Genomic DNA, 54,826 nt, shown 5'->3' on the forward strand with positions numbered 1-54,826 from the left:
ATCATATAGTTATAGCGTTGTCACGAAGCGGTAACGTTACAGGATATATTGTACAAAAAGTTCTGGCGCTGGTAAGTTGTACAGCAGAGAAAAAAATCACATTAACTGCTGTAAATGATTGAGATGTAAATTATTTGTCGGGCAATTAATGTGCTATAAATGAAAATTACCCACGTCTTTCGTGGCCAAAACCCTAACCCCAGGAATAGCATGCTCACAACCATCATTTACCGCAGTCATATCTGCGAGGACGTTCCAGTGAAAGCGCTGGAAGCCATGGTCGCTGCTGCAAATCGTAAAAACCGGCAATCCAATGTCACGGGGATCCTGCTGTTTAACGGCACTCATTTTTTTCAACTGCTTGAAGGGCCGGTGGAGCAGGTAACTTCCATCTATGAGCAGATCTGTAACGACCCGCGTCACCATAACGTAGTGGAGTTAATGCGCGATCACGGTCCAGTCCGGCGTTTTGGTAACGTGGGCATGGAGCTGTTTGATTTACGCCAGTACGACAGGGATGAGGTGCTGCAGCAGGTGCTCAACAGGGGAACGACCCGTTACCAGCTGACGTATAACGACCGCCCTCTGCAGTTTTTCCGTACCTTTATCGAAGCGACTGAAAAATCGAACTACTTTGAACTGCCGCCTGCGGATTCATGGGATTTTGTCACCGAAGAAACACCTTTGTCCGCGCAACCTGAAGTGGTCGCGAAAGGGGCGGATTGCAGCTTCGCCTTCCAGCCGATAGTCGATCCGTTTATGCAGCAGGTCGTCTCCTGGGAGGCGCTTCTCCGCACCCCGGACGGCGGCGCACCTGGGGTCTATTTCGCCAACCGGCCGCGTGACGAAGTGTATATCTCGGATTTGCAAAGCAAACAGGTCGCGCTTTCCATGGCCAGCGCGCTGGGATTACAGGGCCAGACGTTATCCCTCAACCTGCTGCCCATGACGCTGGTTAACATTCCCAACGCCGTGGATTTCCTGCTTACCGCGATTGAAGCCAATGGCTTTGTGCCCGAGCAAATTGTCGTGGAGTTTACCGAAAGCGAAGCCATTTCCCGTTTTGATGAGTTTACGGATTCGGTCAGGCAGTTGAAAAGCGCGGGGATCAGCGTGACGATCGATCACTTTGGTGCTGGTTTTGCCGGGCTGCAGCTGCTGGCTCAGTTTCAGCCGGACAGAATTAAGATTAATCGCGATCTGGTTGCGAACGTGCACAAAAGTGGCCCCCGACAGGCCATTATTCAGGCGATCATTAAATGCTGTGCCTCGCTTGAAATTCAGTTCTGCGCGGTAGGCGTAGAGAAGGCGGAAGAGTGGATGTGGCTGGAGTCTGCGGGCATTTCCCAGTTCCAGGGGCACCTTTTTGCCAGCCCCCGGCATGGCGGAATACCGGCGATTGCGTGGCCGGAGAAGAGATTCGAAATCTGATAAGGTTGTACACATTTCGACGGACTTAACTGTACGACAGGCACATTTTATACAACAATGTATTAACAGGTGAGGGGCAACGTCGCCCGTTCACCTGAGCAAAATGTGGCCTTAATTATACAAATGGTTTGTACAATCTGATAAGGTTGGTGTAGTTAGGTATGGAAGTTCTGAGCGTGAGGGAGTTAATGGCCTATTACAGTATCGGCGAAGTGGCCGAACGATGCGGTATCAACCCCGTTACGCTGCGTGCCTGGCAGCGCCGTTATGGATTGTTGAAGCCGCAGCGCAGCGAAGGGGGTCATCGTCAGTTTGACGATGAAGATATCCTGCGTATTGAAGAGATCAAACGCCTGATGAAGAGCGGCGTTTCGGTCGGCAAAGTCAAAGCCTTGCTGGAAAACAAAGAAGTGTTGACGCAGGGCAACTGGCTCACCTTTCAGGAAGAGATGATGACCGTACTGCGTTACGCCAGTCCGGCAAAACTGCGCGCCAAAGTCGGTGAGTTTCGTCGCGATCACCCGATGGATGCGCTGATTGACAATATTCTCTCTCCCGTCCGCCAGCGGATGAACCAGGATCAAAACACGGTGCGCCACATGGCGAGCCTGTTTGATGGTGTACTGATTGAATTCGCGATTGCAAGCCTGGCGGAGTCCCGCAAGAAAGCCGGTAAAGACGCGCTCCTGATTGGCTGGGAATGCGATGATCGCACCCATTTGTGGCTCGAAGCCGCGCGCCTATCGCAGAAGGGCTGGCACATTGACGTTCTGGCGGAACCGATTGATTCACCGCGTCCTGAACTGTTTCCCGGGCAAAAAATCTTCGTCTGGACGGGTAAATCCCCAACCCCTCGCCAGCAGGAGCAGCTCGATCACTGGCGTGAGCAGGGATTTGCGGTTTCATTTCATCAGTCATAGTCAGAGGCCTTAAGGGCCTTTTTCTGAATAAACCTCATTAACCCCCCGAACCGTATAAGTCAACTTGTACGACGCTCATTCCATGCATCTGAAAACTGAATATTACCGTCAAGAATTCTCCAGGTGATTTTTTCATATTGAATGCTGACACTTTCAATGTGATTCATTGTATCGTTCCCCGCCAGCTTAAAATTCTAGAAAACAGCACTTTTAATCCCACGTAGAATAAATGGTTAATATAATAATTCTATTCTTACTTACTTAAAGGAACTAAGAATGAGTTGGAATAAAGAAGCTGCAGTTTCGTATCTCCGTTCACACGCTCTGGGGCGATCTCAAAATGTAACCCCCCTTTAAAATTTACAGGATGCATTGATGAAAAGGATATTTCTTTCATTCGTTATGTTGCTGGTGGGATGTAGTTCGACTGCCAGTGATGATCAGGATGCGAAAGACGCTACCGAGTCATTTTATAAATCCTATCTTTCCGCATTCGGTAGTGATGATGCCAGGCCTTATCCTGCCGATGAACTGCGTAAATATGTTTCTGCTGATACGATTGCCCGGATTGATGCCATTCAGGAAATCTATGAACAAGAGTTAATAGAGTCTGACTATTTTACGTATACTCAGGATTATTCTCGCGAATGGATACCTGCGTTACGAGTGGAGAACGCAAGGCCATTTTTAAACGGTGAAGTAGTGCAGGTCATTGAGGGAGCTGGTGGAGGTAGAACCCTACACCTTGAAGTATTTCTGTGTCGTGAAGATGATGCATGGAAAATCTACCGCGTTCGTGACATAACGAATAATCACGAGCACCCAATATTTAATGCCGGAGCATTAACCCAGGCGAAAGCTGCAGCAGAAAGTGGGCTTTAAGCTGTAAAACACTCTTCCAGCCACGGTGCATGCCGGGGCTTTTTTCTGGTGGTATGGGCACTGCAATTGCCTCGTCACCCAAAAATTTCAGCAATATCCTCCATGCAGTGCCCCTCCCATTCAACCCGGGCATCGGCGGGTTTTTTATACCTTCCATTCAAGCTTCCCGTGCCGCTGTAAGCCCTGAGAAAAATGGAATTTCTGAGCAACAGGCATTTTTCCCGGATACGCGAGATCGAGAAGATGAATAGCGTTACGAGAAAATTGCCTGTTTTCACAGAAGTCAGAAAAGCTATCTCAAAAATAGGTATTTCCGATGCATATTTTACTTTTCTCCTCTCTGTCATCACTGCTGCAACAAAATGCATTATTAATCAATGCATTGAACAAATAAATCCATCCTGCCTGCATCCTGCCACAGGGTCTATGCTTAATAAAAGTAGGCAAAAAGGGCGGTATAGCCGAATGCCCCTGCTGACAGAGGGTTGAAGTGATAATCGTTATCACTAACATGGTGTTATGCCCTGATGGCTTATCAGATGAGGTGGACCTATGGAACTGCATTCAGAAACCTTTAATCCTGCCGATTTTAGCTGGCGCGGTTTAACGCTGACGCCCGCGGCGGCGGCACATATTCACGAGCTGGTGGCGAAAAAGCCCGAGATCCTCGGTGTGCGTCTTGGGGTCAAACAGACCGGTTGCGCAGGCTTCGGTTACGTTCTCGACACCGTCACCGAGCCCGAGAAAGATGACCTGGTGTTTGAGACGGACGGTGCAAAATTATTCGTCGCACTGCAGGCCATGCCGTTTATCGACGGTACCGAAGTGGACTACGTCCGCGAAGGCTTAAACCAGTTATTCAAATTCCATAACCCGAAAGCCCAGAACGAATGCGGCTGCGGCGAAAGTTTTGGGGTATAGGCGGTACTATGTCTCGTAATACTGAAGCAACGAGTGAAGTAAAGACCTGGAGCGGTGGACACCTCAACTATAAAGAGGGGTTCTTCACCCAGCTGCAGACGGATGAACTGGCGAAAGGCATTAACGAAGATGTCGTTCGGGCGATCTCGGCAAAACGTAACGAGCCCGAGTGGATGCTGGAATTTCGCCTGAGCGCTTACCGCGCCTGGCTGGAGATGGAAGAGCCGCACTGGCTGAAAGCCCATTATGACAAGCTGAACTATCAGGACTACAGCTACTACTCTGCACCCTCCTGCGGCAGCTGTGATGACACCTGCGCCTCGCAGCCCGGCGCGGTGCAGCAGACCGGCGCGGAAAACAGCTTCCTCAGCAAAGAGGTGGAAGAAGCCTTTAACCAGCTGGGCGTGCCGGTTCGCGAGGGGAAAGAGGTGGCGGTGGACGCTATCTTTGACTCCGTCTCGGTGGCCACCACCTACCGCGACAAGCTGGCCGAGCAGGGGATTATCTTTTGCTCCTTCGGCGAAGCGATTCACGATCATCCGGAACTGGTGAAAAAGTACATCGGGACCGTGGTGCCCTCTAACGACAACTTCTTCGCGGCGCTCAATGCGGCGGTGGCCTCTGACGGCACCTTTATTTACGTGCCGAAAGGGGTACGTTGCCCGATGGAGCTCTCGACCTATTTCCGAATCAATGCGGAAAAAACCGGTCAGTTCGAACGCACGATTCTGGTGGCCGACGAGGGTAGCTACGTCAGTTACATCGAAGGGTGCTCCGCCCCGGTCCGCGACAGCTATCAGCTGCATGCGGCGGTGGTAGAAGTCATCATCCATAAAGATGCCGAGGTGAAATACTCCACGGTGCAAAACTGGTTCCCGGGCGACGGCAATACCGGCGGTATTCTGAACTTCGTCACCAAGCGTGCGCTGTGCGAAGGTGAAAACAGCAAGATGTCGTGGACCCAGTCGGAAACCGGGTCTGCCATCACCTGGAAGTACCCGAGCTGCATCCTGCGCGGCGATAACTCCATCGGTGAGTTTTACTCGGTGGCGCTCACCAGCGGGCATCAGCAGGCCGATACCGGCACCAAGATGATCCACATTGGTAAAAACACCAAATCGACCATTATCTCGAAAGGTATCTCCGCCGGGCACAGCCAGAACAGCTATCGCGGGCTGGTGAAGATCATGCCGACGGCGACCAATGCGCGAAACTTTACCCAGTGTGACTCGATGCTGATTGGCGCAGACTGCGGCGCGCACACCTTCCCGTACGTCGAGTGTCGCAACAACACCGCCCAGCTGGAGCATGAGGCGACGACGTCACGCATTGGCGAAGATCAGCTCTTCTACTGCCTGCAGCGCGGGATCAGCGAAGAGGATGCCATCTCGATGATCGTCAACGGCTTCTGTAAGGACGTGTTCTCTGAACTGCCGCTGGAATTTGCCGTTGAAGCCCAGAAACTCCTCGCCATTAGTCTTGAACACAGCGTCGGTTAAGGAAAGCACATGTTAAGCATTAAAGATTTACAGGTTAGCGTGGAAGACAAAACCATCCTGCGTGGCCTCAATTTTGACGTCAAACCGGGTGAAGTTCACGCCATTATGGGGCCGAACGGCTCCGGGAAAAGTACGCTTTCGGCGACGCTGGCCGGGCGTGAAGATTACGAAGTCACCCGCGGCTCGGTCGAATTTAATGGCAAAGATCTGCTGGAGATGTCGCCGGAAGATCGTGCGGGAGAGGGCATCTTTATGGCCTTCCAGTATCCGGTTGAGATCCCGGGCGTCAGCAACCAGTTCTTCCTGCAGACGGCACTGAACGCGGTGCGCAAGTATCGTGGCCAGGAGGCTCTGGATCGCTTCGATTTCCAGGATCTGATGGAAGAGAAGATCAAGCTGCTCAAAATGCCGGAAGATTTATTGACCCGCTCAGTCAACGTCGGCTTCTCGGGCGGCGAGAAAAAGCGTAACGATATTCTGCAGATGGCGGTTCTGGAGCCCGAGCTGTGCATTCTCGATGAGACCGACTCCGGTCTGGATATCGACGCCCTGAAGATTGTCGCCGATGGCGTTAACGCGCTGCGCGACGGCAAGCGTTCGTTCATTATTGTCACCCACTACCAGCGCATTCTGGATTACATCAAGCCGGATTACGTCCACGTGCTTTATCAGGGACGTATTGTGAAATCCGGTGATTTCACGCTGGTTAAACAACTGGAGGAGCAGGGGTATGGCTGGCTTACCGAACAGCAGTAATGCGCTCCAGCAGTGGCACCGGCTGTTTGAAGCCCAGGGGGGGACACGTTCTGAGCAGGCGCAGCAGCATCTGCAGCAGATGCTGCGCCTCGGACTGCCGACGCGTAAGCATGAGAACTGGAAATACACCCCGCTTGATGGCCTGTTGAACGGCGAATTTGTTTCGCGGCTGGCGGACATCAGCCCGGCCCAGCGTGATGCGCTGGCACTGAACGTTGATGCCCTGCGGCTGGTGTTTGTTGACGGGCAGTTCCGTCCTGAGCTGAGCGACAGCGCTGAAGAGAGCGGTTATACGATTACCCTCAATGATGAACGCCAGAGCCTGGCGGCTCCCGTGCAGCCGGAGGTGTTTCTGCATCTTACCGAGAGCCTGGCGCAGAGCGTGACGCATATCCACGTTAAGCGTAACCAGCGCCCGGCAAAACCGCTGTTACTGCTGCATATCACCCAGGGGCTCGACGGTGACGAAATCAATACCGCGCACTATCGCCATCATCTTGAACTGGCGGAGGGGGCCGAGGCCACGGTAATCGAACATTACGTCAGCCTTAACGAGGTCAGGCACTTTACCGGATCGCGTCTGACGATGAACGTCGCCGCTAATGCACGACTTCACCACATCAAGCTGGCGTTTGAGAATGGGCAGAGTCACCACTTTGCCCATAACGATATTGTGCTGGCTCAGGATGCCGCAGCTTTCAGCCACAGCTTTCTGCTCGGCGGGGCGGTGCTGCGCCACAACACCAGCACCCAGCTTAACGGTGAAAACACCACGCTGCGCATCAACAGCCTGGCGATGCCGGTTAAATCAGAAGTGTGCGATACGCGCACCTGGCTTGAGCACAACAAGGGCTACTGCAACAGCCGCCAGCTGCACAAAACCATCGTCAGTGACAAAGGGCGCGCGGTGTTTAACGGCCTGATTAACGTGGCGCAGCACGCCATTAAAACCGACGGGCAGATGACCAATAACAACCTGCTCCTGGGCCGCCTGGCGGAGGTGGACACCAAACCGCAGCTGGAGATCTATGCCGACGACGTGAAATGCAGCCATGGCGCCACGGTCGGAAGGATCGATGACGAGCAGATGTTCTACCTGCGTTCCCGCGGTATTGACCAGCAGGCGGCGCAGAAGATGATTATCTATGCGTTTGCCGCCGAACTGACGGAAGCGCTGCACGATGGTCAGTTAAAACAGCAGGTGCTGGACCGTATTGGCCTGCGTCTGCCTGGAGGCGAAGCATGAGTTTTCCCGTCGAGAAAGTCCGGGCTGATTTCCCGGTTTTGACCCGTGAAGTCAACGGGCTGCCGCTGGCCTATCTGGACAGCGCCGCCAGCGCGCAGAAGCCGAATCAGGTGGTGGATGCGGAGGCGGAGTTCTATCGCCACGGTTACGCTGCCGTACATCGGGGGATCCATACCCTGAGCGCGGAAGCCACCCAGCGCATGGAGAACGTGCGCACGCAGGTGGCCGCCTTTCTCAATGCCCGCTCGCCCGAAGAGCTGGTGTTTGTGCGCGGCACAACCGAGGGGATTAACCTTGTCGCCAACAGCTGGGGCAACGCCCAGGTGCGCGCAGGGGATAACATCATCATTACCCAGATGGAGCACCACGCGAATATCGTGCCATGGCAGATGCTCTGCGAGCGAGTTGGGGCGCAGCTGCGGGTGATCCCGCTCAATGTTGACGGGACGCTGCAGCTTGAGCTGCTTGACGGTCTGCTGGATGACCGCACGCGGCTGGTGGCGGTCACCCAGGTTTCTAACGTGCTGGGGACCGAAAACCCGGTCGCAGAGATCGTCGATAAAGCCCATCAGGCAGGGGCGAAGGTGCTGATTGATGGCGCCCAGGCGGTGATGCACCACGCGGTTGACGTCCAGGCGCTGGACTGCGATTTCTACGTGTTCTCCGGCCACAAGCTCTACGGCCCGACCGGGATTGGCGTGCTGTATGTTAAAGAAGACATCCTGCAGGCGATGCCGCCGTGGGAAGGGGGCGGGTCAATGATCGCCACCGTTAGCCTGACGGAAGGCACCACCTACGCCCGTGCGCCGTGGCGTTTTGAGGCGGGTACGCCCAACACCGGGGGCATTATTGGGCTGGGGGCGGCGGTTACTTACGTTTCGGCGATCGGCCTTGAGGCCATTCAGGAGTATGAACAGCTGCTGATGCACTATGCGCTTGCGGAACTTGCCAGCGTACCGGATCTGACCCTTTACGGCCCGGCTGACCGGCAGGGGGTGATCGCGTTCAATCTCGGGAAACACCATGCCTATGACGTGGGCAGTTTCCTCGATAATTACGGCGTAGCGGTCCGTACCGGGCACCATTGCGCCATGCCGCTGATGGCGTTTTACCAGGTCCCGGCAATGTGCCGCGCATCGCTGGTGATGTACAACACAACGGAAGAGGTCGACAGGCTGGTGGCGGGGCTAAAACGCATCCATCAGCTGCTGGGCTAACAAAGAGGCGAAAGATGGCAGATCTGCCGGACAAAGATAAATTACTGCGTAACTTCTCGCGTTGCGCAAACTGGGAAGAGAAGTATCTCTACATCATTGAGCTGGGGCAGCGTTTACCGCCGCTCAGCGAAGAGGCGCATTGCCCGGAGAACAGTATTCAGGGCTGTCAGAGCCAGGTATGGATTGTGATGGCGCAGTCGGATGACGGCACTATCGAACTGCGCGGCGACAGCGATGCTGCCATTGTTAAAGGGCTTATTGCGGTCGTTTTCATTCTTTATCACCAGATGTCGGCTCAGGATATTGTCGCGTTCGATGTCCGTCCGTGGTTTGAAAAAATGGCCCTGACCCAACACCTCACCCCGTCCCGTGCTCAGGGACTGGAAGCGATGATTCGCGCCATCCGCGCCAAAGCTGCAATCCTTAGCTAGACTTACAGAACAGCATTCATTCTGTTTCGCGAGGTGGTTCCCGCCTCGCTGGTTTTTCAGCTTTCTGGCATCCTGCCAGTGAATAAGGAATCTCAGCATGAAGCGCGCGTCTCTCATAACTCTATTACTTATCAGTTCGCTCGGTGCCCTTCATTCGGCCCGCGCGACGGACTATCCATTGCCGCCCGCAGGCAGCCGCCTGATTGGGCAAAATCAAACCTACACGATACAGGAAGGGGATAATAAACTGCAGACCATCGCCCGCCGGTTTAATACTGCAGCGCAGGTGCTGCTGGAAACGAACAATACTATTGCGCCGGTCAACCCTGCGCCGGGCACCGTCATCACCATTCCGTCGCAGATGCTGCTGCCGGACACGCCGCGCGAGGGGATTGTGGTGAACCTTGCCGAGCTTCGCCTGTATTACTTCCCGCCGGGGGAAAATATTGTTCAGGTCTTCCCGCTCGGTATTGGGCAGCTGGGGCTGGAAACCCCGGTCACCACTACGCGGGTGAGTCAGAAAATCCCTAACCCCACCTGGACACCCACGCCGGGGATCAGAGCCCGCTCGCTGGAGCAGGGCATTAAATTGCCTCCTGTGGTCCCTGCCGGGCCAAATAACCCCCTGGGGCGCTACGCACTGCGTTTAGGCGTGGGTAATGGGGAATATCTCATTCACGGCACCAGCGCGCCGGACAGCGTCGGCCTGCGGGTCAGTTCCGGCTGTATGCGGATGAATGCTCCGGACATTAAAGCCCTGTTCGAACAGGTGCGGGTGGGCACGCGGGTACAGATTATCAATGAACCCGTGAAGTTCTCCGTTGAGCCAGATGGTAAACGCTATATTGAAGTTCACCGTCCGCTGGCGCAGGTGGAGGGGGAAAACCCGCAGGTCTCGCCAATTAGCCATTCCGCCGACTTTGCAACCTTTGTGTCTCAGGCGGGAAGTGATAAAGCGCTCATTGATAAAGCCCTGTCACGTCGTGCCGGGATCCCGGTTGTGGTCTCCGCTGGTAGCGGCCCGTCTGCCAGTAATAACGTGTTGTCGGTACAGAACAGTCGTGTGTCTGCTGCGGTTGCTGAAGATGAAGGGGAGAAGGTGACGCAGTAGTGGTTTGACGCAGGCAAAAAAAATGGCGCACAATGTGCGCCATTTTATTAACAGGTACTATTACTTACGGTATTTAGTAGCCTGGTTGTCCAGACGCTGGTTAGCGCGAGCTGCGTCGTCTTTAGCAGCCTGAACGTCGGAACGCATTGCGTTCACGTCGTTGCTCAGCTGGTCAACTTTAGCGTTCAGAGTCTGAACGTCAGAAGACAGCTGATCGATTTTAGCGTTGCTGGAGCAACCAGCCAGCAGAGTAGAACCCAGGATTACCGCGCCCAGTACCAGTTTAGTACGATTCATTATTAATACCCTCTAGATTGAGTTAATCTCCATGTAGCGTTACAAGTATTACACAAACTTTTTTGGGTTGAGAATATTTTTTTGATGGGAATACACCTATTTTTGATCGTTCGCTCAAAGAAGCACCGAATCAGCCCTTTTCGGGCAAAAATCTAAGGAAAAAAAGGCATTTATCATCGGATTCATCTTAGATATTTCGCAATTAAATAGAAAAACCCGATTTGCAATTTGAATGAGTTTGGCTAATGCCGGGAATAAAAAAAGCGCCCAATGGGCGCTTTTTATCCAAATTAATTCGTTCGGGAATTATTACAGCACGTGAACAGATGCGGTATTGGTGGTTCCGCTTGGTACCAGGGCACCAGAAACCATTACCACAACGTCGCCTTTCTGAGCCAGACCACTTTCCAGAGCCAGTGCTTTACCCTGAATGTAGAAATCGTCAGTAGAGGCGATCTCTTTAACCAGGTGCGCAACTACGCCTTTGCTCAGCACCAGCTGACGAGCGGTGGTTTCGTTGGTGGTCAGGGCCAGGATGGTCGCATCCGGGAAGTATTTACGCACGGCGCGCGCAGATTTACCGCCCTGGGTCGCGACCACGATCAGTGGCGCTTCCAGTTTCTCAGCGGTTTCTACCGCACCGCGGCATACTGCTTCGGTGATACGCAGTTTGCGGCTGTCGTTGTTAAAGTCGAGACGGCTGGTCATCACGCGGTCAGTACGTTCGCAGATGGTCGCCATGATGCCGACCGCTTCCAGCGGGTATTTCCCTTTCGCGGATTCACCGGACAGCATCACCGCATCGGTACCGTCGAGGATGGCGTTTGCCACGTCGCCTGCTTCAGCGCGGGTTGGGCGTGGGTTTTTGATCATAGAGTCCAGCATTTGCGTTGCGGTGATAACCACTTTACGCGCGCGAACACACTTCTCGATCATCATCTTCTGCGCGAAGATCACTTCTTCAACCGGGATTTCAACGCCCAGGTCGCCACGTGCAACCATGATGCCGTCAGACGCTTCGAGGATTTCGTCGAAGTTGTTCAGGCCTTCCTGGTTTTCAATTTTGGAGATGATCTGGATCTTCTCGCCGCCGTGCGCTTTCAGGTGCTCACGGATTTCAACCACGTCGGAACGTTTACGGATGAAGGAGGCGGCAACGAAGTCAACGCCTTGCTCGCAGCCGAAGATCAGGTCCTGCTTGTCTTTTTCAGCCAGCGCTGGCAGCGCGATGGAGACGCCTGGCAGGTTAACGCCTTTGTTCTCACCCAGGTCGCCGTTGTTCAGCACTTTACAGATAACTTTGTTGCCTTCGATAGCGGTGACTTCCATCCCGATCAGACCATCGTCGACCAGTACGGTGTTACCGACGGACAGGTCGCTGGTGAAGCCTTCGTAGGTCACTGCAACGATTTCGCTGTTACCGACCACAGACTTGTCAGTGGTGAAGGTGAAGGTCTGGCCCGCTTTCAGAGAGACGTCATTACCGCCTTCCAGTTTGATGGTACGGATTTCAGGACCTTTGGTATCCAGCAGGATGGCGGCTTTTTTACCGGTCTTGCTCATCACGTTGCGCAAGTTCTGGATGCGCTGGCCGTGCTCAGCGTAATCACCGTGGGAGAAGTTCAGACGCATCACGTTCATGCCGGCGTCCAGCATTTTGCTCAGCATCTCTTCAGATTCGGTTTTCGGGCCGATAGTACAAACAATTTTCGTCTTTTTCATGACAGTCTTAGTCTTTAAGTTGGGAAGGATATGGAAATCTCGCTCCGGGGGCGCACCGCCGCGGAGTCAAACCTGTGTTGCAAAAGAGTATATGACACGCACTAAGGATAGGAGACATCAAATGAGCGTGCAGAAGAAAGTGTGCCTGAGTGACAGCCCAATGAAGGAGAGGAGAAGTTGTACGTTGTTTTTTGTATTCCAAGCGCTGAAACCATTCACCAGGGACCAGGCGCGCATTATACGCTGATTTTAAGATAAAAGGAAAATGGAAACGGTGTTTCAGAAATAATCTGTGCAGTTTCACATAATATTGTTATCAAGGCGTTAAGCCATGATGACAACTTATGGCGGCAGGTGATTGACCTGCCGCAATTTGCTTATTTTTGCAGCGCCTGACTGAGATCGGCAATCAGGTCTTTCGGATCTTCAATCCCTACCGACAGGCGGATCAGCTGCGGCACTATGCCGTTTGCCAGCCGTTGCTCAAGGGGAATTGAAGCGTGGGTCATGCTGTAAGGCTGGCTCACCAGACTCTCCACTCCGCCGAGGCTTTCCGCGAGGGTGAACAACTTCAGGTTGCGGATAACCTCCGTTGCGCGTTGCGCATCGCCTTTTACCACCACAGAAATCATCCCACCCGGCAGGGCCATTTGCGTGCGGGCGAGGCGATACTGCGGGTGGGACTCCAGCCCTGGATAGAACACGTTTTCCACCAGAGGATGTTGCTCCAGCCATTGCGCAATCGCCAGCGCGTTGGTGCTGTGCTTTTCCACCCTCAGCGCAAGGGTGCGAATACCGCGCAGCGTCAGGAAACTGCTGAACGGATCCAGAACACCACCCACCGCGTTCTGCAGATAGCCGAGCTTGTCCGCCAGCGCCGGGTTATCACCCACTACTGCCAGCCCGGCAACGACGTCGGAGTGGCCATTAAGGTATTTGGTGGCGGAGTGCACCACGATATCGAAGCCCGACTCAAGAGGGCGATGGATCACCGGCGACGCGAAGGTGTTGTCCGCCACGCTGATGACGTTATGACGACGGGCAATCGCCGCGATGGCCGCCAGGTCCGCCAGCTTCAGCAGCGGGTTGGTTGGGGTCTCAACCCAAACCATCCGCGTCTCCGGGCGAATGGCGGCCTCAAGCCCGGCCAGGTCGTCCGGTTTAACCCAGCTGACCTGCAGACCGGTGCTGCGTTTGCGCACGTTCTCGATCAGACGATACGTTCCGCCGTAAACGTCATCGATGGCAACGATATGGCTGTCTTTATCCAGCAGTTCAAGCACGGTGGAGATCGCCGCGAGACCGGAGGCAAACGCGTAGCCGCGCGTGCCGCCTTCCAGTTCGGCGATGGCGGTCTCCAGCGCATGGCGGGTAGGGTTGCCGCTGCGCGAATATTCATAGCCGGTATGTTCCCCCGGAGCGGGTTGCGCAAACGTCGAGGTGGCGTAAATCGGCGGCATCACCGCCCCGTGCTGGTCGTTGAACTCGCCGCTGTGTACGCTCAGGGTTGCCAGGTTCTTCATCATCTCTTCCTTTATTGCTGTAGACGGTTGCGCCATGCGGTCAGCACGTCGCTGCGCGTAATCAGACCGAGAAAACGGTCGTTGTCATTAATCACGGCCACCAGACCGCGGTCGAAGATGGCGTGCAGGGCGCTCTCCGGGGCGTGTTTATCCAGGAACTCCACCTGACGCGTCATGGCCGCCGTCACCGGAAGCGCGAAGCGATCGCCGTCGCCGCCGATATGCCGCAGCAGATCCCATTCGTCGATAATGCCCACCACCTTGCCGTTCTCCAGCACCGGCAGCTGGGAGATGTCATACAGACGCATGCGCGCCAGGACAGTGGAGAGCGTGTCATCCGGGGCGGCGGTGACGGTGGCGCCTTCATCGTGGCGCAGGGCGATGTAGTCAGAGAGATCGCCAGCCTGAGGGCGGGTAAGCAGCCCCTGCTGGCGCATCCAGTCGTCGTTGAACATCTTCGAGAGATATTTATTGCCGCTGTCGCAGGCGAAGGTCACCACGCGTTTCGGCGTGGTCTGCGCCTGGCAATATTTCAGCGCGGCCGCCAGCAGCGTGCCGCTGGAGGAGCCCGCCAGAATCCCTTCTGTTTTCAGCAGCTCGCGCGCGGTGGCGAATGCTTCGCGGTCGGTGATGCGCCAGGCGCGATTCACGCCTTCAATGTGGGCCAGCGGAGGAATAAAGTCTTCACCGATCCCCTCAACCAGCCATGAGCCTGCATCGTGGTAACGTCCGGTTTCGACCTGATCGGCGAGAACGGAGCCGGCCGGATCTGCCAGAACAAATTCCGTGTGCGGAGAGTGTTCGGCGAACCACGCCTGCAGACCGCCCAGGGTACCACCTGAACCGACCCCGACCACGATAGCGTCGATGTTACCGTCAAGCTGCTCATACAGTTCCGGTGCCGTGGTGGTGCGGTGTGCCAGCGGGTTGGCGGTGTTATTGAACTGGTCGATGTAAAACGCACCGGGCAGCTCACTGGCCAGACGCTGGGCGTAATCCTGGTAATAGGCCGGATGGCCCTTATTGACGTCGGAGCGGGTCAACACCACCTGGGCACCCAGCGCGCGCAGGTGGAAAATCTTCTCGCGGCTCATTTTGTCCGGCACCACCAGGATCAGCGAGTAGCCCTTCTGGGCGGCGATCAGCGCCAGGCCCAGTCCGGTATTCCCGGCTGTGGCTTCAATAATCGTGCCGCCCGGTTGCAGTTTACCGGTGCGCTCCGCTTCGTTGATCATCGACAGCGCCACGCGGTCTTTAATGGAGCCGCCCGGGTTCTGGTTTTCGAGCTTCAGAAACAGCGAGCAGGGACCGGTATCGAGCTTGTGCAGCTGGATGAGCGGGGTACGTCCAATCAGTTCGGTGACGGAGTGGTAAATCGTCATGATGTTTTCCTTTCTGGAGGTCATGACGGGATGATAGGGCGGCGAAATTTTCGCAAGAAAGAACCATTCACTGCCTTTTAGAACAGAAAGGAATATATATGACGTTTTTGGATGTCAGGACAGCAAGACGTAAAGTTGTCTGGATGTGAGGATGGCTATACTGGCATAAAGTGCTGCAAAAATGAGCGTTTTTGCCGGGTGTCAGCCAGCAGATATGCATCAGGCAGATAATCATTGCTGAAATTGGTCTAAATGCTTCCTACCCGGTAAATCCGCTATTTATTCCCCAAAGTTATAACACATTCTTTTTTGTTCATTTAAAAGCTGATAACGCCTGTTTACTATCGTTTGGACATCCATACTGCTAAACCGCCACGAGCGGCACGGATAATAAATAAGAATGATCGTTCTCAGCAATATTTCGAAAATTTTTGACAACGGAAAGGTGGCGCTCACGGCCGTTGATAATGTCAATTTGACGATAGCACAGGGGCAAATATACGGGATCATCGGTTACAGCGGCGCAGGTAAAAGCACGCTTATCCGCCTGCTGAATGGTCTGGAAAAACCAAGCAGCGGCAGCGTAACCATTAACGGGCAGAACATTTCTGCCGTAAAAGGTGAAGCACTGCGCCAGGCGCGTCTGAAGATCAGCATGGTATTTCAGTACTTCAACCTGCTGTGGTCGCGCACGGTGAGCGAGAATATTGCGTTCTCGATGCAAATTGCCGGCGTACCGAAAGCCGATATCAAGGCTCGCGTGGCCGAGCTTATTGAGCTCGTTGGCCTGAAAGGCCGCGAGCATGCCTATCCGTCACAGTTGAGCGGTGGGCAAAAGCAGCGCGTGGGCATTGCGCGTGCGCTGGCTAATCGCCCGGATGTGCTGCTCTGCGATGAAGCCACGTCCGCACTCGACCCGCAGACCACCGATCAGATCCTCGATCTGCTGCTGGATATCAACCGTCGCTTCCAGCTGACCATTGTGCTGATCACCCACGAGATGCATGTGGTGCGCAAAATCTGCGACCGCGTGGCGGTGATGGAGAACGGTAAAGTGGTGGAAGAGGGAGACGTGCTGAGCGTCTTTACCCATCCGCAGCAGCCGATTACGCAGCAGTTTGTCCGTCAGGTGAGCCAGTACGCTGAGGAAGAAACCTTCAATACCGAACTGGCAAACGATCTGGAAGGGACGGTGATCAGGCTGACCTTTACCGGGCACAGCACGCATAAACCGATCGTCGGTGAACTGACCCTGCGCTACGGTCTGCCGTTCAACATCCTGCACGGCAAAATGACGCAAACCGCCCACGGCGTGTTTGGCCAGCTCTGGGTGCACGTGGTGGCATCTGATGAACAACTGAACAATATCCTCGCCGACCTGCAGCACAGCGATATTGAAGGTGAGGTAATTAAACATGGCTGAAAATCTCTTTCCGCATCTTAAGTGGGATCAGCTCTGGGCGGCGACGCTGGAGACCTTGTACATGACGGCGCTTTCCGGCGTGGCGACCTTCGTTCTGGGCATCGTCCTCGGTCTGGCGCTGTTTTTAACCGCGCGCGGCGGGTTGTTCCACAACCGCACGGTCTACAGCGTCATTTCCATTGTGGTGAACGTGTTCCGCTCGATTCCGTTCATCATTTTGATTGTGCTGCTGATCCCGTTCACCAAGACCGTTGTGGGCACCATTCTTGGCGCCAACGCGGCGCTGCCGGCGCTGATTGTGGGCGCGGCACCCTTCTACGCACGCCTGGTGGAGATCGCCCTGCGTGAGGTGGATAAAGGCGTCATCGAAGCCACACGCTCGATGGGCGCTCGACTGAGCACGTTAGTGTTTCGGGTTTTACTGCCGGAATCATCACCTGCACTGGTATCGGGTATTACGGTAACGCTCATTGCGCTGGTGAGTTACAGCGCCATGGCGGGGGTGATTGGCGCCGGCGGGTTGGGAAATCTGGCTTATCTGGAAGGATTCCAGCGCAACCATGGTGACGTCACGCTGGTGGCAACGGTGACCATTCTGATCATCGTTTTCATTATCCAGTTCTGCGGCGACGCCATTACTTCTCTGTTAGATAAACGCTAATAAATACACACAGGAACCACATCATGAAAAAGACACTGACACTGATCGCCGCTGCAACCCTGAGTGCCCTGAGCTTTGCCTCCTGGGCCGACACCCTGACCGTGGGCGCATCCAACACGCCGCACGCCGAAATTCTGGAGCAGGCAAAGCCGATTCTGGCGAAACAGGGTATCGACCTGGAGATCAAACCGTTCCAGGACTACATTCTGCCGAATACCGCGCTGGCCGGTCATGACATCGACGCCAACTATTTCCAGCACATCCCTTACCTGAACAGCGTGCTGAAAGATCATGCGGGCGATAAGGATTATGATTTTGTCAGTGCGGGGGCGATCCACATCGAACCTATCGGTATCTACTCCAAAAAATACAAGTCGCTGAAAGACCTGCCGGAAGGGGGCAAGATCATCATGCGTGACGCGGTTTCTGAAGAGGGCCGCATTCTTTCCATCTTTGAGAAAGAGGGTGTGATCAAGCTGAAGCCGGGCATCGACAAAGTGACCGCGCGCATCAGTGACATCGTGGAGAACCCGAAAAAGCTGCAGTTCACGCCTAACGTTGAAGCCTCTCTGCTGCCGCAGATGTACAACAACAACGAAGGCGATGCGGTGGTGATTAACGCCAACTACGCGATCGACGCCGGTCTGGATCCGGTCCACGACCCGATTGCGGTAGAGAGCGGTGAAAACAACCCGTACGCCAACATCATCACTGTTCATCGTGGTGACGAGAAGAAGAAAGATATCGTCGCGCTGGTGAACGTGCTGCACTCGAAAGAGATTCAGGACTGGATCCGCACCAAATACAAAGGCGCGGTTATTCCTGTTAACAACTAATTGACTGATTTTACAGATGAAGCCCGGCGAGTCTCTCGCCGGGCTTCTTTTTTGTATCCGGCAGGAGAATCATTTAAGCTCAACGTTTAACAGGCAATGGAGTGATGACGATGGGTAACGTGACCAAAGATGAAGCGCTGTACCAGGAGATGTGCCGGGTGGTCGGCAAGGTGGTGCTTGAGATGCGTGATTTAGGGCAGGAGCCAAAGCATATAGTCATTGCCGGGGTACTGCGTACCGCGCTGGCGAACCAGCGCGTGAAACGCAGTGAATTGACAACCAAAGCGATGGAAACAGTGGTTAAAGCGCTGGCCGGGTAATGCGCCAGCGCTTCGCAAGTTGCTCGAGCGAGCAGCAGAGCAGGTAATAGACCACGCCCGTAAAGATAAAAATGGCCGCCGGGTAAATCTGCACCCGGTTGTTGACCTGTCCCGCCACCGTGGTCAGTTCCGGTACGTTCACGATAAACGCCAGCGACGTATCCTTCAGCAGGCTGATAAAAATCCCCACCAGCGACGGCAGAATGTTCCTCAGCGCCTGGGGCAGCAGCACGCGCCACAGGATTTGCCGGGTGCTGAACCCCTGAGCGAGTGCGGCCTCGTACTGCCCGGACGGTAAGGCCTTCAGCCCGGCCAGCACCGAGTGCATCACGGTTGCCGCGGTAAACCAGGCCAGTGCCAGCGTGACGGTCAACGCGCCCGGCAGATCGCCTCCGGTGATGAGCGGCAGCAAATACCACATCCAGAAAATCACGAAGATGAGCGGGATCCCGCGAATCAGCTCTGCCCACAAGAAGAGGGCTTTTCGCACAAGCCCGGTAAAGCGCCAGGCCAGGCACGCGAGTGCCACCCCGCCGGGCAGGGCGATGACCGCTGCCCCCACCGCCATCATTACCGAGAGCAATACGCCACCCGGTTCACCGGTTGCCGCGCGTCCCCACAGCAGATAATCGAGGTTATCGGTAATGACATTAAGTCCGGCAATCATGTTTTTCACTCCCTGTGGTGACGACAAGCGGCCGTTTACGCTTCGCGTGAGGTCCAATGCGAACCAGCACCATCCCCATCACCAGGCCGGTCAGGAGGTAGAGCGCGGTGCCGAAGGTAAATGCCTCAAGCGCGTGCGCGTTATAGCTTTCAATCTGCCTGACCTGATAGGTCAGTTCAGCAAAGCCGATTCCGCTGGCGAGTGAGGAGAGCTTCATCAGATTCAGATACTGCCCCACCACGGGCTGCCAGGCGTTGGCCAGCCCCTGCGGCAGCAGGATGTAGCGAAACAAGCGCCACGTGGAGAACCCCTGGGCGAGGGCCGCCTCCCGCTGTCCGGCCGGAACAGAGCGCAGCCCCGATTCCACTTCTTCGATTAAAAACGCCGAGGTAAATACCCCCAATCCCCAGGCCGAACAGAGAAACTCGGGCGTAAACCACCAGACGTCGCCGGGCAGCATTGACCAGCGGTGATCCGCATTAACCGCATCCCTGAAGAGCTGCGGTAACCCGTTCCAGGCGGCAAAATACCAGAACAGCAGTTGCACCAGCAGCGGTGTATTGCGAAACAGCGAGACCCAGCTACTGACAATCGCCTTCCCGATGCGTCCGCCGGAAAGGCGCAGCAGCATAAACAGCACCGCGAGCAGGCTGGCCAGCAGGATGCCCGCAAGCGTTACCCAGAGCGTGGTGAGAAACCCGGAGAGGATCCACTGCAGAGGCTGTCCGGTCAGTACCCCCTGCCAGTCGAGCGCGGGCATTACAGTTGCTCCTGATGCAGCGGGTTGAGCACTTTTTGCAGGAACCGCTGTGCGCGGGGATGCGACGGCTGACTGAAAAATTGTGCCGGTGGCGCGATTTCCAGAATGTGCCCCCCGTCGATAAAGACAACCCGGTCAGCAATTTCCCGGGCAAACTGCATCTCGTGAGTCACCACAATCATCGTGATCCCGCTGTGGGCCAGCGCTTTCATCACAAACAGCACTTCGCCAATCATTTCCGGATCGAGCGCAGACGTGGGCTCGTCGAACAGAATGATTTGCGGCGATGAGGCCAGAGCGCGGGCAATCGCCACGCGCTGCTGCTGTCCACCGGAAAGCTCGGCCGGGAAATGGTGGGCTTTTTCCAGCATCCCGACCTTCTCCAGCAGAGCCAGCGCGCGCTCCTGGGCCGGTTGCGGCTTCCAGCCGTGGACGTGCTCCAGCGCGAGCGTGATGTTCTGGCTGGCGGTGAGGTGGGCATAAAGATTGAACTGCTGGAACACAAACCCCACGCGGCTTCGTAACTGACGCAGCCCGGTACCGGAAAGCGTGGCGGTCGGCTTGTTGTCGACCAGAATCTCCCCGCCGCTCAGGGTTTCAAGCTGGTTGATAAGCCGAATCAGGGTGGATTTGCCGGAGCCCGAAGGGCCGAGGATGGCGACCACTTCACCGGGCGTGATGGTGAGATTAATGTCGTTCAGAACCTGATGGTCACCGTAGCGTTTGTCCACGTGGCGAAACTCGACGCTGGCCTGTTCCAGATGTGAAAAATCCGCGGCACCGGCCGCGGAGTGTGAAAATAAACCTGAGAGCATATTACTTAGCTTCTATTTTAAAGGCGCGAGGCTGTGGAGCAGGAGTACCGGGACCAAACCAGACATCGTAGATTTTTGCCGCCTGGCCGTTCTTTTCAAGATTGATCAGCTCATCGTTAACCGCTTTCAACAGCGCCGTTTCACCTTTCTTCACCCCAACGCCAATCTCTTCTTTGCTGAGCAGGTCTGGCAGAATTTTGAAGTTCGCTTTGTCCGGCGCCTGCGCCAGCAGACCGGCCAGAATGGTGCTGTCCTGGGTAATCGCCTGTACGTTGCCGTTGCGCAGTGCCGTCAACGCCAGCGGAATATCGTCATAGGAGAGCACGCGGGACTGCGGGAAACGCTGGTGCAGCGCCTGCTCGCCGGTGGTGCCTTTTACCGCACCAATGCGTGCATGGCTATACGCATCCAGCTTATCGGCGGATTTGGCCGGGACCAGGAACTGTTGCCCGGTGACAAAATAGGGTGTTGAGAAATCGATCACCTGTGCACGTTCCGGGGTGATGGTAATATCCGCGACAATTAAATCGGCTTTACCGGACTGAAGCAGGGGAATGCGGTTTGCCGGGTTGGTGGCTACCAGTTCCAGTTTCACGCCGAGTGATTTTGCCAGCGCTCTGGCGAAGTCCACGTCGTAACCCACGATCTCGTGCGTTTTGGCATCAATCGAGCCAAACGGCGGGTTGGCGTCAAACGTGGCCACTTTTACCACGCCTGCGGCCTTTATATCCGCCAGCTGATCGGCCTGCGCCTGCACTGAAAGCAAGCTCCCGGCCGCCAGCAATCCCAGAACCAGTGTCCGTTTTGTAAACCCTTTCATGTTTGCTGCCATAGTCATACGTCATCCCGTTGTTTTTGTTTTCCCTCGCTACGCTCCCATAAGCGAAAGCTATCGCCAAATAAGAAATCGTTCTTTGCTTTTAGCAAAAAAGCATTAGTGAACAGTGTGTTAATGAAGCGTGAAAAGGACAGGGCGCTATTTGCAGATCCTGCACATCGACAGTGGATTTTGATATTTCCCCTGCACGCAGTTTGGGTTTTAACTGAGGACAGGTTAAGCGAGAGGGGATTGACGATGAAAAAGTGGATTAGCACGTTACGGCGGTTTTTTGCGACCCGACCAGTGAATGCGGAGAACAGCGCGCAACGTGTTCTTGAGTCGATACTGCCTGTCGCCAGCCTGTATGGCGTGGACGTCGCTAACATTGATCCGGAGTGGTTCCATGATAAAACGTCACGCTGAACTGCGCCGCACGCGCGAAATGTACTGGAATGAGCTGTGCCTGATTTTGTTCTGATAACGGATAACTGTTAATGTTGACAGATGGTTAAGTCTGCTCAGTTAACGGAATGAAGAACCCTTTTTTCAAGCGCGGTATTATTGTCTGGACGATAGTCTGCCTCATCAGCGGCATCCTGCTCTATGCCGAACAGATCCGCCGCCAGTTCTGGGAACGCGATCGCGAGTTCGCGGCTCTCTTCGCGGAATTAAGCGCGGTACTGACGCAAAATGAATCCGTATTGCCGCTTCTGAACGGCGATGAAGATATTGCCGCCCTGCGCAAAAAATTCCCCCAACTGCTTGCCCTGGAAAAGACCTCCGGACGCGCCCTTGATGCGCCACGGGTTGAACCTGCCCACGAGATGCAGTACTGGCTTTACAATCCCTGGCGTCAGATCCGCGTGCGGGTGGATCTCGGGCCGATTCTGAATGCCCATCATCCCTTTACGCATCTCGGGATCCGTTTTATGCCAAACGGCGACGAACCGACGTCTGATGCCTTCTGGCACTGGCAGCGCACCTTCCCGCAGCATACTCAACCTTTTACGCTGGAGGCCGATTCCCGCCCGGACTGGCTCGGCGTCAATGGGGTGCTGTACCCCATCCTGTTTATCGGGTGGGGGATAGTGATTGCGCTGGCGAGCGTGGTGCTCTGGCAGCGCAAAGCGCGCAAAGAGGCCGAGCAAAGGGCGCTCTACTACCAGCACGCCAGGCTCAATACCCTGGGGGAGATCACCGCCGGTATTGTCCATGAGATTAACCAGCCGTTAACCGCTGCGCAGACGTGGATCCAGGGAGCGCAGCGTCAGCTGCAGCAGGAAAACGGGCCAGCGGTGTCGCAGGCGCTGGCGGCGGCGCTGACGCAAATGCAGCGTATTAGCGCCTTGCTGACGCGTTTTCGTGAGCACGTGGTGCAGGAGAAAGTCACCCTGCGGGAAACCGACCTGGTGCAGTGCTGGCAGCAGGTGGTGAATTTGCTTGAGCATGAGCGCAGGGCCGAACATATCATGGTCACGCATGCGTTTGCCCCCGGAGCTACGACGGTGCTGGCAGACCGTCTCTGGCTTGAGCAGGTCCTGCATAATTTGCTCAGCAATGCGATTCAGGCCCAGCAGGCATCGGTAGCCGGTTGGGTAAAGCTTGAAAGTCAGAAAAACGAGCATGGCGTTGTGATTACCGTGACTGACGGCGGCCCGGGCTTTAGCCCGGAGGCGTTACAACATGCCTTCATGCCGTTTTACAGCGGCAGAGAAGCGGGCATGGGGCTGGGGATGACCCTGACGGAATCATTGATGACGCGTATGAATGGATCGATTACGCTGGGTAATGCGCCGCAGGGCGGGGCGCAGATCCGACTACAACTGGCGCACGGAAAGGAGGCTATGGATGGATAATACAATCTGGCTGATTGATGACGATGAATCCATCAGGGAGTCGATGACGTTTTTACTTTCAGGCATGGGCTGGCCGGTCAGGGCATATGAAAGCGTCGATGCGTTTACCGCTGCCCATGCACGGGAGAAAGCGCTGGTGGGCTGTATGCTGTTGGATATGCGGATGCCCGGTAAAGGCGGTCTCACCTGGCTTGAGGAGGGCACATGGCCCTGGCCTCTGCTGCCGGTGATTATCATGACCGGCCACGGTACCGTTGACGCCTGCCGTCGGGCATTCCGTAACGGCGTGTTTGAGTTTTTCACCAAACCGCTGGATGCCGACAAGCTTATCGAAACCGTGGGCCTGGCCTTTGAGGAGAGTCACCGCCGCTTTGCCGACTGGCAGGAAACCACCCGGATCGCGACGCGTTTCGCGCAGCTGACCGCGCGGGAACATGAAGTGCTGGGGGAGTTGATGAAAGGGCTCAGCAACAAAGAGGTGGCCGCCCGGCTGAACCTCTCACCGCGTACGGTAGAAGCGCACCGCGCGGCGGCGTTTACCAAGCTTGGCGTCAGCAGTCTGGTTCAGGCAATACGCGAATACGATAAATTGCAATCCGTATAACTACCAGGATGAGTGCGTAATCAACCGAATACCGTTTCATCGTGCGGCTGGGTAACCTTTGGGTGTCTCTTAACACGCGAGGAAGTGCGATGAAAAAAATGATGATGGCTGCGGCACTGGTGGCTGGTAGCGTAAGTCTGGCGGCGCAGGCCGAAACCTTAAACCAGAAGAATCTCTCACTGGCGCAGGCTAATGCGCTGGCAACGTCCGCCATTCAGGCCTGTACGGCAAAAAATTACCAGGTGACCGTTACCGTGGTTGACCGCGCGGGCGTCGTGAAAGCGGTACAGCGCACGGACAATGCCGGTCCACATACGGTAAAAGCCAGCGAAATGAAAGCCTGGACGGCGCTCAGCGCAAAGAATGCGTCCGGCAAGGTGATGGAAGCGGCGCAGAGCAACGCGGGTGCGCAAAACATGCGTGATATTCCGGGCTTCCTGCTGCTGGCGGGTGGCCTGCCGGTGAAAGAGGGCGATGAGGTGATCGGGGCGATTGGTATCGGCGGTGCGCCGGGCGGTCATCTTGATGAAGCCTGCGCGCAGGCAGCCATTGACGGGCTGAAAAAGTCATAAAAAAAAGCACCGGCTTGCCGGTGCTTTTTACTTAGATCTTGCAGGCGTCGCCGCAGTCGTCGTCGGCGACAATCGCCTGCGCTTTTTTATCTGCGTCGTCCAGACGTTCCGCATTACGCTCTTCGGCTTCATCCAGACCGTTAAAAACTAAGTTATCGAGATCAATTTCCATGTGGCACCTGCTATGTTCAGTTTTTGATACTGGCAGAGTATAGGGCAAAAAACGCCAGCAATGTACCTCGCAGCACATAACGATAATCCCTGCCATACTCAGTGCTTTATCGCTGAGGAGCGCACATGATTACACTCTGTAAAACCTGCGGAACCGCCTATGATACACAGCCGGAAAGATGCCCGATTTGCGAGGATGAACGCCAGTACGTGCCTGCTTCGGGCCAGGCATGGATCGATTTCGACACCGTAACCGCCACGCATACCAACAAATGGCAGCAGCTGGAGCCGCGGTTGTTTGGCATCAAAACGGTCCCCGCCTTTGCTATCAACCAGCGAGCCCTGCTCCTGCGAACGCCTCACGGTAATATCCTCTGGGACTGCATTGCCAACCTCGACTCCGCCACCCAAACGCTCATCACCGCGCTTGGCGGCATCAGCGCGATAGCGATTTCACATCCGCACTATTACACCACCATGCAGGAGTGGGCTGCGGCGTTTGATGCGCCGTTGTATCTGCACGCCAGCGACAGAGAGTGGGTCATGCGTGGCAGCCCGGCCATTCAATTCTGGGAAGGCGATGCGCTGGAGATTTTCCCGTCGGTTACCCTGCTGCGTCTGGGCGGGCATTTTGCCGGGGGAACGGTGCTGTACTGGCAGGAGGGGGACGGGGTGCTGCTGGTGGGGGACATCCTGCAGGTCACGCCGGGTAAAGACGCCGTCTCGTTTATGTGGAGCTATCCTAACTATCTCCCGCTGCCGGCCCGTACCGTAGAGTCAGTCGTGAATCATCTCGAAGGCAAAAAATTTGCACGCCTGTATGGCGCCTTCGAGGGGCAGAACATCCTGGCCCGCGCGGACTCCATTGTGCAGCGGTCGGGCCAGAAATATATTGCTTGTCTGAAGTAAACCACGATGGGTACACTTTACGAGTGTGATCGCGATCATACCTAAACTAAAACAGATAAAAGAGACATTGCTATGCAACATATCATTGAAGGTTTTCTCAGCTTTCAAAAAGAGATTTTCCCGCAACGTAAAGAACTCTTCCGCAGTTTAGCGTCCAGCCAGAATCCCAAAGCGCTGTTCATCTCATGCTCCGACAGCCGTCTGGTCCCAGAACTGGTCACCCAGCAAGAGCCGGGACAACTCTTTGTCATTCGTAATGCTGGCAATATTGTGCCACCGTTTGGCCCCGAGCCTGGCGGTGTGTCTGCAACCATCGAATACGCGGTTGTGGCGCTGGGCGTCACGGATATCGTCATTTGTGGTCACTCTAACTGTGGCGCGATGAAGGCGATCGCCGATAACGCAAACCTGGAGCCGATGCCCGCGGTGTCACACTGGCTGCGCTATTCCGACGCGGCAAAAGCGGTGGTTGAGAAGAAAACCTGGGATAAGCCGATCGATAAAGTTAACGCGATGGTGCAGGAGAACGTGTTTGCGCAACTGAGCAACATTAAGACCCATCCGTCCGTTGCGGTGGGCCTGCGTAATAACTCCATCCGTCTGCACGGCTGGGTGTACGACATTGAAAGCGGCGAAATTCTTGCCCTGGATAAAGGGACGAAAACCTTCGTTTCGCTGTCTGAAAACCCGGAAGTCTTCTTCGAGTAATCATCCACAGCAGGGCAAGGATGCCCTGTCAGCTCTCACTGTACGGTAATCTCCGCCGCAATCCTGACGCGGGCTTCTCTGCCGCTTTCGCCAACGCCTCCGCAATCTCTGCACACTCTGCCAGTCCCTGAACGAAGGGATGATCGTGCATTAGCCACGGTATCGCGCCGAAAGCGATTTTCCCGCGCACCGAGTCAGGCGCTTTCAGGGTGTAATCTTCGCCAATATCGGGTATCTCATCGCCCGTTGCCTGCAGCTGTTTGCGCAGCGTCGGGAAGGGCAGGTCTTTCGTTTTGAGCGGCTTTTGTCCGCGTGCATCAATAAACACGTCGAAACGATACACGCGCTCTTGTGTGGTGATCACCGTCTGGTCGCTGCCTGCGTCAAGGGTGTAGTCGTCGCCGAGCGCTGCCACGCTAATGATGCCGGCCTCGCGCAGCGCAAGCAGCCGGCGAATAGACTGCGGAGGGATGGCGGCATAGTTGTCGATAAACACCCGGGCCAGCCCCGCTTTGAAGCGCTGAGTGTCCTGCTCATTAAGGTGGGGGACAATCTCCTGAACCACCTCATGCAGCCGAAGGACGGTATAGCGCCAGGCCACGGTGCGCCGTTCACGTTTGTTGCGCTCAACCTCGTTGAGATTCTCTTCCGCCCAGGTAAAGGGGTCGTGCCGTTTTCGATCCTCAAACCAGGCATCACGAATGCTGTCCGCATCTAGCTTATGCAGCGACATTTTCTCGCACCACGCCGGATCGGCGAGCTCCAGCTCGTTGACCATCAGCGCAAAGATGCGGTCAAGCAGGCCATCCGGCCCTTTGCCGATCTCGGTTTCAACCCTGAATTCGGTCAATACCGACAGCGGCTCGTAAGGAATAGGGCAGTAAAAATCGGCTTCCGGCAGAATGCCCGTCCGGGACATCAGGACGATGTTTAATGCTTCACTGCCTTGATCCAGCACGAATTTATCGTCGCGAAACGCGCCATGCTGCATCACCACCGCCATGGCCGCATCAAGGCCGCTTAACGATGTTCCCATGATGCCGACGCGGCACGGTGGAATGCTGGCGTCCATCAGACCGGACCACGGACTTGGGAAGAATGCGCGCGTGGCCTCGTCCTCGTCCGGCCAGACGTGACCGGTGGCGATCACCGCGAGATCGAAGCGTTCGGGAAACGCCTTATCGTTAACGCAAAGCGTGACGCCAGTCGTCGAGGGAATAACGTCAGTAACCTGGGAAGATTCATGGATGTCCACCTGGAACCCCAGTTTTTTTGCCTCATTAACGATTGTCCGAAAGCTGTCGCGAAAGTACTCCCCCAGCAGGATCCGCGGCAGAAACTGCCGGTCATGCAACCGGGCTTTATCCACCTTAAAGCGCGCCAGATGGTCGTCGCTCTGCTCCTTAAGCCAGTCGAGGTAGGTCATAAACAGAGGGGGGATCTCAATGCTCGCGATGTTTGCCAGCATCAGACGCGAGTTATTGTCGTCGTTATAGGGCATCCCTACGCCCGCTTCATCAGCCTGTTCAAAGACCGAGACCGAAAGCGGCTGCGGGTTTTTAAGAAGTGCGTAAAAGGTATAAATCCCTGTAGGGCCGGAACCGATAATGGCGATTTTTTTCATCGACGGTTTTCCTCTTTTTTCCATAAGAAAAGCGTAGCAGGAGAACAGTGATGAAAATAAGGGATTAGGAAAATTCAGGGTATCAGAAGAGGATTTGCACCATTTCAGGACTGAAATGGTGCGTCCGAGTGGACTCGAACCACCGACCCCCACCATGTCAAGGTGGTGCTCTAACCAACTGAGCTACGGACGCAGAATGGTGCGTTCAATTGGACTCGAACCAACGACCCCCACCATGTCAAGGTGGTGCTCTAACCAACTGAGCTATGAACGCAACGTGTTGTCGGTGACAACGGGGACGAATATTAGCGGCACAGCACCAATGAGGCAAGAGGGAAAATGCATTTTTCTCTCTGATTTCACGCGATTGCTTCATTACCGCGCAAAGTGAAGAGAAAGTAGCCGCCAGCAGGCGGCTACTGCGTATTTAACGTGCAGCGCGTTGCAAAATGATGGTGGATGGCTGGCGCTGCAGGAAGCGCATCCGCATCATCATCATGACAGCCGCCGACGTCAGGCCGATGATAAAGCCCATCCAGAACCCTGCAGGCCCCATACGTTCAACAACCAGATCGGTCAGGGCCAGGATATAACCACATGGCAGACCTAACACCCAGTAGGCGATGAAGGTGATAAAGAAGATCGAACGCGTGTCTTTATACCCACGCAGCACGCCGCTGCCAATCACCTGGATGGAGTCAGAGATCTGGTATATCGCCGCCAGCAGCATCAGGTGTGATGCCAGAGCGACCACTTCCGGATTGTCGTTATAGAGCAGGGCAATCTGCTCCCGCAGTGCAACAGTGAAGAGCGCCGTACAGATCGCCATGCAGACACCGACACCAAGCCCGGTGCGCGCGGCCGTTTGCGCATCCAGCGTCGAGCCCTGACCCAGGCGGAAGCCCACGCGGATCGTCACAGCTGCCGCCAGCGACATCGGCAGAACGAACATCAGGGAACTGAAGTTCAGCGCAATCTGGTGCCCGGCCACGTTCACAATGCCCAGCGGGGAGACCAGCAGGGCGACCACGGCAAACAGGGTAACCTCAAAGAACAGTGCCAGGGCAATCGGTAACCCTAACTGCACCAGACGCGTCATGATGCCCCAGTCCGGGGTGCTAAACCGGTTCTCGTTACGAATATCGCGCATTGAGCGGGCGTGTTTTACAAAGGTGAGCATCGACAAGAACATCACCCAGTAAACGGCAGCTGTTGCCACGCCGCAGCCAACGCCGCCCAACTCCGGCATCCCGAAATGACCATAAATAAAGACATAGTTAACCGGAATATTGACCAGCAACCCAATAAAGCCCATCACCATGCCGGGTTTGGTTTTCGCCAGACCTTCACACTGGTTACGCGCTACCTGGAAAAAGAGGTAGCCTGGCGTGCCCCAGAGCAGGGCGCGCAGATAGCCTACGGCTTTATCAGCCAGTGCCGGGTCAATATTATGCATCGCGCGGATGATATGGCCCGCGTTCCAGAGCACGACCATAATCAGCACCGAGACAAACCCTGCCAGCCAGAAGCCCTGGCGGACCTGATGGGCAATGCGTTCGCGACGGCCCGAGCCATTGAGCTGAGCGATAACCGGCGTGAGTGCGAGCAGCAGACCGTGGCCGAACAGGATGGCCGGGAGCCAGATTGACGTGCCGATGGCAACGGCCGCCATATCGGTGGCGCTGTAGCCACCTGCCATTACCGTATCCACAAATCCCATTGCGGTCTGGGCCACTTGCGCGATGATCACTGGTATAGCCAGTGCCAATAACTGGCGCGCTTCATTCATGTACTTCTGCACGTGAACACCTTTATTTTGTAGTTATTTGAGAGACTAAAAAAGCCGCCGAAACGGGCAGCAAGAAGAAAATGCAGGGGGGTGCCAGCTATTGTAGCGGGCTTTAGCTATTTATCTAGTGAAAAAATCGCCAGAAAATGCGCTCCGCTGGCAACCTGTTTTTCCAACTGTTATTGTGGTGGGATTAAAACGGTGTCACCACCGTCCGGAAAAAACAGGAGTTGTAAGCATGTTTACTGGTATTGTGCAGGGCATCGCCAAAGTGGTGTCCATTGATGAAAAACCGAATTTCCGTACTCATGTTGTTGAGCTGCCGGAATATATGCTTGAGGGCATCGAAACCGGCGCCTCGATTGCCCATAACGGCTGTTGTCTGACCGTTACCGAAATTAACGGCAACCAGATTAGCTTTGATTTAATGAAAGAGACGCTGCGCATCACCAACCTGGGCGAGCTGGTGGTGGGAGATACCGTCAACGTTGAGCGGGCGGCGAAGTTCAGCGATGAGATTGGCGGCCATCTGATGTCGGGACACATCATGACCACCGCTGAAGTGGCGAAAATCGTAACCTCGGAAAATAACCGTCAAATCTGGTTTAAAATGCAGGATCCGTCATTAATGAAATACATCCTCTATAAAGGATTTATTGGCATTGATGGGATTAGTCTGACGGTGGGGGAAGTGACGCCAACGCGTTTTTGCGTGCATTTAATTCCTGAAACGCTGCAGCGCACCACGCTTGGGGCGAAAAAGCTGGGACAGCGCGTGAATATTGAAATCGATCCGCAAACCCAGGCGGTGGTCGATACGGTTGAGCGTGTACTGGCGGCAAAAGAAGCCGCAATAATAAAGGCGGCGGAAGAAGAATAAAAAATAACCCCGGCTGTCCGGGGTTATTTTTTAGCGTGCGACACGTAATCCGTGTTCAATGCCACGGCTGAAAACAACCTGCCAGAGCTGAATATCCCGTGCGCGAAACGCGCCCGCGCAGGCATTCAGATAATAGCTAAACATCCGTTTGAATCGTTCAGAATAGTTGTCCGCAATCTCCGGCCACGCTTGCTGGAAACGTTCATGCCACGCCATCAACGTGGTGTCGTAATCCGCGCCAAAGTTGTGCCAGTCTTCCATTACGAAATGGGATTCACTGGCGTTGGCAATCTGGCGAACGGAGGGCAAACAGCCATTCGGAAAGATGTACTTGTTGATCCACGGGTCGACGTTATTGTCGGTCCGCTTAGAGCCGATGGTATGCAGCAGGAAGAGTCCGTCCGGTCGTAAATTACGGTCCACTACCTCAAAGTAGGTGTCGTAGTTTTTCGGTCCTACGTGCTCGAACATGCCCACGGAGACGATCCGGTCAAATTGTTCGTTCAGGTCACGGTAATCCTGCAGGCGGATATCCACATCGAGACCCTGGCAGCGTTCCCGGGCCATTTTTTGCTGCTCGGCCGAAATCGTCACGCCCACCACGCTGACGCCATAGTGCTTCGCCATAAACCAGGCCAGCCCACCCCAGCCGCAGCCGATATCCAGTACGCGCATACCGGGCTGTAACTGAAGCTTCTCGCTGATCAGACGCAGCTTGGCCTGCTGAGCCTCTTCAAGCGTCGTTGCCTCTTTCCAGTAGGCGCAGGAGTATTGCATGAAAGGGTCCAGCATACGGCTGAACAGATCGTTGCCCAGATCGTAATGCTCTTTGCCGACGATCCATGCGCGTTTTTTACTTTGCAGATTAAACAGTCGGGCAGAGGCAACACGCAGGGTGTCTTTGAGATTGCGGGGAAGTTGATTTTCCAGACCGGCGCGCAACACGCTGGCGAAAAAGATATCCAGCCGTTCACACTCCCACCAGCCGTCCATATAGCTTTCTCCCAGCCCTAACGATCCCTCGCGCAATACGCGTTTAAAAAAGTCGGGATGTTTGACCTGGGGATCGGATGGCGAAGATCCGTTAATAGTGATGCCTGCACGACCCAACAGTTCACTGACGATCCGGGACCAGTTGTCGTCCGGAACGCTGACTTCTTCTATACACGATGAACTCATAGCTTCTCCATCACCCTGATGTGATCAGAACCTTCAAACAGCGTAGACGCTTTTTTTGGTTTGTGAGAAATCTCACGGTAAATACCGCGAGGCTAGTATCCGACGTAGAACAGAGGAAGGGAGATAACCCTTGCCGAAATGCCTTCCATGGTAAAACGGGAGCACTCCGGCTCCCGTTAACGCATAATAATTATCGTATTTATCGAACCAAATTTAGTATAGGCCTCAAAATTTGGTGATTCAACAGAAAATTGTTAGCAACCTAATTACTGAAAATTAACATGATATCCGGCGCAATCAGGCATGTGAGGTTTCCACTCCAGCGCCGTTATCCTGCTCACGCTGGGCGGAGGCCTGCATGCGATAGCCCATCACCGCCAGCGCAACGGTTACCAGCATCACGCTGGTGGTCGTCAGCAGCGGCGTGGCAATCAGCGCAGAGACCACCAGACTTGCCAGGAAGCACAGCCCCAGCTGCAGGGTGTTCTGCAACGCGGCGGCGCGACCGGTCGCTTGTGGGAAGGGACGGAGCGCCTGCGCCACCACAATCGGGTAGATCGCCCCGTTTGCGACGGCCATGACACAGAAAGGAATCAAAATTTCTGCCAGGCCCGCACCCGGAATAAACCCAACGGCCCATGTGCCGATGACGCTCAACGCATACAGCACCAGCAGCCATGGCAGCATCTGCTGACCTTCCCATTTCTGCAGCGCTGCGCGGCAGCCGTACCCGCCCACCAGGAACGCGATGGTTTGCGGAACATAGCTCAGCCCGATAGCCGCCGGGCTGTAGCCCATATCGTGCAGAATAAACGGTGACCCGGTGAGCCACGCGAAGAAGCTGGCCGAGCAGGCGGCATAGATCAGGACATTACCGCGATACGCTTTGGCGCTCAGCAGGGTGGTGAAGGTGATCGGCTTTGCGTCAACATGTACGTCTTTTTTGTGCGCAGGCTTGAGGGCGAACGCCGGCAACATCAGTACCAGCGTGATGGCAAACAGCGTGGCAAAAATGGCCTGCCAGTCAAAGTGCGCAAGGATCCAGCTGCCCAGCAGCGGCGCGAGGGCAGGTGAGAGACCCACCAGCGGCATAATAGTGGCGAAAATACGGTTTGTGCGGTTAGTCGGATAGTAGTCGGTGACCAGCGCCTGCCAGGTCACGGCCGCGGCACAGACGCCCACAGCCTGAATAAAGCGCAGCACCAGCAGCCAGGTGGCATCGCGGACCCAGAGCATCCCCAGACAGCCGACGGCAAAAATCGCCAGGCCCAGCAGTAATACCGGTTTACGACCAAAGCGATCCGAGAGCGGTCCCCAGAGCAGTTGTGCGAAAGCAAAACCGGCGAGGAACAAACTCAGGCTGGCACTGATGGCCGCGGCAGGGGTTTGCAAATCTTCCTGCATCGCGGCGAAAGCCGGCAGGTACATATCGGTGGCCAAAAAGCCCAGCACGCTTAAGCCGCCAAGCCAGACTAAAAAACCTTTCCTGGGTTGCATTATTTTCTTCTCCTGAAGGAGGCAGGTGTACGTTGGCGCTGAGTGTATGTAGTGCAAAGCCGCTTGTGAAACGCTAATATTTGGCGGGTGCATTCAAATTTTTTGCAGGCAGAAAATGTGGTCAGATTATTCTCTTGAAGTTGTCGATGCTGTCGCGCGTAACGGCAGCTTTAGCGGTGCGGCGCAGGAGTTGCACCGCGTCCCGTCGGCTATCAGCTACACGGTGCGTCAGCTTGAGGAGTGGCTGGCGGTTCCACTGTTTGAACGGCGCCATCGCGATGTGGAATTAACGCCTGCAGGGGCGTGGTTTTTGAAGGAAGGGCGTTCTGTTATCAAAAAAATGCAGATCACCCGCGAACAGTGCCAGCAGATCGCAAACGGCTGGCGGGGGCATCTTTCCATTGCGGTGGACAATATCGTTAAGCCGGAACGCACCCGGCAAATGATCGTGGATTTCTATCGACATTTTTCCGATGTCGAACTGCGGGTCTCACAGGAGGTATTCAACGGCGTCTGGGATGCGCTGGCGGACGGCAGGGTGGAGATGGCGATTGGGGCCACACAGGCGATCCCGGTCGGGGGGGGTTACGCCTTTCGTGATATGGGGATGCTGAGCTGGAAATGCGTGGTGGCCAGCAATCACCCCCTGGCGGCGCTGGAAGGGCGGCTGAGCGACGATACGCTGCGCAACTGGCCATCGCTGGTGCTGGAGGATACCTCCCGTTCATTACCCAAGCGTATCACCTGGCTGCTGGATAACCAGCGGCGCGTGGTGGCGCCTGACTGGGAATCGTCAGCAACGTGCCTCAGTGCCGGGCTGTGCGTCGCGATGGTGCCCGCTCATTTTGCGCGCCCCAGAATCGATACCGGAGAATGGGTAGAACTGACGCTGGAGAATCCCTTCCCGGATGCGGCCTGCTGCCTCACCTGGCAACAAAATGACGTCTCGCCCGCCATGGCCTGGCTGCTGGATTATCTGGGAGACAGCGAAACGCTAAACCGGGAATGGTTACGGGAGCCAGCATAGCTGGCCCCGTACAAAATTAACGACGGTAGTCGCGGAACGGACCATCCGCAACGGAACGGCGTTCGATAAGACGCGGATGAACTTCAATGGACTGCGACTCTTCGCGCTTGTTGACGATCCTGTCCAACAGCATATTGAAAGCCGTTTCACCCAGTGAATCTTTTGGCTGGTGAATGGTGGTCAACGCGGGGGTAAAGAAGCGCGCGTTACGCACGTTGTCATACCCGATCACCGAAATATCCTGCGGTACGCGCAGACCCAGCTCATCGGCCGCGCAGAGCGCGCCCATCGCCATGATGTCACCCCCGCAGAAAACAGCGGTTGGGCGGTGCTGCTGGGAGACAATCTGCTGCATCGCGCGGTAGCCTGATTCCGGCTCAAAGTCTCCCTGTACGATCCAGTTTTCCGGTACGGTGATCAGCGCTTCTTCCATCGCTTTCATAAAACCGGCCAGACGGCCCGCGCCGGTATTGCGCTCCAGAGGGCCCGGGATCACGCCAATCTCACGGTGGCCGCGCTCGATCAGGTAACGACCGGCCATATAGCCGCCTTCAAAGGCGTTATCGATGACGGAATCGGTGAAATCCGCTCGCGCTTCACCCCAGTCCATCACCACCATGGGAATATGGCGATACTCTTCCAGCATCGACAGCACGGATTCCGGGTATTCGGAACACATTACCAGCAGGCCATCCACGCGCTTTTGCGCCATCATCGACAGGTAGGCGCGCTGTTTTTCAATGCTGTTCCATGCGTTGCCCAGAATCAGGGTATAGCCTTTCTGGAAGCAGTTTTTTTCTACCGCCTCGATGATCTCGGCAAAATAGGCCGCTTCACTGCTGGTGGCCAGCAAGCCAATGGACTTGGTGTGATTCACCTTCAGGCTACGCGCAACCGCACTTGGCGAGTAGTGCAGCTCTTTGATCGCCGCCCAGACGGCGTTGCGCGTCTCTTCCGCCACAAAGCGGGTTTTGTTAATTACATGTGATACGGTTGTAGTGGAAACGTTTGCGCGTTTTGCTACGTCTTTAATTGTTGCCATTAAATGTCACTCCAGACCATATCCTAAGCTCCTGAAAAACTTGAAGGTAAACGTTTGCCTTCTCTCACCCTTATCACGCAATTTTGAATTGCGGCACGCCGGGAAAACGACACGGGACGTCAGGAGGGGGTCAATGGCCGGTACGCTAATAAATTTAGCGTGGAATTTTGTCCTATCTTGATGAAAAGGGGAAGAGGTAAAGTGGTTATCAGTTTAAATCCAGGAAGATTTTTGACGTAAACTGTGCAAAAATGAGCAGGCTCACTTTTCGTGGGGGGATTAAAAGGAGAAAAATTGATGAGTGCCGATCTGAAGTTTTCGTTGTTCACCACCCTTATTGTGCTGGCGCTGATTGTTGCCGCAGGCCTGACGGCGGCGCTGCACTGATTTACGCGCAGGGAGCGCACGCTCCCTGCGGCTGCGGCTGATTGTTACATCTACGGCAAAAATCTTTTGCCATTTTGTTAACTTCTCCTTTTTTGTGATTGATGTCATGCTTTGCGCTTCTTTGTTCTGTGTCACCATATGACACGGCATCCGGAGTTGACGCATGAAAATCAATTTTCCCCTGCTGGCCCTGGCGATTGGCGCTTTTGGGATTGGCACCACTGAATTCTCCCCGATGGGGTTACTGCCTGTTATCGCCCGCGGCGTGGACGTCTCGATCCCTGCGGCAGGCATGTTAATCAGCGCCTACGCCATCGGCGTGATGGTAGGCGCCCCGCTGATGACGCTGCTGCTTTCACACCGCGCGCGTCGCAATGCGCTGATTTTTCTGATGGCGATCTTTACCCTCGGTAACGTGCTTTCCGCCATTTCGCCGGACTACACCACCCTGATGCTGTCACGCATTCTGACCAGCCTTAACCACGGCGCCTTCTTTGGGCTGGGGTCAGTTGTAGCGGCAAGCGTGGTGCCAAAACATAAGCAGGCGAGCGCCGTAGCCACCATGTTTATGGGGCTAACGATTGCCAACATTGGCGGCGTTCCTGCGGCTACCTGGCTGGGGGAAGTGATTGGCTGGCGAATGTCGTTCCTGGCGACGGCCGGGCTGGGCGTGGTCGCGATGGTGGCGTTATTCTTCTCTCTGCCAAAAGGCAGTGCCGGTGAACGTCCTGACGTGCGCAGGGAGCTGTCGGTGTTGATGCGCCCGCAGGTGCTTTCCGCACTGTTGACCACCGTGCTGGGGGCAGGCGCGATGTTTACCCTCTACACCTATATTTCACCGGTGCTGCATGACATCACCCACGCGACACCACTCTTTATTACCGCAATGCTGGTACTGATTGGCGTGGGCTTCTCGATTGGCAACTATCTGGGTGGTAAATTTGCCGACCGTTCCGTGAGCGGGACGCTGAAGGGCTTCTTAACCCTGCTGATCGTCATCATGATTGCTATTCCGTGGCTGGCACGTAATGAGTTTGGGGCGGCCGTTGCGATGGTCGTCTGGGGCGCTGCCACCTTTGCCGTGGTACCACCGCTGCAGATGCGCGTGATGCGCGTCGCCCATGAAGCGCCGGGCCTTTCATCCTCAGTCAATATTGGTGCCTTCAACCTGGGCAATGCGCTGGGGGCGGCAGCCGGAGGGGCGGTGATTTCGGGTGGTCTGGGCTACAGCTTTGTGCCGGTGATGGGGGCGATTATTGCCGCGCTCGGCCTGCTGCTGGTAATGATGTCGGGTCGTAAACAGCCAGAAGCAGCCTGCGCTGCAGAGTAAATAAAAAACGCAGAAGGGGAGCCCCTTCTGCGTCTTGCTTACGCGGCGAAGTTCTTCGCCACAAACTCCCAGTTAACCAGTGCCCAGAAGTGCTCCAGGTAGTTCGGACGCGCGTTACGGTAATCAATGTAGTAAGCGTGTTCCCAGACGTCCACGGTCATCAGCGGTTTAGCGCTGGTGGTCAGCGGAGTGCCCGCGTTAGAGGTGGAAACGATAGCCAGTTTGCCATCAGCCTCTTTGACCAGCCATGTCCAGCCAGAACCGAAGTTCTTGATGGCGGCATCGGTGAACTTTGCTTTGAAATCTGCAAAGCTGCCGAAAGCGGCGTTAATGGCGGCAGCCAGTTCACCAGCCGGTTCGCCACCCGCATTCGGCGCCAGGCAATGCCAGTAGAAGGTGTGGTTCCACACCTGGGCCGCGTTGTTAAATACGCCACCCTCTGAGCTGCGGACAATCTCTTCCAGCGTTTTGCCTTCGTAATCGGTGCCCTTGATCAGATTGTTCAGGTTGGTGACGTACGTCTGGTGATGTTTGCCGTAGTGATATTCCAGGGTTTCCGCAGAAATGTGCGGTGCCAGGGCGTCTTTTGCATACGGTAGTGCAGGTAATTCGAACGACATTGCTTCTCTCCTTATTGTATTTTGCGTTGTCAATAACCACACAGACAACAGGGACAGGATAGCAAATTGAAAGGCTATGCAAAAGAGGAACTTACCCTGCCACGGATGTGGCAGGGCAGGGGTTAGCGAATGGTTTTCGGCGTCATGACGCGACGGGCGCCGACGTAGTGGCGAACCCAGTAGTCTTCACTGAGCGAGGTGATCTGAATATCCTGGCCGCTACGCGGCGACTGGATGAATTTGCCGTTGCCAACATAAACGCCGACGTGGTCAGCGGTGCCGCGGCCCTGAGTGCGGAAGAACACCAGATCGCCGTTTTCCAGCTCACCACGGTTAACCGGGGAGGCATCACGCAGGTGGTACATCTCATTGGCGGTACGGGGTATACGGAACTTGACCAGATCTTTATAGGCGTAATAGACGAGGCCGCTGCAGTCAAAACCGGTACGGGGCGACGTGCCACCCCAGCGATAAGGTTTGCCAATTTGACCCATCAGTTTGTTCATTGCGGTTTTTTGCGCTTTCTGAACACGCACTTTATGCACTTCTGCTAATTTCGTGACCTTTGTACATTTCGCTTTGTGGCCTTTACGCGTGATGCACTTTTCAGTAACGAGGTTAGCGGCGGTCTGTGAAGCTTTACTTTTGGCGGAGCGGGCAGTGCGGGAAGAGGTGGTTTTCGTCTTGCTGGAAGCGGTTTGTTTCGTGTTAGCCGGTGTTTTTTTCTTGTCGTTCTTAGCGGTGGTTTTTTTCTTACGTTCTGTGGTTTTCACCAGATGGTTTTTTTGTACAGCAGAATGCCGCGCCTGCTGAGAGGCGTTTGCCACTGGCGTGAAAGTGAGTGATGTAAACAGTAAAGCACAGAGCGTGATCGAGATTTTATTTATCCGCGCCACTGGGCAGTCCCCTGATATATGCAGGTCATCAATAATACCCGCGTGTGATTTACAAAGCCCGTCGATTCTAATCCATAAAAACAGAGAATGTTAATAGCATTTTTCACTCTCCAGGCCTGTTTCGTTAGCAAGTGCAAAAAAATTCATCGTTCTGTCGCACATTTGTCCGTCCCCTAAGCAAAACCCTGATGGCCGCAGGGGTAAACACCATTTGGAATGCAACTTTTCGTGACTCAGGGTACAATGTATAAACGTGACAAAAATGTTATTTTCCGATGCCAGTCTGACCCGCTACAATGTCAGACGAATGCCGTAACAGAAGTTTAAGGAAGCAAGACATGAGCACCACTATTGAAAAAATCCAGCGCCAGATCGCTGAAAACCCGATTCTGCTGTATATGAAAGGTTCTCCGAAGCTGCCAAGCTGCGGCTTCTCCGCGCAAGCGGTTCAGGCGCTGTCCGCCTGTGGTGAGCGTTTTGCTTACGTTGATATCCTGCAGAACCCGGACATCCGCGCTGAGCTGCCAAAATACGCTAACTGGCCGACTTTCCCGCAGCTGTGGGTAGACGGTGAACTGGTTGGCGGTTGCGATATCCTGATCGAAATGTATCAGCGCGGCGAACTGCAGCAGCTGATCAAAGAGACGGCGGCTAAGTACAAAACTGAAGAGCCTGACGCGGAGTAATTTTCTGCGTAAATAAAAAAGCGACCTTAAGAGGTCGCTTTTTTTTATTCTTCGCTGTCGCCCATCGGCAGCGGCCAGCCGCCCAGACGCTTCCAGCGGTTGACGATCTCACAGAACAATTCTGCGGTGCGCTCCGTGTCATACAGAGCGGAATGGGCCTGCGTGCCGTCAAACGCTATACCTGCCGTGATACAGGCCTTTGATAACACCGTTTGTCCCAACGCCAGGCCGCTCAGTGCGGCGGTGTCGAAGGTCACAAAGGGATGGAAAGGGTTTCGTTTGAGCGAAGCACGCTCCGCGGCGGCCATGGTAAAGCTGTGATCGAAGGTGGCGTTGTGGGCCACCATGATGGCGCGGCTGCAGTTGCTCTCTTTCATGCCTTTACGCACCATTTTGAAAATCGCGTGCAGCGCATCATATTCACTGACGGCACCGCGCAACGGGTTGTGCGGATCGATACCGTTAAACGCCAGTGCTTCCGGCTGTAAATTTGCCCCTTCGAAAGGCTCTACGTGGAAATGCAGCGTGGTGTCTGGTGTAAGCCAGCCCTGTTCATCCATCTTCAGCGTGATGGCGGCAATTTCGAGCAGCGCATCGGTTTTAGCGTTAAATCCGGCTGTTTCTACATCAATGACAACGGGATAAAAACCACGAAAACGGTCGCACAGACCGCTAAATTGAGCGTTATCGGACATCAGGGTCTCTTACATGGGGAAAAAGCAGTGCGCATTATGGCAAATTTTGGCGGGGGATGCAGTAAAACTACGGGCGCACGTTGCGCCCTGAGGGATCAGTTGCCCAGACCGCGGCCGGCGTCTTTGGCTTCAATCAGCTCGATTTTGTAACCGTCCGGATCTTCCACAAACGCAATCACGGTGGTGCCGCCTTTTACCGGGCCCGCTTCGCGCGTGACGTTACCGCCGTTGCTGCGAATGCGTTCACAGGCTTCGGCCGCGTTGTCCACTTCCAGTGCGATATGACCATAGGCCGTGCCCAGCTCATAGCTGTCTACGCCCCAGTTATAGGTCAGTTCGATAACCGCTTCATCCGTTTCCGGGCCGTAACCCACAAACGCCAGCGAGTATTTGTATTCCGGGTTTTCGCTGGTGCGCAGCAGTTTCATACCCAGTACGTTAGTGTAGAAATCAATAGAACGTTGCAGATCGCCAACGCGCAGCATGGTGTGAAGTAGGCGCATAATTTCCTCATTAACCTGTGGAATAGACTGTTATTTTTGAACAGAAACGATGTTTTAGTATAGCGGCGAAAGGTCGCCGCTATCAATCAACAATGGCAAGATTACAGAGAAGGGTAGTCGGTGTAGCCTTCCGCGCCGCCGCCGTAGAAGCTTTCCGGGCGCTGCGGGTTGAGTGCCGCTTTCTGCTGCAGACGGGCAACCAGATCCGGGTTGGCAATGTAATCGCGACCAAACGCGACGGCATCGATCAGCCCTTTATTGATCAGATCTTCGGCTTTCTCAGGCGTATAGGCCCCTGCACCGATGATCACACCGTGGAAGCGCTCGCGCACTTTCTGGCGGAAGGCTTCAGTGTAAGGTTTACCGCCGGCCCAGTCCGGCTCGGACATGTGCAGGTAAGCAATACCGCGTTTCGCCAGCTCTTCAATCAGATAGAGCGCGTCGGCTTCTTCATTCGGGCCGTTATCGACGTTCTGGAAAGAACCGATTGGGGAGACACGGATCCCGATACGGTCCGGGCTCCACTCTTTGCATACCGCATCCACCACTTCCAGTACCAGACGGGCACGGTTTTCAACGCTGCCGCCGTACTGGTCGGTGCGGTGGTTAGAAGACGGTGACAGGAACTGGTGCAGCAGATAGCCATGGGCGGAGTGCAGCTCAATCAGGTCAAAACCCGCTTCACGCGCGTTGGCCACCGCCTGACGGAAGTCGTTCACGATGCCCGGGATCTCCTCCAGCTCAAGGGCGCGTGGCATCGAGGTATCCACACGGATCGCATTGCCGTTTTCATCACGCAGGGAGGTCCGGGTATTGGCGCTCAGGGCCGACGCGGAGACCGGCGCCTGACCGCCAGGCTGGATGCTGCTATGGGAGATACGGCCGGTATGCCACAGCTGAACCGCAATGCGACCCTCTTCAGCGTGAACGCCCGCGGTGATTTTCTGCCATGCCGCGATCTGTTCCGGGCTGTGAAGCCCTGGCGCACCGGCATAACCTTTGGCCTGAGCAGAAATCTGCGTGGCTTCGGTGATGATCAGGCCAGAGCTTGCGCGCTGACGATAGTATTCACCCATCAGTGGGGTGGGGATATCACCCGGCTCAATACTGCGCAGACGGGTAAGCGGAGCCATGAACACGCGGTTTGGCGCCGTGACAGCACCCACTTTTAAGGGGGTAAACAGTTTTTCAGCTGACATAGAGACTCCTGAGTAGACCAGTCGACTAGTAATAAGGTAAATAAAAAGCGCCTGTTATACACCAGGCGCAGTAATGCTGCTTTTCACATGTGCCAGGGCGCTTTCCAGCGGCACGGCACTGCGCGAAATTTTTGCCTGCAGGTTAGCCCCTAACCAGAGCGCGTATAACACCTGCGCCTGGGTGAGAGGCTCGCCGGAAAAGGCCAGCGTTTTCTCATTACGGCCTTTTTCCAGCGCCTGGGCCAGCAGGGCGATCACGCCGCTGGCTCCTTTATCCATCGCCGCGCGCATATCTTCAGAGAGATCGCACACTTCGGCAGACAGTTTTACCGTCAGACATCCGCTGATAATGCCCTGCTGGCAGAACTGGTTCAGCGTTTCCTGATAGTAGTTCAGAACACGATCGCGATAGTTACCTTCGCCCGAGGCAAAGTGGGTTGCCAGGCGCTGGTGGTAGCCCGCGTAATGACGCTCAAGCATGGCCACGCCAAAGGCCTCTTTGGATCGAAAGTAGTGATAAAACGACCCTTTCGGTACCTCAGCGGTTTTTAACAGCTCGCTCAACCCCATCCCGGTAAACCCGCGATGCATACAAAGTCGCTCGCCGGTGGCCAGTAAATGTTCGCGGGTATCGTGTTCAGTATGTCTGCTCATGAGCGCACTCTAATAGACCGTTCGGTCTAATGCAAGCGGGTTTACTGCCGACATGCGTTCAAAATATCCAGCTGCTGTTGATAAACCGTTGATTTCACGTCCATCATACCCAGTACGGTTGAGAACAAATTGTCCTGGGAAACCGCATTTTTTGCTGCATGGTCACGTAAACACTGTTCGTTAATGCCAAAGTTCTTCGCATAGTCCGGGGAAAGCCAGAACATAAACGGAATGTGCGTTTGCTGCTCCGGTGCCAGCATATACGGTGTACCGTGCAGATAAATACCGCTTTCACCCAGGGATTCCCCGTGATCCGAGAGGTAGATCAGCGCGGTATTCATGCTCCCCTGGCGCGCTTTCAGCGCATCGATGGTTTTGCTGACCACGCTGTCGGTATACAGAATGGTGTTGTCATAGGTGTTCATCAGCGCCTGGTGATCGCAATCCTGAATTTCATTGGTGTCGCAGGTAGGGGTGAACTTACGGAAATTATCCGGGTAGCGGCGGTAGTACGCCGGGCCGTGGCTGCCCATCAGATGGATAACCAGCACCGTGTCCTGCTTCAGGCCGTCCAGCACGTTGTCCAGACGGTAGAAATTGACATCGTCGAGGCAGGATTTGTCTTTACAGAACTGATCCAGCTTCCATTGCGTCATGTCGGTATGGGGCACGCGATCGCAGGCACCTTTACAGCCGCCGTCGTTGTCGCGCCACAGCAGATTAATACCCGCATGTTTAAGCACGTCGAGCAGCCCTTCCTGATGATGCGCGAGGTCGGCATCGTATTTGCTGCGCGTCATGCCCGAGAACATGCAGGGAACGGAAACGGCGGTTTCGGTGCCGCAGGAGGTGGCCTGCGGGAAGTTAATGATATCCTGCTTTTTCAGCTCCGGATTGGTTTCACGTCCGTAACCGTTCAGGGAGTAATTCGCCGCGCGAGAAGCCTCGCCGACGACCAGCACCAGAACCGTTTTCTTCTGTTGGCCTGCAATCAGTGGGCCCTTATGCGCATCTTCGCCAATCCGCACCAGCGTTTGATCGCCTGCAAACCAGCGCATTTTGCTGTACTTCACCATGGCGCTGACATAGTTCGCCGGGGTCACCATTTTGACGATGCTTTTGTTATTGCGAAACAGCGATGCGTAATCTTTATAAAACACCGCGGCAACCAGAATAATTACCAGCAGGGCGCCTAGCAGTGCGGCAACGCGTGTCAGCAGGGCATACCACCATTTCCCGGTATGAATGCGGGTCAACGCCAGCACCACGGAAGGAACGAGGCCGGCAATAACAATCCACAAAATCATTTGCGGCGTGATCAGCGCGGTGGCTTCCTGAGAGTTGGTTTCGAACACGTTCACAATCATGTTCTGATCGATCACCGCGCCGTAGGTGTACATGAAATAGGTCGCTGCCGCACAACCCATCGTTAACACGATCAGCAGCGGCTTACGGATAAACGGAATATTGAGCAGACTAAAGACAATCACCCAGCCGCAAAACAGCACCAGCGGTACGGACGCGGCAAAGAGAACGTCATGCAGATGAGCAGGGGCGATAATCGCCCAGCTGCGCTGGATAAACAGCCCATTAATCAGCGTAAAGAAGAGTGCACAGCCCAGAGTAAATTTTATGTCGTTACATTGTAACTTTTTCATTAACCACATCGAACGGGAAACCTGTCATTGTCATGATGGGGCGAGTATAGAGAGTGAAGATTAGTGAAACCTTAATGCCACAAATCTGTGGTAAAGCGCTTGCGCGTGGCGTGTTTAACGTCTTCACTGTAGGTGAGAGCGGTATTACGGAGGTGAGAGTGGCAGAGCAACTGGAGTTTTTCCCTATCCAGAGCCCGTGCCGGGGGATTTGTCAGGTAGATGAACGCGGATATTGCCGCGGGTGCATGCGCACCCGTGATGAACGTTTTAACTGGCAAAACTTCAGCGACACGCAAAAGCAGGAGGTGCTGCGACTTTGTCGACAGCGTCTTCTGCGCAAAATACGCGCAAACAAAGCCGCTGAGACCGAAGAACCCCAGCAACCTTCACTTTTTTAACACGGTAATTGCGTATACTCATGACATTACATCCTTGAGGAAAATGTTATGGTTCAGCGAATTACCCTTGCCCCCCAGGGGCCAGAATTCTCCCGTTTTGTGATGGGCTACTGGCGCCTGATGGACTGGAATATGTCCCCCCTCCAGCTGGCGAGCTTTATTGAAGAGCATATCGATCTGGGCGTCACCACGGTCGATCATGCGGATATTTATGGTGGCTACCAGTGTGAAGCCGCGTTTGGCGAGGCGCTTAAGCTGGTACCCGCACTCCGGGAACGCATGGAGATCGTCACGAAGTGTGGGATTGCCACCACGGCGAAACCGGAACACGCCCTTGGGCATTACATCACCGACAGCGCGCACATTATCAAGAGCGCTGAGCAGTCGCTGGTCAACCTGGCAACCGATCGCATCGACCTGCTGCTCATTCATCGCCCGGACCCGCTTATGGATGCCGATGAGGTGGCAGAAGCCTTCCTGAACCTGCATCAGAGCGGCAAAGTGCGTCACTTCGGCGTCTCAAACTTTACCCCGGCGCAGTTTGCACTGCTTCAGTCTCGCCTGCCGTTTACCCTGGCCACCAACCAGGTTGAGATCTCCCCGGTACACCAGCCGCTGCTGCTGGACGGGACGCTCGATCAGCTCCAGCAGTTGCGCATTCGCCCGATGGCCTGGTCGTGCCTGGGGGGCGGGCGTCTGTTCAATGATGATGAATTCCAGCCGCTGCGCAACGAGCTGGAAACTGTCGCCCGCGAACTGAACGCCGGGAGCATCGAACAGGTGGTTTACGCGTGGATCCTGCGTCTGCCGTCAAAACCACTGCCAATCATTGGTTCCGGCAAAATCGAGCGCGTGCGTGCTGCGCTGGGGGCGGAAGCGCTGCAGATGACCCGTCAGCAGTGGTTCCGCATTCGCAAGGCCGCGCTGGGTTACGACGTGCCTTAAACCGTCAGAAGCTGACTTTCCGGTGAAATCTTTGCCTCTGGTATACACTTAAGGGGCAAAAAATAACCAGCGGAGGTCATATGAAGCGTTTTGCTCTGGCACTGGTCACGCTGGTTGTTTGCGCAGGGGCGCAGGCAGCCAGCGACGAAGTGGAAATGAATCTCGTCACCTCTCAGGGTGTGGGTCAGTCCATCGGAACGGTGAAAATCACTGAAACCGATAAAGGACTGGAGTTCGCCCCGAACCTTAAAGCACTCCCTCCCGGCGAACATGGTTTCCATGTTCATGCCAAAGGCAGCTGTCAGCCCGCGTTAAAAGAGGGCAAACCGTCGGCGGCGGAAGCGGCAGGCGGCCACCTTGACCCGCAGCACTCCGGCAAGCATGAAGGCCCGGAAGGTATGGGACATCTGGGCGATTTGCCTGTGCTGGTGGTGAATAACGACGGTAAAGCCACAGATCCCGTTGTCGCCCCGCGTCTGAAAAAGCTGGATGAGGTGAAAGGCAAAGCGCTGATGATCCACGTCGGCGGCGACAATATGTCCGATCAGCCAAAACCGCTTGGCGGCGGTGGGGCACGCTATGCCTGCGGGGTGATCTGATCCCCAATTGTGCCCGGTGGCGGTGCCTGTTCCAGTTGTGACAGCGAGCAGTGCAGCCGCCAGATTATCGAGGCCAAATCACGGGCTGCGGGGAGGTGATGTCGCGCCAGGGTATCGCAGATCCGCTGCAGTTCATTCAGCGTGGCTTCCAGCGGCCGCTGCTGGACCCCGCGTTCACTCATGACATCGCGCAGCAGGGAGATGCACACATCACGAACCTGCGACAGAGGATCGGAACGCGTTTCCCATGCCCGAAGCTGCCAGACCACATGTGAACAGTTCAACAGCACCACGCCCCAGCGCAACAGCCAGCGTCGGGAAAGCGCATCCTGGCTGTTATTCAGCTGGCTGACGTGGTGATAAACCAGCGATTCATACTCACTTTCACGCAGATGCGGCTTACGGCTGAGCTGGTCGACAAAGCCCCGGCGTAGCTCCCGGATGTGCCGGCGGCTCTTGCGTGCATCGGAGCCGGGACGCAACACGGCGAATGCCAGCCAGGCCAGCCCTACGCCCAGGATCTTCGCCAGATTGTCATTAAGAAAGTCGGCGTAATCATACACCGGCGGATTCGTGACCGAGATAAACGATCCCATAAAGACAATCAGCTGTCCCCAGAGACCGGCCAGTTTTGGCATTTGCAGCTTCAGAAGCTGCATGGTCGTTAACAATGGGAACAGGAACAGCAGGAACTGCCACAGATCGCTTACCTGCACCATCAGGCCAAATTTCACCACAAAACTGAACAGGGACAGCAGCACCAGCGTGCGCAGCAGAAGCGTCAGGGAGTTGAATGGCGAGGCCGCGACGGAGTAGAGCACGCAGCTGATGGCGGCAAGCGTCAGGGCCGCCGTACCGGATTCCCACTGCGTGGTGATGCTCCACGCGCCGACCAGCATCAGCGCACAGAAGGTGCGAAAACCGCTCCACAGCGCTTCCAGATAGTCGGTATGCCTTGCGAGGGCCGGGCTGCCGGGGACGTTGAATTCTGTCAGTGGAGTCGCGGTCTCGACCGCCTTAATCCAGCGACTGCTGCGCAGGTAAAGCCGACAAAAGTAATTCAGACGCTGCCAGAAGGCGCGATGGCGGTAGTCGTATTCATCAACCGGGGCGAGCGGGGCGATGATCCGTGCGACCGTATAGATGTCTGCATCCGGTCGCGCAAGGGCCGCGAGTAGCGTTTCAATCACAGCCCGGGTGTTATCAGGTGGCGCTGGCCAGTTGAGCAGCATCCGGCGCAGGCTGGAGATCGCGCTGGTCATCCGTAGCTGCTGGTGCAGTAAATAATTTAGCAGCGTATTCTGACGGCGAAAGCGGTAGTGGCTCCAGAACGCCTGAATACGCAGCAGGTTCATCGTCAGGATCTGCCCGATAACCTTTTCATGGGCGAGACGAATATCATCGCTGGTTTCCGGTTGCCACAGCAGGCTCGCATGCTCCAGCAATCGGGTGTGCATGGTTTTCAGTGCGGTGATAAGCGCGGTGCCGTCTGAGGTGCTGGGCAGGATCATCATCATGAAGCCGCCGCTGAGGATCCCGACAATCACTTCGCAGACGCGTGCCTGAGCGATATCCCACAGCTCAGTGGTGTCGAGCACGTTTACCACCGGAAAGGCAATGATGGCAGTGGTATAGCCTGCCAGCTGAAAGGCGTAGGCGACGTTGTTGGTAAAATGGGCGCAGGCCCAGGTGCAACATCCCAGCCACGCCGCCATGCTCAGTAAGAACAGCCAGGGATCGTTCAGCGTATGGCCGGCGATAATTAACGCCGCAGTGGCGCCCAGCAGGCTGCCTGCGATACGGCCAAGGCTTTTACTGATCACCCCGCCGACGGTGGGGAAACTGACCACCGCCGCAGAGGTCATTGCCCAGTAAGGTTCATCCAGATTCAGATAGTAGGCGACGGACAGCGCTAGACACATGGCAATGCCATTACGCAGCGCGTAGCGCCACTGGGGACGCGTCGCTTTCATCCACGGCGTGTTTTGCCAGGCGAAAACCGGCAGCTTCATCATCGGTTTCCGATAGAGACGGTGCAGGTCGTGCCGGATACCAGCGTGATGTCCTGCGGTAAACGGTCAAACTCCACGCGAACCGGTACGCGCTGGGCCAGGCGCACCCACGGCACGTTTGGCTTAATGTCTGGTACCAGCCCTGAATCCGTTTCCACGCTTTGATCGTAAATGGCCCGGCCAATGCTGGATACGTGACCCTGTAACTTCTGCGAGCTGCTATAAAGCGTTATCGTGGCAGGCGAACCCGCGCGGATATGACGCAGTTTGGTCTCTTCAAAATAGCCTACAACGTAGAAGGAGTGGCTGTCGACGAGGGCGAAAACGGGTTGTCCGGTGGTGGCATAATTGCCCACGCGGGCGGAAAGATTGGTCACCCATCCATCAACGGGTGCGGTTATAACCGTTTGGGTCAGCGCCCACTGGGCCTGTTTAAGCGTGGCTTCGGCAACCCTGACGTTCGCCTGCATGGCCTTCACGTTGATATTCGCAGTGTCTAAGTCTTCCGCTGAGATGTAATTTTGCGATAAATGCCGGCGACGGGTAGCCTCGTTATTGGCTTTTGCCAGATCAGACTGGGCTTTTGCCAGCTGCGCTTCGGCATTCAGAATGGCAATGTGGTAAGGGGTATCGTCGATCCGGAATAACACCTCTCCCTTTTTCACGTACTGGTTGTCCTTAACCCGCAGCATCGTGATGCTACCCGACACCTGAGGCGTGATGCTGACCTGCTCAGCGCGAATTTTTCCGTCTCGCGTCCAGGGCGACTGCATATAAAAATTCCACAACCACCAGCCCGCCACCAGCGCGAGGGCAAGAACAAACAGCGTGGAAAAGTATTTCAGCGTTTTCATAGGTATAGTCACCACACCAGCAAGACAGCAAGGCCCAGACATACGGAGAGGGCAAACAGGGAGAGATCCATCAACATGGGATGCCAGATTTCGCCGGAGTACATCCAGTCGCGAAGCAGACGATGTGCAATGAGCCAGAGCATAAAGCCCACCAGAACGGCTTTAAACAGGGGAGGAAAGTAGACTGACGCACCGAAAATCAGGTCCTGAAGGGGTAAACCCTCCGAGCGATGAAAAAACGTCACGGGCAGAGATCCTTTGCAGTGAACAGAATGCCGCGTTGGCTTGTCTGAGTAAGAGGAAGCATCACAATTCAGTGTAAGTCATACTTTTAAGTTCGATGAATGCAGTATTGCATTTGTTTTGGCAATACAAATGCTGCACACTATTCTAAAATCAGTATAATAACTTAGCAAGCTAATTATAAGGAGATGAAATTGGAATCGCCATTAGGTTCTGATCTGGCAAGGTTGGTACGCGTCTGGCGTGCTCTGATTGACCATCGCCTGAAACCTCTGGAATTAACACAGACGCATTGGGTCACGCTGCACAATATTCATCAGCTGCCGCCCGATCAGTCACAAATTCAACTGGCAAAAGCGATCGGCATTGAGCAACCGTCGCTGGTGCGCACACTTGATCAGCTGGAAGAGAAGGGACTGATCTCCCGACAAACCTGCGCCAGCGATCGTCGCGCTAAGCGGATTAAACTCACAGAGAAAGCGGCGCCCATCATCACTGAGATGGAAGCCGTGATCACCAAAACCCGCGGTGAAATCCTCTCAGGCGTTTCACCGGCGGAGCTGGAAATGCTCATCAGCCTCATTGCACGCCTTGAGCAAAACATCCATGAACTGCAGTCACGCGACTGACATCCAACAAGGCCTTGCACGCGCAAGGCCTTTTTCTTACTTAAAAACCACCACCCGATTACGACCCGTCTCTTTCGCTTCATACATCGCTTTGTCGGCGCTTTCCACGCAGGTTTCTGCGGTTATCGCCGGTGACGTTGCCGTAAATACCCCCATACTGATGGTAATCGGTTCCGGTAGCTGACCGCCGCTGCTGGTTTTATCAAAGCTGCTGAGTTTTAACCGGATGCGTTCAGCCACCTGGTATGCCGCCTCTGATGAGGTATTGGCCAGCATCAGAACAAACTCTTCCCCGCCGATACGGGCGGCAATGTCCTGTGGGCGCACGGAGTCCATCAGCAGGTTGGCGACGAACTGCAGAACTTTGTCGCCCTGAAGATGCCCGTAGGTGTCGTTGATACGCTTGAAGCGATCGAGATCGCTGACGATAACGGAAACAGGACGGCTGGCTCTGGCGATTTCCAGTGCCTGATTTAACGATTCGTAAAAATAACTGCGATTATAAAGACGGGTAAGCGGGTCGCGAATCGAGTTCTGATACGACTGTTGATACTTGACGTGCGAGTCACGATACAGCCTGAATACATCGTAAAGCAGAACAAAAATAATCAGCAGCGTGGCGACAGTTTCAAATAACCGGGCGCGATACCAGGAGATATCTTCGGCATGCCCACCCGCTAACAGCATTGCAAGCGTGACGATATAGCAGACACAAAGAAAATTACCTCCCACCCAGAATAAATTACGCACGCGGGTAACAAACATCAGTGTGGCTAATGTTACGACCCAAACGACAATTAATAAAATATTAATGCAGTGGCTCCAGAGCACCATAAACTGACGGGTTTCATTATCAACCAGGTCAATAGATAACAATGGTGAATGACTGGAATAGATCCATGCCAGCAGCACCATAACGGCGGTAAAGAGAAAGGCACTACTGACAATAGCGATATGCGCCATCCGCGAAAGGGGGTGGTTGCGCGTGGTATAGAGTATTGCCGCGACGATGATCAATACCGCCATTAAGAGATGACGGAACATGTAATAAATCATCGCATCGTTGTAGTTCACGACGTTGAACTGATAAAGATCCAGCCAGGCGGGAAAGCTGGTCAGCGTTCCGATCATCAACGATGCCGATCCGGCGAAAGCAAAAGCAATCGCGATCAGATATAAGCGTCGCCTGTCACACCAGTATTTCATCGCCATAAAACAGGCAATAAAAAGATGAAACACCAGCAAGAAAATGGTGAGGGTCGGGAACAACAGCGGTGAAAAGGAAGGCACCCATTCAACGAGTTTTGAAAATAGCGTTTGCAATATACCGGTGACAATTATGCAACCGAAACAGAACGAGATATAACGACCTTTTACAGAAAGACGATTCGCAACCATATAAGTTTTAACAAAATTATCATGAGTAAGGGAGAGGTAATTGCGAAGAGTCTAACTAATTAATGCGATAAATACTTTGCGCAGAAACAATTTACGTCAGATTAATTGATAGGGGTAATTAATGTAATTTGTAAATATATTCACGCAAATGATATATATTGTAAATAGATGTGGCCCAGGGGCCACATCTATTTCTATTTAACGTGGGGAAACGGTCACCTGGCTACCGTTGCTGGCCAGTACAACACGCTGGCCTGCTGAGAAGCGGGTGTTGCCTTGTTTCTGCACAACCATGATCGTGCTGCCATCGTCTTTACGAATTTCCAGCTCTACGCCCTGAGATTTATTCATCGCACCCTGAACGCCCTGGCCTGCCACGCCACCTGCAACGGCGCCTGCGGCTGTCGCCAGAGAGCGGCCAGTACCGCCGCCGACGGTATTCCCCAGGAAACCACCCAGTACGGCACCGCCGATTGCGCCCATCACGTTGTTTTCATCACCACCCTGGATCTGTACAGGACGTGCGTTAACAACGGTACCGTAAGTCACGTTCTGAACCTGTTTCGCTTCAGAAGCGCTGTAAACGTCGCCAGAAAGTGAACTGTCGTTCACACAGCCAGCCAGAGTTAAACCAATCAGCGAAACGCCCAGTACACGTAAAATCATTTGAATCTCCTGTTCACCAAAAACGCCCCATTCCGGGCATCCGTTATGGCTAAATTATATGGCATAAGGGGCCATCGTTCATATCTTTGCACTAACAATAGGAAAATTGTACTTGAATTTGACTTAACGAGACATAAACAGGATCCGCGCGTGTTAGCCGTCTGACATTGTTAAAAAATATTATCCCCGGATGGCAAAGCAACGCCGTTTATGGTTGAGTGGGTAACCTTAGCCCACGCAACGTAAGGAAAGCGCATGAAATCGGGTCGCTACATTGGTGTGATGTCTGGTACCAGTCTGGATGGGGTAGATGTCGTTCTGGCCGCCATTGATGAAAACATGGTGGCGCAGCAGGCGAGCCTGACCTGGCCAATCCCCCTTTCACTGAAAGAGGATATCCTGAGTATCTGTCAGGGCCAGCAACTGACCCTCTCCCAGCTTGGACAACTCGACGTCCGTCTGGGGGCGCTGTTTGCGGATGCGGTGCTGGCTTTGATGCAAAAAGAACATCTTCGTCCGCAGGATGTGGTAGCCATTGGGTGTCATGGACAAACGGTCTGGCACGAGCCGGGCGGAGACGCGCCACACACCTTGCAAATCGGCGATAACAACCAGATTGTGGCGAAAACGGGTGTAACGGTAGTGGGGGATTTTCGCCGACGTGATATTGCGCTTGGCGGCCAGGGGGCACCGCTGGTGCCCGCGTTCCACCAGGCGTTACTGGCCCATCCGTCAGAAAGACGTATGGTGCTCAACATTGGCGGGATTGCCAATCTCTCGATGCTGATCCCTGGGCAGCCTGTTCGCGGTTACGACACGGGTCCGGGCAACATGTTAATGGATGCCTGGATCTGGCGGCAGTGCGGACAACCGTATGATAAAAACGCAGAGTGGGCGAGCGAGGGTAAAGTGATTATCCCTCTGCTGCAGTCCATGTTGAGTGATCCTTATTTTGCCTTACCGGCGCCGAAAAGCACCGGGCGAGAATACTTCAACTTTGGCTGGCTTGAGCGCCAGCTGGCCTCCTTCCCGGCGCTCGCACCACAGGATGTTCAGGCGACGCTCGCCGAGCTTACGGCCGTGTCGGTCTCCGAACAGGTGTTGCTCAGCGGCGGATGCGAGCGCCTGCTGGTGTGCGGCGGTGGAAGCCGTAACCCGCTGGTGATGGCGCGTCTGGCCGGGCTGCTGCCGGGTACCGAAGTGACAACAACCGATGCGGCGGGCATCAGTGGCGATGATATGGAAGCCCTGGCCTTCGCCTGGCTTGCCTGGCGCACCGTTGCCGGACTGCCGGGTAATTTACCGTCGGTGACCGGGGCGCGCGAAGCCAGCGTGCTGGGGGCGATTTTCCCGGCGAATCCGCGTCATAATCAGAGTTAACTGAAATTCAGCGCCGCGTCCCGTCGTTACAATGGAATGAAACAGGAGGGCAGGCATGCCCTCCAGGACCAGGAAAGTCTTCGGAATACGCCCATGAAAAAAGTTCTTCTTATTGCCGCGCCTTTATTGCTGTCAGGATGCAGCGTCTATAACCAGCTCCTTGAGCGCATGCAGACCGATACGCTGGAGTATCGCTGCGACGAAAAACCGCTGACCGTGAAGCTCAATAATCCCCGCCAGGAAGCCAGTTTTGTTTACGACAATAAATTGCTGACGCTGAAGCAGGGTATCTCGGCCTCCGGCGCGCGTTATACCGACGGTATCTATGTCTTCTGGTCGAAAGGTGACAGCGCCACGGTCTACAAACGCGACCGAATTGTGCTGAACAACTGCCAGCTCGAAAATCCGAAGCGTTGAGATTTTTACAGGGGCGGCGCACAATAGCGCCACCCAATCTCAATGTTAGCTAACGCCATGTCAGATAACGACGAACTGCAGCAAATTGCGCATCTGCGCCGTGAATACACCAAAGGCGGCCTGCGTCGCCAGGATCTTCCCGCTGAACCCCTTGTGCTTTTTGAACGCTGGCTGAAACAGGCCTGCGAAGCGAAACTTGCCGACCCAACGGCCATGGTTGTCGCGACGGTTGATGAAAACGGGCAACCGTATCAGCGCATCGTATTGCTCAAGCATTATGACGAGAAAGGGCTGGTGTTCTATACCAACCTGGGTAGCCGTAAAGCGCACCACTTAGAAAACAATCCGCGTATTAGTCTCCTGTTCCCCTGGCATATGCTGGAACGTCAGGTGATGGTGACCGGCAAAGCGGAACGCCTCTCCACGCTGGAAGTGGTGAAGTACTTCCACAGCCGTCCGCGTGACAGCCAGATTGGCGCCTGGGTATCAAAACAGTCCAGCCGCATCTCTGCCCGTGGGGTGCTGGAAAGCAAGTTCCTGGAGCTGAAACAGAAGTTCCAGCAGGGTGAAATCCCACTGCCCAGCTTCTGGGGCGGTTTCCGTATCCCCATTGAGCAGATTGAGTTCTGGCAAGGGGGCGAACATCGCCTTCACGACCGCTTTTTGTACCAGCGCGAAGAGGGTGGCTGGAAAATCGACAGACTGGCACCCTAATCCCCGAAATTTGTTGATTTAAGCGCTAGCGCACACCGCGCTTGCGCTTTATTCTATGTTCCTTTCGCATCAGGCGAAAAGTCGTGTACCGGCAAAGGTGCAGTCGTTTATACATGGAGAATTTGATGGCAAGCAGTAACTTGATTAAACAATTGCAAGAGCGGGGCCTCGTGGCCCAGGTGACGGACGAGGAAGCGTTAGCAGAGCGACTGGCGCAAGGCCCGATCGCGCTCTATTGCGGCTTTGATCCCACCGCTGACAGCTTGCATTTGGGGCATCTTGTTCCATTGTTATGCCTGAAACGCTTCCAGATGGCAGGCCATAAGCCTGTTGCCCTGGTGGGCGGCGCGACCGGTCTGATTGGCGACCCAAGCTTTAAAGCCGCTGAGCGTAAACTGAATACCGAAGATACCGTGCAGGAGTGGGTGGATAAGATCCGCAAACA

General features: G+C 55.0%; 60 protein-coding genes, 2 tRNA genes and 1 pseudogene (1 of these 63 cut by a window edge). 33 read left to right on the plus strand and 30 right to left on the minus strand.

From position 1 onward, the window contains the following. Window positions 1-210 precede the first annotated feature (210 nt). Together GM298_RS13640 and GM298_RS13645 are read left to right on the plus strand one after the other, a co-directional pair. Window positions 211-1,431, plus strand: a complete 1,221-nt coding sequence (locus tag GM298_RS13640) for a diguanylate phosphodiesterase (RefSeq protein WP_025757303.1) — start codon at window positions 211-213, stop codon at window positions 1,429-1,431. Window positions 1,432-1,619: 188 nt separating this feature from the next. After that, window positions 1,620-2,351 (plus strand): MerR family transcriptional regulator, encoded by a 732-nt coding sequence (locus GM298_RS13645; RefSeq protein WP_266154258.1) that lies wholly within the window; start codon window positions 1,620-1,622, stop codon window positions 2,349-2,351. A 59-nt stretch (window positions 2,352-2,410) separates the two neighbouring features. Here the strand turns inward: GM298_RS13645 and GM298_RS13650 are convergent. Next, a pseudogene (locus GM298_RS13650) lies at window positions 2,411-2,545 on the minus strand (type VI secretion system tube protein Hcp); the annotation flags it as partial. 181 nt (window positions 2,546-2,726) lie between these two features. On the opposite strand from GM298_RS13650, the gene GM298_RS13655 reads away from it, so the two are divergent. Next, on the plus strand, window positions 2,727-3,233 hold the full coding sequence (locus GM298_RS13655; protein WP_266154259.1) for a DUF3828 domain-containing protein: 507 nt from the start codon (window positions 2,727-2,729) through the stop codon (window positions 3,231-3,233). A gap of 74 nt (window positions 3,234-3,307) precedes the next feature. Here GM298_RS13655 and GM298_RS13660 read toward each other — a convergent pair whose 3' ends face one another. Continuing rightward, entirely contained in the window at window positions 3,308-3,601 is a 294-nt protein-coding gene (locus tag GM298_RS13660) for a hypothetical protein (protein ID WP_266154260.1), read from the minus strand. A gap of 184 nt (window positions 3,602-3,785) precedes the next feature. On the opposite strand from GM298_RS13660, the gene sufA reads away from it, so the two are divergent. From sufA to ldtE, 7 genes are all read left to right on the plus strand, one after another. Continuing rightward, entirely contained in the window at window positions 3,786-4,154 is a 369-nt protein-coding gene (sufA, locus tag GM298_RS13665; RefSeq protein WP_025757299.1) for a Fe-S cluster assembly scaffold SufA, read from the plus strand. Between the two features lie 8 nt (window positions 4,155-4,162). After that, window positions 4,163-5,653 (plus strand): Fe-S cluster assembly protein SufB, encoded by a 1,491-nt coding sequence (gene sufB / locus GM298_RS13670; RefSeq protein WP_025757298.1) that lies wholly within the window; start codon window positions 4,163-4,165, stop codon window positions 5,651-5,653. Between the two features lie 9 nt (window positions 5,654-5,662). After that, complete coding sequence (sufC, locus tag GM298_RS13675) at window positions 5,663-6,409, plus strand: Fe-S cluster assembly ATPase SufC (RefSeq protein WP_025757297.1); 747 nt, start codon at window positions 5,663-5,665, stop codon at window positions 6,407-6,409. After that, window positions 6,384-7,655 (plus strand): Fe-S cluster assembly protein SufD, encoded by a 1,272-nt coding sequence (sufD, locus tag GM298_RS13680; protein ID WP_266154262.1) that lies wholly within the window; start codon window positions 6,384-6,386, stop codon window positions 7,653-7,655. Before sufC ends, sufD begins: the two co-directional genes overlap by 26 nt. Then, on the plus strand, window positions 7,652-8,872 hold the full coding sequence (gene sufS / locus GM298_RS13685) for a cysteine desulfurase SufS (RefSeq protein ID WP_128339748.1): 1,221 nt from the start codon (window positions 7,652-7,654) through the stop codon (window positions 8,870-8,872). The genes sufD and sufS overlap by 4 nt, the downstream gene beginning before the upstream one ends. 14 nt (window positions 8,873-8,886) lie before the next feature. After that, complete coding sequence (gene sufE, locus GM298_RS13690) at window positions 8,887-9,303, plus strand: cysteine desulfuration protein SufE (RefSeq protein ID WP_025757294.1); 417 nt, start codon at window positions 8,887-8,889, stop codon at window positions 9,301-9,303. Between the two features lie 97 nt (window positions 9,304-9,400). Next, complete coding sequence (gene ldtE / locus GM298_RS13695) at window positions 9,401-10,414, plus strand: L,D-transpeptidase LdtE (protein WP_262747097.1); 1,014 nt, start codon at window positions 9,401-9,403, stop codon at window positions 10,412-10,414. A gap of 60 nt (window positions 10,415-10,474) precedes the next feature. On the opposite strand, the gene lpp is transcribed toward ldtE, so the two are convergent. The 4 genes from lpp to GM298_RS13715 form a co-directional block, all read right to left on the minus strand. After that, complete coding sequence (gene lpp, locus GM298_RS13700; protein ID WP_001082307.1) at window positions 10,475-10,711, minus strand: murein lipoprotein Lpp; 237 nt, start codon at window positions 10,709-10,711, stop codon at window positions 10,475-10,477. 309 nt (window positions 10,712-11,020) lie between these two features. After that, window positions 11,021-12,433, minus strand: a complete 1,413-nt coding sequence (gene pykF, locus GM298_RS13705) for a pyruvate kinase PykF (protein ID WP_045284943.1) — start codon at window positions 12,431-12,433, stop codon at window positions 11,021-11,023. Between the two features lie 377 nt (window positions 12,434-12,810). Beyond that, entirely contained in the window at window positions 12,811-13,956 is a 1,146-nt protein-coding gene (locus GM298_RS13710) for a trans-sulfuration enzyme family protein (RefSeq protein WP_025758305.1), read from the minus strand. Window positions 13,957-13,967: 11 nt separating this feature from the next. After that, window positions 13,968-15,338 (minus strand): pyridoxal-phosphate dependent enzyme, encoded by a 1,371-nt coding sequence (locus tag GM298_RS13715; protein WP_025758307.1) that lies wholly within the window; start codon window positions 15,336-15,338, stop codon window positions 13,968-13,970. Between the two features lie 400 nt (window positions 15,339-15,738). Here GM298_RS13715 and GM298_RS13720 point away from each other — a divergent pair, with 400 nt between their 5' ends. The 4 genes from GM298_RS13720 to fumD all read left to right on the plus strand — a co-directional run bounded on the left by GM298_RS13720 (window position 15,739) and on the right by fumD (window position 18,578). Continuing rightward, on the plus strand, window positions 15,739-16,761 hold the full coding sequence (locus tag GM298_RS13720; protein ID WP_266154263.1) for a methionine ABC transporter ATP-binding protein: 1,023 nt from the start codon (window positions 15,739-15,741) through the stop codon (window positions 16,759-16,761). Further along, window positions 16,754-17,422, plus strand: coding sequence for a methionine ABC transporter permease (locus GM298_RS13725; protein ID WP_047958370.1), 669 nt, complete (start codon window positions 16,754-16,756; stop codon window positions 17,420-17,422). The genes GM298_RS13720 and GM298_RS13725 overlap by 8 nt, the downstream gene beginning before the upstream one ends. Window positions 17,423-17,445: 23 nt before the next feature. Then, entirely contained in the window at window positions 17,446-18,258 is an 813-nt protein-coding gene (locus GM298_RS13730) for a MetQ/NlpA family ABC transporter substrate-binding protein (RefSeq protein WP_025758309.1), read from the plus strand. 110 nt (window positions 18,259-18,368) lie between these two features. Next, a complete protein-coding gene (gene fumD / locus GM298_RS13735) occupies window positions 18,369-18,578 on the plus strand; it encodes a fumarate hydratase FumD (RefSeq protein ID WP_003857676.1) in 210 nt (69 codons plus the stop codon). Here the strand turns inward: fumD and GM298_RS13740 are convergent. From GM298_RS13740 to GM298_RS13755, 4 genes are read right to left on the minus strand one after another with little or no spacing between them, the layout of a single operon-like run. Further along, a complete protein-coding gene (locus GM298_RS13740; RefSeq protein WP_095449775.1) occupies window positions 18,559-19,245 on the minus strand; it encodes an amino acid ABC transporter permease in 687 nt (228 codons plus the stop codon). The two genes, fumD and GM298_RS13740, sit on opposite strands and share 20 nt — an antisense overlap. Further along, the gene (locus GM298_RS13745; protein WP_088244179.1) at window positions 19,229-20,005 is read right to left on the minus strand and encodes an amino acid ABC transporter permease; all 777 of its coding nucleotides are present in this window, start codon (window positions 20,003-20,005) and stop codon (window positions 19,229-19,231) included. The genes GM298_RS13740 and GM298_RS13745 overlap by 17 nt, the downstream gene beginning before the upstream one ends. Beyond that, complete coding sequence (locus GM298_RS13750) at window positions 20,005-20,820, minus strand: amino acid ABC transporter ATP-binding protein (protein ID WP_262747091.1); 816 nt, start codon at window positions 20,818-20,820, stop codon at window positions 20,005-20,007. Before GM298_RS13750 ends, GM298_RS13745 begins: the two co-directional genes overlap by 1 nt. Window position 20,821: 1 nt before the next feature. Beyond that, entirely contained in the window at window positions 20,822-21,652 is an 831-nt protein-coding gene (locus tag GM298_RS13755; RefSeq protein ID WP_262747214.1) for an ABC transporter substrate-binding protein, read from the minus strand. Between the two features lie 243 nt (window positions 21,653-21,895). Between GM298_RS13755 and GM298_RS13760 the strand changes: the two genes are divergently transcribed. The 4 genes from GM298_RS13760 to GM298_RS13775 all read left to right on the plus strand — a co-directional run bounded on the left by GM298_RS13760 (window position 21,896) and on the right by GM298_RS13775 (window position 24,672). Then, on the plus strand, window positions 21,896-22,063 hold the full coding sequence (locus tag GM298_RS13760; RefSeq protein WP_014831607.1) for a hypothetical protein: 168 nt from the start codon (window positions 21,896-21,898) through the stop codon (window positions 22,061-22,063). A gap of 107 nt (window positions 22,064-22,170) precedes the next feature. After that, window positions 22,171-23,496, plus strand: coding sequence for a sensor histidine kinase (locus GM298_RS13765; RefSeq protein WP_259564720.1), 1,326 nt, complete (start codon window positions 22,171-22,173; stop codon window positions 23,494-23,496). Next, complete coding sequence (locus tag GM298_RS13770; protein ID WP_045284934.1) at window positions 23,489-24,100, plus strand: response regulator transcription factor; 612 nt, start codon at window positions 23,489-23,491, stop codon at window positions 24,098-24,100. The genes GM298_RS13765 and GM298_RS13770 overlap by 8 nt, the downstream gene beginning before the upstream one ends. An 89-nt stretch (window positions 24,101-24,189) precedes the next feature. Next, on the plus strand, window positions 24,190-24,672 hold the full coding sequence (locus GM298_RS13775; protein WP_025758318.1) for a GlcG/HbpS family heme-binding protein: 483 nt from the start codon (window positions 24,190-24,192) through the stop codon (window positions 24,670-24,672). 31 nt (window positions 24,673-24,703) lie between these two features. On the opposite strand, the gene GM298_RS13780 is transcribed toward GM298_RS13775, so the two are convergent. Then, complete coding sequence (locus tag GM298_RS13780) at window positions 24,704-24,844, minus strand: hypothetical protein (protein ID WP_003857665.1); 141 nt, start codon at window positions 24,842-24,844, stop codon at window positions 24,704-24,706. A 125-nt stretch (window positions 24,845-24,969) separates the two neighbouring features. On the opposite strand from GM298_RS13780, the gene GM298_RS13785 reads away from it, so the two are divergent. Beyond that, a complete protein-coding gene (locus GM298_RS13785) occupies window positions 24,970-25,752 on the plus strand; it encodes an MBL fold metallo-hydrolase (RefSeq protein WP_266154270.1) in 783 nt (260 codons plus the stop codon). Between the two features lie 72 nt (window positions 25,753-25,824). Then, window positions 25,825-26,460: a carbonic anhydrase gene (locus GM298_RS13790; RefSeq protein WP_025758321.1), complete on the plus strand. Its 636-nt coding sequence runs from the start codon at window positions 25,825-25,827 to the stop codon at window positions 26,458-26,460. A gap of 28 nt (window positions 26,461-26,488) precedes the next feature. Here the strand turns inward: GM298_RS13790 and GM298_RS13795 are convergent, their stop codons facing one another. From GM298_RS13795 to mdtK, 4 genes are all read right to left on the minus strand, one after another. Continuing rightward, the gene (locus GM298_RS13795) at window positions 26,489-28,084 is read right to left on the minus strand and encodes an FAD-NAD(P)-binding protein (RefSeq protein ID WP_266154271.1); all 1,596 of its coding nucleotides are present in this window, start codon (window positions 28,082-28,084) and stop codon (window positions 26,489-26,491) included. A gap of 116 nt (window positions 28,085-28,200) precedes the next feature. Continuing rightward, window positions 28,201-28,277: transfer RNA gene (locus GM298_RS13800), tRNA-Val, on the minus strand. A gap of 4 nt (window positions 28,278-28,281) precedes the next feature. After that, window positions 28,282-28,358: transfer RNA gene (locus tag GM298_RS13805), tRNA-Val, on the minus strand. A gap of 153 nt (window positions 28,359-28,511) precedes the next feature. Further along, window positions 28,512-29,885, minus strand: a complete 1,374-nt coding sequence (gene mdtK / locus GM298_RS13810; protein WP_266154272.1) for an MdtK family multidrug efflux MATE transporter — start codon at window positions 29,883-29,885, stop codon at window positions 28,512-28,514. A gap of 226 nt (window positions 29,886-30,111) precedes the next feature. Here mdtK and GM298_RS13815 point away from each other — a divergent pair, with 226 nt between their 5' ends. Further along, the gene (locus GM298_RS13815; protein WP_025758324.1) at window positions 30,112-30,753 is read left to right on the plus strand and encodes a riboflavin synthase; all 642 of its coding nucleotides are present in this window, start codon (window positions 30,112-30,114) and stop codon (window positions 30,751-30,753) included. Window positions 30,754-30,783: 30 nt separating this feature from the next. Here GM298_RS13815 and cfa read toward each other — a convergent pair whose 3' ends face one another. Then, window positions 30,784-31,932: a cyclopropane fatty acyl phospholipid synthase gene (gene cfa / locus GM298_RS13820; RefSeq protein WP_047958380.1), complete on the minus strand. Its 1,149-nt coding sequence runs from the start codon at window positions 31,930-31,932 to the stop codon at window positions 30,784-30,786. Between the two features lie 297 nt (window positions 31,933-32,229). Further along, window positions 32,230-33,429 carry a purine nucleoside transporter PunC gene (gene punC, locus GM298_RS13825; RefSeq protein WP_266154273.1) on the minus strand — a complete coding sequence of 400 codons (1,200 nt, stop codon included), beginning with the start codon at window positions 33,427-33,429 and terminating at the stop codon, window positions 32,230-32,232. Between the two features lie 115 nt (window positions 33,430-33,544). On the opposite strand from punC, the gene punR reads away from it, so the two are divergent. Next, window positions 33,545-34,456 carry a DNA-binding transcriptional activator PunR gene (gene punR / locus GM298_RS13830; protein ID WP_266154274.1) on the plus strand — a complete coding sequence of 304 codons (912 nt, stop codon included), beginning with the start codon at window positions 33,545-33,547 and terminating at the stop codon, window positions 34,454-34,456. Between the two features lie 16 nt (window positions 34,457-34,472). On the opposite strand, the gene purR is transcribed toward punR, so the two are convergent. Beyond that, window positions 34,473-35,498 (minus strand): HTH-type transcriptional repressor PurR, encoded by a 1,026-nt coding sequence (gene purR, locus GM298_RS13835; RefSeq protein WP_014883552.1) that lies wholly within the window; start codon window positions 35,496-35,498, stop codon window positions 34,473-34,475. A 297-nt stretch (window positions 35,499-35,795) separates the two neighbouring features. Between purR and GM298_RS13840 the strand changes: the two genes are divergently transcribed. After that, window positions 35,796-35,885, plus strand: a complete 90-nt coding sequence (locus GM298_RS13840) for a YnhF family membrane protein (RefSeq protein ID WP_032672537.1) — start codon at window positions 35,796-35,798, stop codon at window positions 35,883-35,885. A gap of 163 nt (window positions 35,886-36,048) precedes the next feature. Then, window positions 36,049-37,215: an MFS transporter gene (locus GM298_RS13845; protein ID WP_025758329.1), complete on the plus strand. Its 1,167-nt coding sequence runs from the start codon at window positions 36,049-36,051 to the stop codon at window positions 37,213-37,215. Between the two features lie 38 nt (window positions 37,216-37,253). Here the strand turns inward: GM298_RS13845 and sodB are convergent, their stop codons facing one another. After that, entirely contained in the window at window positions 37,254-37,835 is a 582-nt protein-coding gene (sodB, locus tag GM298_RS13850) for a superoxide dismutase [Fe] (RefSeq protein WP_095440796.1), read from the minus strand. Between the two features lie 122 nt (window positions 37,836-37,957). After that, window positions 37,958-38,731, minus strand: coding sequence for a C40 family peptidase (locus GM298_RS13855; RefSeq protein ID WP_266154276.1), 774 nt, complete (start codon window positions 38,729-38,731; stop codon window positions 37,958-37,960). Window positions 38,732-39,069: 338 nt separating this feature from the next. Here GM298_RS13855 and grxD point away from each other — a divergent pair, with 338 nt between their 5' ends. After that, window positions 39,070-39,417 carry a monothiol glutaredoxin 4 gene (gene grxD, locus GM298_RS13860; RefSeq protein ID WP_003832760.1) on the plus strand — a complete coding sequence of 116 codons (348 nt, stop codon included), beginning with the start codon at window positions 39,070-39,072 and terminating at the stop codon, window positions 39,415-39,417. Between the two features lie 44 nt (window positions 39,418-39,461). Here the strand turns inward: grxD and rnt are convergent, their stop codons facing one another. From rnt to eptA, 5 genes are all read right to left on the minus strand, one after another. Beyond that, window positions 39,462-40,112 (minus strand): ribonuclease T, encoded by a 651-nt coding sequence (rnt, locus tag GM298_RS13865; RefSeq protein WP_045284926.1) that lies wholly within the window; start codon window positions 40,110-40,112, stop codon window positions 39,462-39,464. Between the two features lie 95 nt (window positions 40,113-40,207). Beyond that, window positions 40,208-40,615, minus strand: a complete 408-nt coding sequence (gene gloA / locus GM298_RS13870; RefSeq protein ID WP_013096923.1) for a lactoylglutathione lyase — start codon at window positions 40,613-40,615, stop codon at window positions 40,208-40,210. Between the two features lie 101 nt (window positions 40,616-40,716). Then, on the minus strand, window positions 40,717-41,814 hold the full coding sequence (locus tag GM298_RS13875; protein WP_047958385.1) for an alkene reductase: 1,098 nt from the start codon (window positions 41,812-41,814) through the stop codon (window positions 40,717-40,719). Between the two features lie 54 nt (window positions 41,815-41,868). After that, a complete protein-coding gene (locus GM298_RS13880; RefSeq protein WP_025758336.1) occupies window positions 41,869-42,468 on the minus strand; it encodes a TetR/AcrR family transcriptional regulator in 600 nt (199 codons plus the stop codon). Window positions 42,469-42,509: 41 nt separating this feature from the next. Next, a complete protein-coding gene (gene eptA / locus GM298_RS13885) occupies window positions 42,510-44,135 on the minus strand; it encodes a phosphoethanolamine transferase EptA (protein WP_025758337.1) in 1,626 nt (541 codons plus the stop codon). A gap of 149 nt (window positions 44,136-44,284) precedes the next feature. On the opposite strand from eptA, the gene GM298_RS13890 reads away from it, so the two are divergent. The 3 genes from GM298_RS13890 to sodC all read left to right on the plus strand — a co-directional run bounded on the left by GM298_RS13890 (window position 44,285) and on the right by sodC (window position 46,068). Continuing rightward, window positions 44,285-44,524, plus strand: coding sequence for a DUF1289 domain-containing protein (locus GM298_RS13890; protein ID WP_014883562.1), 240 nt, complete (start codon window positions 44,285-44,287; stop codon window positions 44,522-44,524). Between the two features lie 48 nt (window positions 44,525-44,572). Then, window positions 44,573-45,469: an aldo/keto reductase gene (locus tag GM298_RS13895; protein WP_266154280.1), complete on the plus strand. Its 897-nt coding sequence runs from the start codon at window positions 44,573-44,575 to the stop codon at window positions 45,467-45,469. Window positions 45,470-45,549: 80 nt separating this feature from the next. Further along, the gene (gene sodC, locus GM298_RS13900) at window positions 45,550-46,068 is read left to right on the plus strand and encodes a superoxide dismutase [Cu-Zn] SodC (protein ID WP_010430333.1); all 519 of its coding nucleotides are present in this window, start codon (window positions 45,550-45,552) and stop codon (window positions 46,066-46,068) included. Here sodC and GM298_RS13905 read toward each other — a convergent pair. From GM298_RS13905 to GM298_RS13915, 3 genes are read right to left on the minus strand one after another with little or no spacing between them, the layout of a single operon-like run. Continuing rightward, the gene (locus GM298_RS13905; protein ID WP_266154347.1) at window positions 46,047-48,080 is read right to left on the minus strand and encodes an FUSC family protein; all 2,034 of its coding nucleotides are present in this window, start codon (window positions 48,078-48,080) and stop codon (window positions 46,047-46,049) included. The two genes, sodC and GM298_RS13905, sit on opposite strands and share 22 nt — an antisense overlap. Continuing rightward, the gene (locus tag GM298_RS13910; RefSeq protein ID WP_095449814.1) at window positions 48,080-48,940 is read right to left on the minus strand and encodes an HlyD family secretion protein; all 861 of its coding nucleotides are present in this window, start codon (window positions 48,938-48,940) and stop codon (window positions 48,080-48,082) included. Before GM298_RS13910 ends, GM298_RS13905 begins: the two co-directional genes overlap by 1 nt. Before the next feature lie 2 nt (window positions 48,941-48,942). Next, a complete protein-coding gene (locus GM298_RS13915) occupies window positions 48,943-49,179 on the minus strand; it encodes a DUF1656 domain-containing protein (protein WP_025758344.1) in 237 nt (78 codons plus the stop codon). A 186-nt stretch (window positions 49,180-49,365) separates the two neighbouring features. Here GM298_RS13915 and slyA point away from each other — a divergent pair, with 186 nt between their 5' ends. After that, on the plus strand, window positions 49,366-49,806 hold the full coding sequence (gene slyA / locus GM298_RS13920) for a transcriptional regulator SlyA (protein ID WP_021241135.1): 441 nt from the start codon (window positions 49,366-49,368) through the stop codon (window positions 49,804-49,806). A 36-nt stretch (window positions 49,807-49,842) separates the two neighbouring features. Here the strand turns inward: slyA and GM298_RS13925 are convergent, their stop codons facing one another. Then, window positions 49,843-51,204: a GGDEF domain-containing protein gene (locus tag GM298_RS13925; protein WP_266154281.1), complete on the minus strand. Its 1,362-nt coding sequence runs from the start codon at window positions 51,202-51,204 to the stop codon at window positions 49,843-49,845. 198 nt (window positions 51,205-51,402) lie between these two features. Then, entirely contained in the window at window positions 51,403-51,870 is a 468-nt protein-coding gene (gene slyB, locus GM298_RS13930) for an outer membrane lipoprotein SlyB (RefSeq protein ID WP_025758346.1), read from the minus strand. A 255-nt stretch (window positions 51,871-52,125) separates the two neighbouring features. Here slyB and anmK point away from each other — a divergent pair, with 255 nt between their 5' ends. From anmK to tyrS, 4 genes are all read left to right on the plus strand, one after another. Continuing rightward, a complete protein-coding gene (gene anmK / locus GM298_RS13935; RefSeq protein WP_025758347.1) occupies window positions 52,126-53,250 on the plus strand; it encodes an anhydro-N-acetylmuramic acid kinase in 1,125 nt (374 codons plus the stop codon). A gap of 93 nt (window positions 53,251-53,343) precedes the next feature. After that, the gene (mliC, locus tag GM298_RS13940; protein WP_059385806.1) at window positions 53,344-53,667 is read left to right on the plus strand and encodes a C-type lysozyme inhibitor; all 324 of its coding nucleotides are present in this window, start codon (window positions 53,344-53,346) and stop codon (window positions 53,665-53,667) included. Window positions 53,668-53,724: 57 nt separating this feature from the next. Next, window positions 53,725-54,381 carry a pyridoxamine 5'-phosphate oxidase gene (pdxH, locus tag GM298_RS13945; RefSeq protein WP_025758349.1) on the plus strand — a complete coding sequence of 219 codons (657 nt, stop codon included), beginning with the start codon at window positions 53,725-53,727 and terminating at the stop codon, window positions 54,379-54,381. A 125-nt stretch (window positions 54,382-54,506) separates the two neighbouring features. Further along, window positions 54,507-54,826, plus strand: the start of a protein-coding gene (gene tyrS / locus GM298_RS13950; RefSeq protein ID WP_025758350.1) for a tyrosine--tRNA ligase. It continues 955 nt past the right edge of the window; the window shows 320 of its 1,275 coding nt (coding positions 1-320); the start codon lies at window positions 54,507-54,509; the stop codon falls past the right edge of the window.

The organism is Enterobacter sp. HSTU-ASh6 (genome assembly GCF_026319105.1).
In the GTDB taxonomy this organism is placed as follows: Bacteria; Pseudomonadota; Gammaproteobacteria; order Enterobacterales; family Enterobacteriaceae; genus Enterobacter; species Enterobacter sichuanensis.

What these genes read in the sequence shown, in the direction of transcription:
- GM298_RS13640 (WP_025757303.1), top strand. Translation starts at nt 211, where the DNA reads ATGCTCACAACCATCATTTACCGCAGTCATATCTGCGAGGACGTTCCA.
- GM298_RS13645 (WP_266154258.1), top strand. Translation starts at nt 1,620, where the DNA reads ATGGCCTATTACAGTATCGGCGAAGTGGCCGAACGATGCGGTATCAAC.
- GM298_RS13655 (WP_266154259.1), top strand. Translation starts at nt 2,727, where the DNA reads ATGAAAAGGATATTTCTTTCATTCGTTATGTTGCTGGTGGGATGTAGT.
- GM298_RS13660 (WP_266154260.1), bottom strand. Translation starts at nt 3,601, where the DNA reads ATGCATTTTGTTGCAGCAGTGATGACAGAGAGGAGAAAAGTAAAATAT.
- sufA (WP_025757299.1), top strand. Translation starts at nt 3,786, where the DNA reads ATGGAACTGCATTCAGAAACCTTTAATCCTGCCGATTTTAGCTGGCGC.
- sufB (WP_025757298.1), top strand. Translation starts at nt 4,163, where the DNA reads ATGTCTCGTAATACTGAAGCAACGAGTGAAGTAAAGACCTGGAGCGGT.
- sufC (WP_025757297.1), top strand. Translation starts at nt 5,663, where the DNA reads ATGTTAAGCATTAAAGATTTACAGGTTAGCGTGGAAGACAAAACCATC.
- sufD (WP_266154262.1), top strand. Translation starts at nt 6,384, where the DNA reads ATGGCTGGCTTACCGAACAGCAGTAATGCGCTCCAGCAGTGGCACCGG.
- sufS (WP_128339748.1), top strand. Translation starts at nt 7,652, where the DNA reads ATGAGTTTTCCCGTCGAGAAAGTCCGGGCTGATTTCCCGGTTTTGACC.
- sufE (WP_025757294.1), top strand. Translation starts at nt 8,887, where the DNA reads ATGGCAGATCTGCCGGACAAAGATAAATTACTGCGTAACTTCTCGCGT.
- ldtE (WP_262747097.1), top strand. Translation starts at nt 9,401, where the DNA reads ATGAAGCGCGCGTCTCTCATAACTCTATTACTTATCAGTTCGCTCGGT.
- lpp (WP_001082307.1), bottom strand. Translation starts at nt 10,711, where the DNA reads ATGAATCGTACTAAACTGGTACTGGGCGCGGTAATCCTGGGTTCTACT.
- pykF (WP_045284943.1), bottom strand. Translation starts at nt 12,433, where the DNA reads ATGAAAAAGACGAAAATTGTTTGTACTATCGGCCCGAAAACCGAATCT.
- GM298_RS13710 (WP_025758305.1), bottom strand. Translation starts at nt 13,956, where the DNA reads ATGAAGAACCTGGCAACCCTGAGCGTACACAGCGGCGAGTTCAACGAC.
- GM298_RS13715 (WP_025758307.1), bottom strand. Translation starts at nt 15,338, where the DNA reads ATGACGATTTACCACTCCGTCACCGAACTGATTGGACGTACCCCGCTC.
- GM298_RS13720 (WP_266154263.1), top strand. Translation starts at nt 15,739, where the DNA reads ATGATCGTTCTCAGCAATATTTCGAAAATTTTTGACAACGGAAAGGTG.
- GM298_RS13725 (WP_047958370.1), top strand. Translation starts at nt 16,754, where the DNA reads ATGGCTGAAAATCTCTTTCCGCATCTTAAGTGGGATCAGCTCTGGGCG.
- GM298_RS13730 (WP_025758309.1), top strand. Translation starts at nt 17,446, where the DNA reads ATGAAAAAGACACTGACACTGATCGCCGCTGCAACCCTGAGTGCCCTG.
- fumD (WP_003857676.1), top strand. Translation starts at nt 18,369, where the DNA reads ATGGGTAACGTGACCAAAGATGAAGCGCTGTACCAGGAGATGTGCCGG.
- GM298_RS13740 (WP_095449775.1), bottom strand. Translation starts at nt 19,245, where the DNA reads ATGATTGCCGGACTTAATGTCATTACCGATAACCTCGATTATCTGCTG.
- GM298_RS13745 (WP_088244179.1), bottom strand. Translation starts at nt 20,005, where the DNA reads ATGCCCGCGCTCGACTGGCAGGGGGTACTGACCGGACAGCCTCTGCAG.
- GM298_RS13750 (WP_262747091.1), bottom strand. Translation starts at nt 20,820, where the DNA reads ATGCTCTCAGGTTTATTTTCACACTCCGCGGCCGGTGCCGCGGATTTT.
- GM298_RS13755 (WP_262747214.1), bottom strand. Translation starts at nt 21,652, where the DNA reads ATGGCAGCAAACATGAAAGGGTTTACAAAACGGACACTGGTTCTGGGA.
- GM298_RS13760 (WP_014831607.1), top strand. Translation starts at nt 21,896, where the DNA reads ATGAAAAAGTGGATTAGCACGTTACGGCGGTTTTTTGCGACCCGACCA.
- GM298_RS13765 (WP_259564720.1), top strand. Translation starts at nt 22,171, where the DNA reads ATGAAGAACCCTTTTTTCAAGCGCGGTATTATTGTCTGGACGATAGTC.
- GM298_RS13770 (WP_045284934.1), top strand. Translation starts at nt 23,489, where the DNA reads ATGGATAATACAATCTGGCTGATTGATGACGATGAATCCATCAGGGAG.
- GM298_RS13775 (WP_025758318.1), top strand. Translation starts at nt 24,190, where the DNA reads ATGAAAAAAATGATGATGGCTGCGGCACTGGTGGCTGGTAGCGTAAGT.
- GM298_RS13780 (WP_003857665.1), bottom strand. Translation starts at nt 24,844, where the DNA reads ATGGAAATTGATCTCGATAACTTAGTTTTTAACGGTCTGGATGAAGCC.
- GM298_RS13785 (WP_266154270.1), top strand. Translation starts at nt 24,970, where the DNA reads ATGATTACACTCTGTAAAACCTGCGGAACCGCCTATGATACACAGCCG.
- GM298_RS13790 (WP_025758321.1), top strand. Translation starts at nt 25,825, where the DNA reads ATGCAACATATCATTGAAGGTTTTCTCAGCTTTCAAAAAGAGATTTTC.
- GM298_RS13795 (WP_266154271.1), bottom strand. Translation starts at nt 28,084, where the DNA reads ATGAAAAAAATCGCCATTATCGGTTCCGGCCCTACAGGGATTTATACC.
- GM298_RS13815 (WP_025758324.1), top strand. Translation starts at nt 30,112, where the DNA reads ATGTTTACTGGTATTGTGCAGGGCATCGCCAAAGTGGTGTCCATTGAT.
- cfa (WP_047958380.1), bottom strand. Translation starts at nt 31,932, where the DNA reads ATGAGTTCATCGTGTATAGAAGAAGTCAGCGTTCCGGACGACAACTGG.
- punC (WP_266154273.1), bottom strand. Translation starts at nt 33,429, where the DNA reads ATGCAACCCAGGAAAGGTTTTTTAGTCTGGCTTGGCGGCTTAAGCGTG.
- punR (WP_266154274.1), top strand. Translation starts at nt 33,545, where the DNA reads ATGTGGTCAGATTATTCTCTTGAAGTTGTCGATGCTGTCGCGCGTAAC.
- purR (WP_014883552.1), bottom strand. Translation starts at nt 35,498, where the DNA reads ATGGCAACAATTAAAGACGTAGCAAAACGCGCAAACGTTTCCACTACA.
- GM298_RS13840 (WP_032672537.1), top strand. Translation starts at nt 35,796, where the DNA reads ATGAGTGCCGATCTGAAGTTTTCGTTGTTCACCACCCTTATTGTGCTG.
- GM298_RS13845 (WP_025758329.1), top strand. Translation starts at nt 36,049, where the DNA reads ATGAAAATCAATTTTCCCCTGCTGGCCCTGGCGATTGGCGCTTTTGGG.
- sodB (WP_095440796.1), bottom strand. Translation starts at nt 37,835, where the DNA reads ATGTCGTTCGAATTACCTGCACTACCGTATGCAAAAGACGCCCTGGCA.
- grxD (WP_003832760.1), top strand. Translation starts at nt 39,070, where the DNA reads ATGAGCACCACTATTGAAAAAATCCAGCGCCAGATCGCTGAAAACCCG.
- rnt (WP_045284926.1), bottom strand. Translation starts at nt 40,112, where the DNA reads ATGTCCGATAACGCTCAATTTAGCGGTCTGTGCGACCGTTTTCGTGGT.
- gloA (WP_013096923.1), bottom strand. Translation starts at nt 40,615, where the DNA reads ATGCGCCTACTTCACACCATGCTGCGCGTTGGCGATCTGCAACGTTCT.
- GM298_RS13875 (WP_047958385.1), bottom strand. Translation starts at nt 41,814, where the DNA reads ATGTCAGCTGAAAAACTGTTTACCCCCTTAAAAGTGGGTGCTGTCACG.
- GM298_RS13880 (WP_025758336.1), bottom strand. Translation starts at nt 42,468, where the DNA reads ATGAGCAGACATACTGAACACGATACCCGCGAACATTTACTGGCCACC.
- eptA (WP_025758337.1), bottom strand. Translation starts at nt 44,135, where the DNA reads ATGTGGTTAATGAAAAAGTTACAATGTAACGACATAAAATTTACTCTG.
- GM298_RS13895 (WP_266154280.1), top strand. Translation starts at nt 44,573, where the DNA reads ATGGTTCAGCGAATTACCCTTGCCCCCCAGGGGCCAGAATTCTCCCGT.
- sodC (WP_010430333.1), top strand. Translation starts at nt 45,550, where the DNA reads ATGAAGCGTTTTGCTCTGGCACTGGTCACGCTGGTTGTTTGCGCAGGG.
- GM298_RS13905 (WP_266154347.1), bottom strand. Translation starts at nt 48,080, where the DNA reads ATGAAGCTGCCGGTTTTCGCCTGGCAAAACACGCCGTGGATGAAAGCG.
- slyA (WP_021241135.1), top strand. Translation starts at nt 49,366, where the DNA reads ATGAAATTGGAATCGCCATTAGGTTCTGATCTGGCAAGGTTGGTACGC.
- GM298_RS13925 (WP_266154281.1), bottom strand. Translation starts at nt 51,204, where the DNA reads ATGGTTGCGAATCGTCTTTCTGTAAAAGGTCGTTATATCTCGTTCTGT.
- slyB (WP_025758346.1), bottom strand. Translation starts at nt 51,870, where the DNA reads ATGATTTTACGTGTACTGGGCGTTTCGCTGATTGGTTTAACTCTGGCT.
- anmK (WP_025758347.1), top strand. Translation starts at nt 52,126, where the DNA reads ATGAAATCGGGTCGCTACATTGGTGTGATGTCTGGTACCAGTCTGGAT.
- mliC (WP_059385806.1), top strand. Translation starts at nt 53,344, where the DNA reads ATGAAAAAAGTTCTTCTTATTGCCGCGCCTTTATTGCTGTCAGGATGC.
- pdxH (WP_025758349.1), top strand. Translation starts at nt 53,725, where the DNA reads ATGTCAGATAACGACGAACTGCAGCAAATTGCGCATCTGCGCCGTGAA.